This is a genomic window from Rhodococcus coprophilus NBRC 100603 (genome assembly GCF_001895045.1).
In the GTDB taxonomy this organism is placed as follows: Bacteria; Actinomycetota; Actinomycetes; order Mycobacteriales; family Mycobacteriaceae; genus Rhodococcus; species Rhodococcus coprophilus.
Genome location: NZ_BDAM01000001.1, coordinates 1 through 57,671, shown reverse-complemented (window position 1 = coordinate 57,671; position 57,671 = coordinate 1). Strand labels below are relative to the sequence as shown.

General features: G+C 65.0%; 44 protein-coding genes, 1 tRNA gene and 5 pseudogenes (1 of these 50 running past the window's edge). 19 read left to right on the top strand and 31 right to left on the bottom strand.

Annotated elements, in window-relative coordinates; translation table 11 throughout:
- The 6 genes from RDCOP1_RS00250 to RDCOP1_RS21645 form a co-directional block, all read right to left on the bottom strand.
- Positions 1-317: the start of an acyl-CoA dehydrogenase family protein gene (locus RDCOP1_RS00250; protein WP_072698098.1), read on the bottom strand. Its footprint begins 1,474 nt before the window's first position; the window shows 317 of its 1,791 coding nt (coding positions 1-317); it begins with the start codon at positions 315-317; the stop codon falls past the left edge of the window.
- A 10-nt stretch (positions 318-327) separates the two neighbouring features.
- Positions 328-1,548 carry a beta-ketoacyl-[acyl-carrier-protein] synthase family protein gene (locus RDCOP1_RS00245; RefSeq protein WP_072698097.1) on the bottom strand — a complete coding sequence of 407 codons (1,221 nt, stop codon included), beginning with the start codon at positions 1,546-1,548 and terminating at the stop codon, positions 328-330.
- On the bottom strand, positions 1,545-1,781 hold the full coding sequence (locus tag RDCOP1_RS00240) for an acyl carrier protein (RefSeq protein ID WP_072698096.1): 237 nt from the start codon (positions 1,779-1,781) through the stop codon (positions 1,545-1,547). Before RDCOP1_RS00240 ends, RDCOP1_RS00245 begins: the two co-directional genes overlap by 4 nt.
- Before the next feature lie 56 nt (positions 1,782-1,837).
- On the bottom strand, positions 1,838-2,746 hold the full coding sequence (locus RDCOP1_RS00235; protein WP_084722243.1) for a beta-ketoacyl-ACP synthase 3: 909 nt from the start codon (positions 2,744-2,746) through the stop codon (positions 1,838-1,840).
- A gap of 897 nt (positions 2,747-3,643) precedes the next feature.
- Positions 3,644-3,979, bottom strand: a complete 336-nt coding sequence (locus RDCOP1_RS21650; RefSeq protein ID WP_231923012.1) for a hypothetical protein — start codon at positions 3,977-3,979, stop codon at positions 3,644-3,646.
- A gap of 144 nt (positions 3,980-4,123) precedes the next feature.
- Entirely contained in the window at positions 4,124-4,288 is a 165-nt protein-coding gene (locus RDCOP1_RS21645) for a hypothetical protein (RefSeq protein ID WP_231922937.1), read from the bottom strand.
- A 146-nt stretch (positions 4,289-4,434) separates the two neighbouring features.
- On the opposite strand from RDCOP1_RS21645, the gene RDCOP1_RS00225 reads away from it, so the two are divergent.
- The 15 genes and pseudogenes from RDCOP1_RS00225 (at position 4,435) to RDCOP1_RS00155 (ending at position 28,347) form a co-directional block, all read left to right on the top strand.
- A complete protein-coding gene (locus RDCOP1_RS00225) occupies positions 4,435-5,502 on the top strand; it encodes a hypothetical protein (protein ID WP_072698095.1) in 1,068 nt (355 codons plus the stop codon).
- Positions 5,503-5,546: 44 nt separating this feature from the next.
- Positions 5,547-6,656: a hypothetical protein gene (locus RDCOP1_RS00220; protein ID WP_072698094.1), complete on the top strand. Its 1,110-nt coding sequence runs from the start codon at positions 5,547-5,549 to the stop codon at positions 6,654-6,656.
- A gap of 188 nt (positions 6,657-6,844) precedes the next feature.
- Positions 6,845-7,693, top strand: a pseudogene (locus tag RDCOP1_RS00215) (type I restriction-modification system subunit M); the annotation flags it as partial.
- Positions 7,694-7,805: 112 nt separating this feature from the next.
- Complete coding sequence (locus tag RDCOP1_RS00210; protein WP_231922936.1) at positions 7,806-9,227, top strand: tyrosine-type recombinase/integrase; 1,422 nt, start codon at positions 7,806-7,808, stop codon at positions 9,225-9,227.
- Complete coding sequence (locus tag RDCOP1_RS00205) at positions 9,224-11,026, top strand: hypothetical protein (protein WP_072698092.1); 1,803 nt, start codon at positions 9,224-9,226, stop codon at positions 11,024-11,026. The genes RDCOP1_RS00210 and RDCOP1_RS00205 overlap by 4 nt, the downstream gene beginning before the upstream one ends.
- Positions 11,023-13,158, top strand: coding sequence for a hypothetical protein (locus RDCOP1_RS00200; RefSeq protein ID WP_072698091.1), 2,136 nt, complete (start codon positions 11,023-11,025; stop codon positions 13,156-13,158). The genes RDCOP1_RS00205 and RDCOP1_RS00200 overlap by 4 nt, the downstream gene beginning before the upstream one ends.
- Positions 13,158-13,571, top strand: a complete 414-nt coding sequence (locus tag RDCOP1_RS00195) for a hypothetical protein (protein ID WP_072698090.1) — start codon at positions 13,158-13,160, stop codon at positions 13,569-13,571. Before RDCOP1_RS00200 ends, RDCOP1_RS00195 begins: the two co-directional genes overlap by 1 nt.
- Before the next feature lie 207 nt (positions 13,572-13,778).
- Complete coding sequence (locus RDCOP1_RS00190) at positions 13,779-13,976, top strand: helix-turn-helix domain-containing protein (RefSeq protein WP_072698089.1); 198 nt, start codon at positions 13,779-13,781, stop codon at positions 13,974-13,976.
- 1 nt (position 13,977) lies between these two features.
- A complete protein-coding gene (locus RDCOP1_RS00185) occupies positions 13,978-17,253 on the top strand; it encodes a helicase-related protein (protein WP_072698088.1) in 3,276 nt (1,091 codons plus the stop codon).
- Entirely contained in the window at positions 17,246-17,929 is a 684-nt protein-coding gene (locus tag RDCOP1_RS00180) for a DUF4391 domain-containing protein (protein ID WP_072698087.1), read from the top strand. The genes RDCOP1_RS00185 and RDCOP1_RS00180 overlap by 8 nt, the downstream gene beginning before the upstream one ends.
- 15 nt (positions 17,930-17,944) lie before the next feature.
- A complete protein-coding gene (locus tag RDCOP1_RS00175; RefSeq protein ID WP_084722242.1) occupies positions 17,945-19,879 on the top strand; it encodes a site-specific DNA-methyltransferase in 1,935 nt (644 codons plus the stop codon).
- Between the two features lie 5 nt (positions 19,880-19,884).
- Positions 19,885-22,965, top strand: coding sequence for a type III restriction-modification system endonuclease (locus RDCOP1_RS00170; protein WP_072698086.1), 3,081 nt, complete (start codon positions 19,885-19,887; stop codon positions 22,963-22,965).
- 128 nt (positions 22,966-23,093) lie between these two features.
- Positions 23,094-24,005, top strand: a pseudogene (locus RDCOP1_RS00165) (HsdM family class I SAM-dependent methyltransferase); the annotation flags it as partial.
- A complete protein-coding gene (locus RDCOP1_RS00160) occupies positions 24,002-25,225 on the top strand; it encodes a restriction endonuclease subunit S (RefSeq protein ID WP_072698085.1) in 1,224 nt (407 codons plus the stop codon). The pseudogene RDCOP1_RS00165 and the gene RDCOP1_RS00160, both read left to right, overlap by 4 nt.
- Positions 25,225-28,347: a type I restriction endonuclease subunit R gene (locus RDCOP1_RS00155; RefSeq protein ID WP_072698084.1), complete on the top strand. Its 3,123-nt coding sequence runs from the start codon at positions 25,225-25,227 to the stop codon at positions 28,345-28,347. Before RDCOP1_RS00160 ends, RDCOP1_RS00155 begins: the two co-directional genes overlap by 1 nt.
- A gap of 259 nt (positions 28,348-28,606) precedes the next feature.
- On the opposite strand, the gene RDCOP1_RS00150 is transcribed toward RDCOP1_RS00155, so the two are convergent.
- The 4 genes and pseudogenes from RDCOP1_RS00150 to RDCOP1_RS00135 all read right to left on the bottom strand — a co-directional run.
- A complete protein-coding gene (locus RDCOP1_RS00150; protein ID WP_084722238.1) occupies positions 28,607-30,385 on the bottom strand; it encodes an SIR2 family protein in 1,779 nt (592 codons plus the stop codon).
- Positions 30,386-30,472: 87 nt separating this feature from the next.
- Positions 30,473-30,985 carry a DUF4913 domain-containing protein gene (locus RDCOP1_RS00145; protein ID WP_072698082.1) on the bottom strand — a complete coding sequence of 171 codons (513 nt, stop codon included), beginning with the start codon at positions 30,983-30,985 and terminating at the stop codon, positions 30,473-30,475.
- 2 nt (positions 30,986-30,987) lie between these two features.
- On the bottom strand, positions 30,988-32,985 hold the full coding sequence (locus tag RDCOP1_RS00140; RefSeq protein ID WP_072698081.1) for a type IV secretory system conjugative DNA transfer family protein: 1,998 nt from the start codon (positions 32,983-32,985) through the stop codon (positions 30,988-30,990).
- Positions 32,986-32,997: 12 nt separating this feature from the next.
- A pseudogene (locus RDCOP1_RS00135) lies at positions 32,998-33,492 on the bottom strand (hypothetical protein); the annotation flags it as partial.
- A gap of 116 nt (positions 33,493-33,608) precedes the next feature.
- Here RDCOP1_RS00135 and RDCOP1_RS00130 point away from each other — a divergent pair.
- Both RDCOP1_RS00130 and RDCOP1_RS00125 read left to right on the top strand, forming a co-directional pair.
- Positions 33,609-34,631 carry a phosphotransferase family protein gene (locus RDCOP1_RS00130; RefSeq protein WP_072698080.1) on the top strand — a complete coding sequence of 341 codons (1,023 nt, stop codon included), beginning with the start codon at positions 33,609-33,611 and terminating at the stop codon, positions 34,629-34,631.
- A 96-nt stretch (positions 34,632-34,727) separates the two neighbouring features.
- Positions 34,728-35,117 (top strand): MmcQ/YjbR family DNA-binding protein, encoded by a 390-nt coding sequence (locus RDCOP1_RS00125; protein ID WP_072698079.1) that lies wholly within the window; start codon positions 34,728-34,730, stop codon positions 35,115-35,117.
- Here the strand turns inward: RDCOP1_RS00125 and RDCOP1_RS00120 are convergent.
- Both RDCOP1_RS00120 and RDCOP1_RS00115 read right to left on the bottom strand, forming a co-directional pair.
- Positions 35,114-35,527, bottom strand: coding sequence for a VOC family protein (locus RDCOP1_RS00120; RefSeq protein ID WP_072698770.1), 414 nt, complete (start codon positions 35,525-35,527; stop codon positions 35,114-35,116). The genes RDCOP1_RS00125 and RDCOP1_RS00120 overlap by 4 nt on opposite strands.
- Before the next feature lie 107 nt (positions 35,528-35,634).
- Positions 35,635-36,282, bottom strand: coding sequence for an NAD(P)-dependent oxidoreductase (locus tag RDCOP1_RS00115; RefSeq protein ID WP_072698769.1), 648 nt, complete (start codon positions 36,280-36,282; stop codon positions 35,635-35,637).
- Positions 36,283-36,432: 150 nt separating this feature from the next.
- On the opposite strand from RDCOP1_RS00115, the gene RDCOP1_RS00110 reads away from it, so the two are divergent.
- Positions 36,433-37,395, top strand: coding sequence for an AraC family transcriptional regulator (locus RDCOP1_RS00110; RefSeq protein ID WP_072698078.1), 963 nt, complete (start codon positions 36,433-36,435; stop codon positions 37,393-37,395).
- A gap of 47 nt (positions 37,396-37,442) precedes the next feature.
- Here the strand turns inward: RDCOP1_RS00110 and RDCOP1_RS00105 are convergent, their stop codons facing one another.
- The gene (locus tag RDCOP1_RS00105; protein WP_072698077.1) at positions 37,443-38,360 is read right to left on the bottom strand and encodes an alpha/beta hydrolase; all 918 of its coding nucleotides are present in this window, start codon (positions 38,358-38,360) and stop codon (positions 37,443-37,445) included.
- A gap of 20 nt (positions 38,361-38,380) precedes the next feature.
- On the opposite strand from RDCOP1_RS00105, the gene RDCOP1_RS00100 reads away from it, so the two are divergent.
- Positions 38,381-38,926, top strand: a complete 546-nt coding sequence (locus RDCOP1_RS00100; RefSeq protein ID WP_072698076.1) for a TetR/AcrR family transcriptional regulator — start codon at positions 38,381-38,383, stop codon at positions 38,924-38,926.
- Between the two features lie 148 nt (positions 38,927-39,074).
- On the opposite strand, the gene RDCOP1_RS00095 is transcribed toward RDCOP1_RS00100, so the two are convergent.
- From RDCOP1_RS00095 to RDCOP1_RS21965, 18 genes and pseudogenes are all read right to left on the bottom strand, one after another.
- A tRNA-Pro gene (locus RDCOP1_RS00095) sits at positions 39,075-39,148 on the bottom strand.
- 103 nt (positions 39,149-39,251) lie between these two features.
- Complete coding sequence (gene der, locus RDCOP1_RS00090; RefSeq protein WP_072698075.1) at positions 39,252-40,676, bottom strand: ribosome biogenesis GTPase Der; 1,425 nt, start codon at positions 40,674-40,676, stop codon at positions 39,252-39,254.
- Positions 40,673-41,335 carry a (d)CMP kinase gene (gene cmk, locus RDCOP1_RS00085; RefSeq protein ID WP_072698767.1) on the bottom strand — a complete coding sequence of 221 codons (663 nt, stop codon included), beginning with the start codon at positions 41,333-41,335 and terminating at the stop codon, positions 40,673-40,675. Before cmk ends, der begins: the two co-directional genes overlap by 4 nt.
- Before the next feature lie 44 nt (positions 41,336-41,379).
- Positions 41,380-42,408 (bottom strand): annotated as a pseudogene (locus RDCOP1_RS21915) (pseudouridine synthase); the annotation flags it as partial.
- A 493-nt stretch (positions 42,409-42,901) separates the two neighbouring features.
- Positions 42,902-43,606, bottom strand: coding sequence for an SMC-Scp complex subunit ScpB (gene scpB, locus RDCOP1_RS00070; RefSeq protein ID WP_072698073.1), 705 nt, complete (start codon positions 43,604-43,606; stop codon positions 42,902-42,904).
- Positions 43,603-44,496 (bottom strand): segregation and condensation protein A, encoded by an 894-nt coding sequence (locus tag RDCOP1_RS00065; protein WP_084722236.1) that lies wholly within the window; start codon positions 44,494-44,496, stop codon positions 43,603-43,605. Before RDCOP1_RS00065 ends, scpB begins: the two co-directional genes overlap by 4 nt.
- Positions 44,497-44,499: 3 nt before the next feature.
- A complete protein-coding gene (locus RDCOP1_RS00060) occupies positions 44,500-45,450 on the bottom strand; it encodes a ParA family protein (protein WP_072698072.1) in 951 nt (316 codons plus the stop codon).
- A gap of 165 nt (positions 45,451-45,615) precedes the next feature.
- Positions 45,616-46,536 carry a site-specific tyrosine recombinase XerD gene (gene xerD / locus RDCOP1_RS00055; RefSeq protein WP_072698765.1) on the bottom strand — a complete coding sequence of 307 codons (921 nt, stop codon included), beginning with the start codon at positions 46,534-46,536 and terminating at the stop codon, positions 45,616-45,618.
- Between the two features lie 8 nt (positions 46,537-46,544).
- Positions 46,545-47,174, bottom strand: coding sequence for an NUDIX domain-containing protein (locus RDCOP1_RS00050; protein ID WP_072698071.1), 630 nt, complete (start codon positions 47,172-47,174; stop codon positions 46,545-46,547).
- Positions 47,175-47,178: 4 nt separating this feature from the next.
- On the bottom strand, positions 47,179-48,930 hold the full coding sequence (gene pyrG / locus RDCOP1_RS00045; protein ID WP_072698070.1) for a CTP synthase: 1,752 nt from the start codon (positions 48,928-48,930) through the stop codon (positions 47,179-47,181).
- Positions 48,931-49,124: 194 nt separating this feature from the next.
- On the bottom strand, positions 49,125-50,078 hold the full coding sequence (locus tag RDCOP1_RS00040; RefSeq protein WP_072698069.1) for a copper transporter: 954 nt from the start codon (positions 50,076-50,078) through the stop codon (positions 49,125-49,127).
- Positions 50,075-51,259 carry a putative cytokinetic ring protein SteA gene (gene steA / locus RDCOP1_RS00035; RefSeq protein ID WP_072698068.1) on the bottom strand — a complete coding sequence of 395 codons (1,185 nt, stop codon included), beginning with the start codon at positions 51,257-51,259 and terminating at the stop codon, positions 50,075-50,077. Before steA ends, RDCOP1_RS00040 begins: the two co-directional genes overlap by 4 nt.
- A gap of 76 nt (positions 51,260-51,335) precedes the next feature.
- A complete protein-coding gene (gene recN / locus RDCOP1_RS00030; RefSeq protein WP_072698067.1) occupies positions 51,336-53,105 on the bottom strand; it encodes a DNA repair protein RecN in 1,770 nt (589 codons plus the stop codon).
- Between the two features lies 1 nt (position 53,106).
- A complete protein-coding gene (locus tag RDCOP1_RS00025) occupies positions 53,107-54,054 on the bottom strand; it encodes an NAD kinase (protein WP_072698066.1) in 948 nt (315 codons plus the stop codon).
- Positions 54,051-54,875, bottom strand: coding sequence for a TlyA family RNA methyltransferase (locus RDCOP1_RS00020; RefSeq protein ID WP_072698065.1), 825 nt, complete (start codon positions 54,873-54,875; stop codon positions 54,051-54,053). Before RDCOP1_RS00020 ends, RDCOP1_RS00025 begins: the two co-directional genes overlap by 4 nt.
- Position 54,876: 1 nt before the next feature.
- Positions 54,877-55,095, bottom strand: a complete 219-nt coding sequence (locus RDCOP1_RS00015) for a hypothetical protein (RefSeq protein ID WP_072698064.1) — start codon at positions 55,093-55,095, stop codon at positions 54,877-54,879.
- Positions 55,096-55,148: 53 nt separating this feature from the next.
- A complete protein-coding gene (locus RDCOP1_RS00010) occupies positions 55,149-56,186 on the bottom strand; it encodes an HAD-IIA family hydrolase (RefSeq protein ID WP_072698063.1) in 1,038 nt (345 codons plus the stop codon).
- Positions 56,183-57,013: pseudogene (locus RDCOP1_RS21965) on the bottom strand (tetratricopeptide repeat protein); the annotation flags it as partial. The gene RDCOP1_RS00010 and the pseudogene RDCOP1_RS21965, both read right to left, overlap by 4 nt.
- Positions 57,014-57,671 lie beyond the last annotated feature (658 nt).

Here is a 57,671-nt window from a genome sequence, read left to right as displayed (position 1 = left end):
TTCGGGCGCATCCGGTCGACCACCGTGGCGACCATCAGATTGTAGTGCACCATGAGGATCGAGAACACCGACACATCACACAGACCAGGCCACTCGGCGAGCGCGCAGAGCTGGTAGATGTCGCTAGCGGCGGCAGTGGGTCGGACCGAGTGGCGACCAACAAACCGAGCCCGCTCGTAGGCCAGGCGGCCGTTCTCGTTGGCAGTGAGTCCCGCACGGGGGTCGAAAATCTCGTCGGTGAGTAGGGCACGAACCGGCCTGTGCACGTCGTTGTATCGGCCGTCAAAGCAGAGTTCGACGTAGCTGTCCAAAGTCATCGGTTGAGTCCTAACTGGAAGTGAAGAGCAACGACGCATTTTGGCCACCGAAGCCGAAGGAATTGCTCAGCACGGCGGTAATCGGGGTTTCACGAGCTGAACCCATCACCATGTCCAGTGCCACGCAGGCATCGTCAGGGTCGACCAGGTTGGCAGTTGGCGGCACTCGATGACTTTTGACGGTAGCGGCAGCTAACACGGCCTCAAGCGCAGCGGCAGCACCCAGTGCATGGCCGAAGACTCCTTTGGTGGAGCTGACGAGAGTCCCCTCGCCCAGTACCTCGGTAATCGCGTTGGCTTCGATCGAGTCGTTGTAGCGGGTGGAAGTGCCGTGCGCGTTGACATAGTCGATATCGCTGGCAGAAATTCCGGCGTCGGCAATCGCGGCGCGCATCGCACGAATCGCTCCGGCGCCCCGTGGATCGGGCGTGGTCACATGGTGGGCATCAGCAGATGAGCCGTAGCCGGCCACTGTCACCCTCGGCGTACCACCGCGAGCCCGCACGTCGTCGGCCCGTTCCAGTACCATCAGCGCCGCGCCTTCACCGATGACGAAGCCGTCGCGGTTTCGGTCGAAGGGCCGCGATGCTTTCGCGGGATCCACCTCCGCACGCGAGAGCGTGCCCATGCGAGCGAAGGCGGAAGTGAACATCGGCGCGATCGGGGCCTCCGCACCACCTGCAATCACGATGTCGGCCTCGTCGCGTTCCAGCATCTGCTTCGCCAGTCCGATCGCAGTAGCACCCGACGCGCAGGCCGTACAGGGCGCCAGGCAAGGACCGGTCGCCCGATGCCGAATGGCTACCTGTCCAGCTGCCATGTTCAGCAGACCGGCGGGCAGCACCATTGGCGACATCGTGTCGAAGCCGTCCTCTATGAAGATCCGGTGCTGCTCTTCAAAAGTTCTCACCCCGCCCGCACCGGAGCCGAGAATCACGGCTAGCCGAGCGTTCTCGGTGCTTTCCTTGGTGTGTCCGGCCTGCCGCATGGCCTCATCTGCGGAGACCAAGGCGAACTGGGTGTAGCGGTCAAGTAGGTTGGCGCGGGCGATGCCATGGTCCTTGGCGACGAAATCGGATAGCCTACAAGCGATCTCGACGGGACAGCCCTTGAGCCAGGTGTCGACGGCTGCCAACGAATGGCCTTCGAAGGCCGCGTGCAGGAACAGTTCCAGCCCGACGCCCGCGGGACTCACCACGCCGACGCCGGACACGACTACCGCCGGGGTCATCGTACCGGGAGTTTTTTCTCGACCAGTGCGTACACATCGCTCAGGGTCTCTACCTCCTGCAGTTCGGCGTCGGGGAGGTCGATACCTAGGCGCTTACGAAGGGCAGTACCGAATTCCACCTGCGAGAGCGAATCGAGGTCCATGGTCTCAAACGTTGCTTCATCAGTGATATCGGAGCTATCCACCTCGAATTTCTGGGTGAGGATTTCCTTGATGATCTCAGTGGCACTCATGTGCTAACCCTTGCTTTTGTGTGGGCCGGAAATTCGGTTGAATCCCGGAAGTTGAATCAAGCGCAGTGCGGATTCCAATCCACGAGACAGGAACCCCAGGAAAGCCCCGCGCCGAATGCAGTGACCAGCAGTCGATGGCCAGGTTCAATAATGCCTTCACGCGCGCTTTCGGCGAGTAACAGCGGAATAGAGGATGCGAGCGTATTTCCGACCGTGGCGATATTTCCTGGGGTCTTTTCGGGTGACATGTCAAGGCTCTCGGCAAGCGCATTCGCGATTCTGGCGTTGGCCTGGTGCACTATCAGACGATCGACATCATCCATGGTCAGACCGGAGCGTTCGAGCACCGCATGACATGAGCCGGACATCCGCTCGACAGCTTCAATAAACAACTGGCGGCCATTCATCTGCAGAAATTGGCGGTTGGTCCAGGCCACAGGATTTCCGCGCCCAGCTTCCGATCGCGCACGCGAGCCCGTCGAAGGGATTTCGAGTAGGTTCAGATTGGCGCCATCCGCGCCGAGATCGAACGGACCGATCGAGCCGGAACCGGGGGTCGTAGGCTCTATTATGGTCACCGTGGCGGCATCGCCGAATAGCGGTGCTGTATTACGGTCGAGAGGGTCGACGAAGTAGCTGAAGGTTTCGCTGGTGACGAGCGCGACGCAGCGGGCGATCCCTGCGCTGACCAGGCCGGTTGCTGTGGCTAGGCCGTACAGGTAGCCGGAGCAGGCGGAGTTGATATCGTAGGCGCCAATTGTGCCCAAGCCCGACCGCGCTGCGATCTCAGGAGCAGTAGCGGGGCAAGTACGATCCGGGGAGGTCGTCGCGAGAACTAGTGCGTCGATCGGGAGACCTTGGTAGTCGGTCGCGAATTCAGTCAATGCTTCCACGCCAAGTCGGAAGTGGATTTTCCAGGCTCCACCAGACGACGCTGAGTAATTCCAGTGCGCGACCTGATCCATTCGTCGGTGGTATTCACTCGAGTGGATAGCTCAGCATTTGACTCAATTTGGTTTGGAAGATGTGCGCTGATGCACGAAATAGATGCAGACACAGAGATTGCGACCCCCTCGATAAAAATGTTCCGGGCTGCAACTTCGCTACCGGAATCCTCCCGCCGCGACTATACAACGAAAGCAACCCAGAACACCTATGTGATTTGCGTCACTGGTTGTTTAGGCTGGAAAGAGCTGGCGCTCACACAGCCCTAACAGGCTTTCCAGAAATCAAGCCCACCACAGATCGACGATCCGGAATGGTCGGTCACCGGGGCGATGCCGCATACGCCGCCGAGGCACGGATCTGACCCTGACAGGACCCGGAAGAGGGTGGTCGTCGAGCATCCTCTCGGCGTCGTCCGTGATGCTCTTGCGTTATTGCTGCCGCTAGTTCCGTCCCGGAAAGTTCGATGAGCTGTTCGCTCCCTCGGCACACTGCCCACCCCACCCCGCCCCCATCTTTCAATAATCCAACGAAGGTTCGGCAATCGGCGCATTGCTGCTCGGCACCGTCACGCTCTGCGGATCGAGAGCGGCGAGGAATACGCGCTCGACGGAGTGCAGTGCCGGCGGATCGCCTCGGCGAGACGGGCGCCCATCCGTTGGGCGCGCCCTGGGAGGCCGCGCTGGTCCTCGACCATGCGTGCCGTTCCCCGGCGTCGCAACCATGGCGCCGCAAGCGCTCTCGTCTCTTTTGCATCTCGGACCGGAACGGCGCCATAGTGATGTTCTGCCGTCTCGCCCGAGTACCTTGCGCATCCGGGACAGCCGTCGACATGCGACTGCTTGTTTGTCGACTGCGGCGGCGCAACGGACTCCCTTGCCGGAGCTGTCAATCCGGCATACGCCTGAATCGCCCTGTTACGGTCCAGCGTTACAAGTCAGACCCCAACCTGACAAGTCACGGTCCGCTTCTCCGGCCGAGCCCTGCCCACTGCCATCAGAACAATGTCCCCTGCCAGTCGCCGGGGTTGGTCTTGGCGCGAAACACTGCGTCCTCGTCGTACCCATTACGCAATGCCTCACGGATTGCAAGAGACCGCTCGTGACGAGAACGCCCCTGGCCGTTGAGCAGCGAGTGGCCCGACAACCTCCCATCGCGATTGCGTAGCGCACGTTCTCACTGTGGGTGGACTGCACAAGATGCCCGCTACGTACCCGAACACACAACGGCTCGTTGCACTTGTGCTCGCACACCACATTCGGACCGAGCGGGCCGTACACCAACTCCACGGAAAACCGGTGCGCCAACACTGTGCGTTGCCGATTCTCCCGCTGGAAGTTGAACCGCCCATATCCGTCCGGCGCGCTGATCGCACCGACCCAGTACCAACACGTCGGCTACTTGACGACCTTCGCCCAGAACGCCGCCACGTTCGCTCGAGACGGCCTCAGTGAATGATCGACCACCCTAACCCGACGGGACTGCCCGCCGGACTCGTCCACGACGTACTCGACGTCGGGCACCAGGAAGCCGATGTCGAGCGACGGTTCGCCGTCACTCATAACCGGCGACGCGTCACGATGCCGCGGCCGCTGCGGTCACCGGTTGCGTGCCGTCGGCTGACGAGGCCGGCGCCGGGGCGGACGATGCAATGCCGGCCAAGGACACACTGTCCTTAGCCTGCTCGATGATCTTCTTCGCTTCCCTAGTGCTCACACCCAAAATCGGCGCGAGTTCGGCGGGCGAAGCTGCTTCACTGAACTTGACGACCTCCGACGACGGGTCGGGGCTGCCGCGTATCCGCCGCGACGAGGTGGCCGGGTACAAGGTGCCCGCCCTGCCGGACCACGTCGCCGACCTCGACCCGATCCTCGCCACCTACGTCCGCGCCCAGCAACAGCAGATGCACGCCTACATCGACTCCTACCTCACCGCCGCGATCGCCGAGGACGCTGCATGGGTGGCCGCGGTCGGCACCCGCGGAACCGACCCCCGGCGGGTGACGCTGTGGGAGAAGACCGTGCGTGAGATCGCGCTGTCGAGGGTGCTCGCCGACGCACCGGATGATCAGGCCGACCCCCTCGCCTATCTGTATGGCAGCGCCAAGGACGCGGTGGAACAGCGCATCGAACGGCTGCACCGGCGCCCGCAGAAGTCGCCGTACGCCCGCTACACCGCCGCCGAACTCGCCGCAGCTCGCCGATCCACTCAGAGTCGGCTCGGGGAGAACCGGATGCTTCTCGCCCTGGCGAAAGATGAACTCGCCCGCCTGCGCGGTGACGGTTCCGCAGTGGCCGCGGTCGATAGTGGCGCCGCCGAAGTCGCAGATCTCCAGCGCACGATCGAGAAGGTCCGCGAGGCCCGAACACACCTGCACGTGTTGCGCCGGTCCGGGACCGCGACCGCTCAGCAGCTTGCCGGCGCGTCTGCGGCCGTGTCGGCGGCCGAGGACGCCGCTTCCGCGGAGAACGAGTGGACGATCATCGAACGCACCGCCCAGTTCAATCGTGCGTCGGCAGCGCGCCACGACCGCGCCCGCGCCACCGACGAACAGGCGATCAGCAGGGTCACCGACCGCATCACCCGGCTGGAGGAAAGCAGTCGACCCGAAGAGGACACCCTCGCGCAGCTCGACGCCGAGATTGCCCGCCGCGACGGAGGAACACGTCGTCGTACCGATCCGGAGGCCAGGCAGTCCGGTCCGCCATCGCCGACACACCACCAGCCCGGCGTCGACGAGAACCACCATGATCGCAGCCCGGAACCGGACCTGTGAACCAGTGATGTTGCCCGATCTGAGGGAGACAAGGAACTTCGACAATGGCTGACAACGACAGAAATCGCCGCTTCCGCTCCACCCGGCCCCGCTCCTCCGATGCGCACCCGGGAGTGCTGTTCTACCAACCGGACACAGCTACTCCGACGTGGGCGCAGCCCGCACCGCGCAGGTCCGCTGGTGCGCAGGCAACGCAGGACGTGATCGACGTGTCGGCCTTCATCGGCAAGGTCGAAACCGAACGCAGTCAAGGCCGGCCCACGCCGACACCACAGTCGATGCACGACGTGCTCGGTGCCTTCCGCGGCTCACCGGCCGCGCAGACCACCATCCAGATCCTCGCCGCCGCAGCGACAGCGCGGCATTTCGGTCCGCAGTCGGCCAATGCCCACAAATGGGAAAAGCTGGCGCAGGAAAACGCTGTCCGACTCGAGGCCGCCAAAGCACAGCAGTACCGGCAGAACGAGACCCCCGTGCGGAGTGGGGCAGATGCCCCTGACCAGGTACAGCAGCGCACCGTCGAACATATGCAAGCCGACGCAGTGAACGACCGGCGAATGTTCGACGCGGCGGCAGCTCTTGCGCTCAGTTACGTCGCGGTCAAGAGTCTTCCCCCGTTCGACAGGCTCGCCGAGCTCTCTCGCGAACACGTCACCGGCGCCGAGTCCGACCAGGTGGACACCGACGTCCTCGGGAGCGGAACGGCTCGCACGCACGAAGAACATGGCCTTGGCCCCATGGCCGGGGTGGATCTCGGCAAAGACACTCTCCACGCCGACTCGCCGGCGACTTTCACCGAATCCGTTGAGAACGCAGACGTGTCGGACGAACTGGAACAGGCGGCCCAGGCCACGCAGAACAGTGGCACCGACCCGAACAAGATCGGGTCGGTGCTCCAGAATGCGGGACGCGGCTTGGCAACCGCGGTCGGCTCAGTGCAGGGCGACGACGAAGTCGCCCCGCCGCTCTCACCGGTCAATCTGTCTCAACTCAGTCAGGAGTTGCTCGAAGCATTGGGTGCAGCAATGAGCGGTCATCCCCGGTCGGTTACCGAGATGCTCAACATCGAACGCGAACCCGACCGCAGCAACGAGACAGCGTTCATCCCCGGCATGGTGATCGAGCGAGCCCAAGAAGCAGCCCTCGGGCACTAGAGCTCCTGGACATGTGTGGCCGTGTTCGCTCGCTCGGCCTCATGGCACACGGTTTTCGTGATGGGTGATGATGTTGCTGCGGCGCGTCGACTGCTGATGACGATGTGCCGCCTGCTCGGACAGCGTGCCTGGCCTCTCCGCGCTGGTCGTCCCGTCTTCCTCGTCGAGAGAGCCTTGTAAGGAGCGTTGTGAGCACCCTCGGTAGCTTCATCTGGTCGATCGCTGACCAACTTCGGGGTCCCTACCGGCCCAACCAGTACGGCAACGTGATCCTCCCGCTCACAATCCTGCGCCGACTCGACTGCATCCTCGAACCCGACCGAGACACGGTGCGCGAGCTGGCGGCGAAGTACGACAACCCGAACCGGCTCAAGGTTGAGGTTAAGAAGGCCACCGGGCGGCCGTTCTACAACACCTCGAACTACTCCTTCGCCAACCTTCTTGAAGATGCTGACGGGTTGGCAGACAACCTGGTTGATTACATCGACCGGTTCTCCCCCGATGTCGACGTGTTCGAGTACTTCGACTTCAAGAAGGAGATCATCGCCCTGGAGAGGGCGGAGCTGCTGCGTGAGGTCATCACGTCCTTCAAGGCCGTCGATCTGCATCCGGACGTCGTCTCCAACGCCGATATGGGTGATGCGTTCGAGTACATCATCCGCAAGTTCAACGAGGCCGCGAACGAGACCTCCGGTGACCACTACACCCCGCGGGACGCGATCCGGCTGCTGGTCGATCTGCTCTTCGCCGAGAAGGACGCCGACCTGACCGAGGCCGGCATCGTCCGCACCCTCTACGACCCCACCGCGGGCACCGGCGGCATGCTCGCCCTGGCCGAGGAGCACCTCCTCGAACAGAACCCGGACGCGAAGCTGAGCCTGTACGGGCAGGAGTACAACGGGCAGTCGTACGCGATCTGCAAGTCCGACCTGCTCGCCAAAGGCCATGACGCGACCAACATCGCCTTCGGTAACACCTTGACCGAGGACGCGTTCAAGGACAGGAAGTTCGATTTCTGCATGTCCAATCCGCCGTTCCGTAAAATGTCGGTGTGTTGTGGCAGTGTGTGTTGCTGTGGAGCAGCGCGGCGGCACTCACGGGTGGAGGATGGCCTATGCGCGGCCTAGCCGCCGGCGCCTGACCTCCCCAGTGGCGATCGAGTACGCGCCAACGCTCGATGCACGAGAAGCTTCCGTTGGAATCCGTCCGGGTCAGCCGTTCCTGCTACCCCCGACCGGTCAACCGGACATCGACGTCTCCCTGTTCTTCGCTTCCGACACATTCAAGCGCCTGGCCACCGACTCCCAGGTCTCGTACGCGATGGACCTCAAGGTGTTCCTGTCGTTCCTCGCTGTTCAAGAGCTCGATTGGCGGGACGCCACGCGCGACGACCTGGTCGACTTCGAGTTCTGGCGCAGGCGCGACGACCGCAATCCCCGGCGTGTGAGTGCGGCCAAGTTCTCGCGGGAGCTCGCTGCGATCTCGAAGTTCTACAGCTGGCAGCAGCACCGAGGCACGGTGAGCCGATCACCTGTCGTGATGGTCGACCAACGGAAAACCTCGGGGCCGCCGAGCCTGCGTCCGGAGTTGCTACCGAAGAACGTGCGCTCTGCCCGGGTGAAGTGGCTGACTCCACGGGCATACAGTCGGTGGCGCGACATCGGGCTCGGCGGATACCTCCCGGACGGTACGCGAGACGAGCGGTGGCGCGGCCGCAACGACGGCCGAAACCTCGCACTCGCAGAAACCTTGTGGTCCAGTGGATTACGCCTCCGAGAAGGCGGATCCCTGGTGCTCGACGAGCTACCGTCGTTCACCTCGGAACTGCAGTACGCCCGAGGTCGTGTCGGCGAATCGGTGGCCAAGGGCGGCCGTGGACGGGACTTCTGGATCTCGGGCCGCACCCTGAAACGGATCGACAACTACCGCGAGTCGACCCGCCGTGAAGCCGTCCACCGAGCCCAGCGCGAAAGCCGCTACACCGCGATCACCACGAAGAAGGTGGTGGACCGGGTCGACAATCGCCGGATCGTCCACTACCGAGATGGTGCCGGCCGGCCAGGCGCTGTGCCGCTGGACAACCTTGACTGGAAGGATCGACTCGACTTCTTCGTCGAGGGCGCGGACGGTCTCGAGCCGTGGATGCTGTGGCTGTCGGAAGCCGGACTGCCTCTGCCGTACCGCACCTGGGAGGCCGTGTTCTCCACGGCCAACGCTCGCTGCCACGGACTCGGGGTCGACATTCGCTGCCACCCGCACATGCTTCGGCACTCGTTTGCGCTGCGGATGTTGGTGGCGCTCATCTACGCCCATGACAGGCGGATGGGGATCACGGCGGCCGAACGCCGCGAGTTCCGGCACCTGTTCGGCGACCCGTGGGTGCTCGTGCAAACGATGCTCGGGCACGCGAATCTAGCGACGACCCGGGACTGCTACCTCGAACCGGTATCCGGACTGCAGGTTGAGTTGTTCCTCAACTCCGACCCGGCCGACGGGTCGCTGATCGACGACCTCGTCTCTCGGGTCGCCCAGCTCTCGCCCCGAATCCAGGACAGCGAGGGACAGCGATGAGCCCGCCGACGTCGGCGGCGTTGCCTGCCGCGAAGTACGCCCGGCCGTCCCTGGTCGACGACTCGGTGCGGCAGGTCAAGTTCGTCGACCCCGACGGTCGCAGCAAGGTCTTCGATTTCACCGATGTCTCGGCAGCACCAACACTTCTCGACGACCTCATCCGTGCATTCGCCAGCGGCGTCGCACCGGGAGGCCGCTGGCAGTCCGTCGCGACAGCAGAGGCGGCGGCCGGCACGGTCAAGCACCTGGCCCGCTACCTGGCCGAGTTCCATCCCGGCGTCGTCTCGTTGGCCGATCTAAATGCCGAAGTGTGGTGGGCGTGGCGGTCGGAGAAGGACAAGCACACTCGCTGGCCTGGGCAGGTGACGATGATGCGGGCCCTGCTGTCGGAGGCACCAACGCTGCCGCAGTCGACCCGTCGAGCGATGCGTGCGAAGGCCGTGAAACCACGCAAGCGTTTGCCGGCGAACGACGCCTACACCCGGGAAGAGTTCACCGCGATCCGCACCGCGGCGAACCATCGTGTGAACCAGGCGCTGCGCCGAATCGAGGCGAACACCGCGGTGCTGCAGCACTACCTCGACGGAGACGAACCCGCCGATGCCCCGTCGTTCCAGGTCCAGGGCGCACGCTGGACGGTCGGTTCCCTCCTGACCCACCTGTCCCGCACCGGGATGCTGCCGTCGCAGTACCTCGCCTGGGCAGTGAGCCGAAGGGGCTGCTTCGACCTGCACGGTGTCACCACCCCGGCTCACGCCCTGTTCCCGAGCATCGACGAGGTACTCAACCTGATGGTCCTGCTCGTCTGCGAGCGAGGATTCAACCTGTCGGTGATGAACACGTTGACCGTGGACTCGTTCCGGGCATCGGACCCTGACACCGAGGAACCCGTTCACACCGTGGGAGTGGACAAGCCGCGACGAGGAACCCGGCGATACTCCAACGAAATCCTCGCCGGCGAGGCCGGAAAGCTCTGGGAACGCGCGGTCACCCTGACCCAGCCGTGCCGTGATGCACGGAACGCAATGGGCCGCCCGACCGACAAACTGCTGGTCGCCCACCGACACAAGAACCTCACATCAGACGGCCCCTTCCGCACCGAGTGGACGACCGCATGCCTCGGCACCTCCAGTGCAAGCCGGACGGCCGACGGACCGACGTGGACGTTTCGGCGCCTCCGATTGACCGAGCAGGTCTTGAACCAGACGGCACGACAGAACACCGAGACCGAGAGCGAGGACATCTACCGCCGTCCGGACCCACTCACCACAGAGGCAGCCTCCGAGACGATCACCGCCGGGTTGAACGATGCCGTCGCCCACGCACACGCCTCGATCCACGTCCGCGCAATGAACGCCGGTGGGGTCGAGCAGGCGAGGCAGAACCCGAAAGCCGCGGCCGCGACCCTCGATGTCCCGGTTCACACGCTCGAGTTGCTCCTGGCCGGACGCCTGGACACTCCGACCACGGCCTGCGTGGACTTCTTCGGCAGCCCGTTCGCCGCCGACGACGGCCAACCGTGCCCCGCCTCGTTCCTCGCGTGCTTCGCCTGCGGCAACGCAGTGATCACACCACGACACCTGCCACGACTGGTCGTCCTCCTCGACGCACTCGACGACATGGCAACCGTAGTGACCCCGACCCGGTGGGATCGGGACTTCGCCGAGCACTACGCACGACTGCGCACGGTCCTCACGACCAAAGCCACCACCGCCGAGATCGTCCAAGCACGCGGCACTGCCTGCGACGAGGACCGAGATATGGTCCGTCGACTGCTGAGTCGGAGGCTCGACGGATGAGGGCGCACATCTCCGCGGCCGCGACGACCCCCACAGTGGTGGCCATGTCGGACTCCGATCCGATCATCCTCGACAAGACCCGCATCGCACCGTCCCACGCTGAACCGCTCTCGCGGGTCGGAGACAGTCGCTGGGATCTGGTCCCACTGCTGCACAAACCCACCGTCGTGGGCTCCCGGTCCATCAACTTCGACACTTTCCCGCCGTCGTTCCGTTCGGTAGCGAAGAGGCTCGTCTGGCTCTGCGTGAACATGCCCACGCCCATGGAGGACCTGGAGCGACCGACCGCGACACGTTCCCAACTGTCGGTCGGCTCCATCGTCGTCTACGCCGGATTTGTGCGGTTGTGGATGACATGGCTTGATGGACAAGGGATCCACCAGTTCGACGGTGTTACCGACGACGTGTATCGGCGCTACTGCTCCGAGGTCGCCGCCAGCGGGCTCGGCCGCGAGAGCCAGGCCAATCGACTCTTCGCGATCACACGATGCTGGCTGTACGGGCCGTACCTGCCTGACTCCGACACGTTGATCCGCCCCTACTGGGAAGACACCCTCGCCCGAGTTGATGTTCTCGGTGACGCCCAGTGGTCCGCGGAGAACCGCACCCCACCGATCCACCCGCAGACCATGTCGGCGCTACTCGTGTGGGCGATTCGGTTCTGCACCGACTTCAGCGCGGACATCATCGCGGCGGCACGCACGAAGTCGAACCCGCCGCATCGTCCGCATCTCGACGGCCTGGCCTCCAGCGAGCGTTTCGGCAACTACGCACAGCAACAGAGGACGTCGTCCAAGACAATTCCGGGGTTCTACCCGGCCAGTCGTCCTGATCGACGCTGCATCGCCAAGCAGTTCATCGGTTGGCAGTTGGGTCTGGGCACGGACGATGTCCTTCCCCTCGGTTCGATGGATCGGGTCTTCGGCGACCTCGATCCGATTGACGAGGCAGTGCTGCCGGTACAGATCACCGGCACCATGGATTCTCGGCCCTGGACCGGCGGCATCAACTTCTACGACGTCGACAACCTGTCCCGCCTGTTGGCGACCGCAGCATTCATCGTGGTCGCGTACCTGACCGGTATGCGTGGCGAGGAATGCCGAGCGTTGCGACGTGGCTGCTGCCGCACGACCACCGACGAGCAGACTGGGCAAACCCGGCACCTGATCTACGGCCACGTTTTCAAGGGCGCGCTCGACGAGTCCGGCAACGCCCTTCCGGCCGGCAGCGAACGCCACCAGCCGTGGCAGGCAATCGCGCCGGTTGCCAAGGCCGTCGAGGTGATGGAAGCGCTGTATCCCGACAGCGACCTGGTGTTTCCGCTCCGGGCGTACACGCCGTTCCGGAGCGCTGACGGAGACAAGGCCGTGCATCCCCGGATGATCCGTGACCGCACAGCGGACCTGATCTCCTGGTGCAACGCCAAGGCCGAGGAGTTCGGTCGTACACACGAATCCATCCCGGCCGATCCCGACGGTCCGGTTGTCGTCAAGCGTTTCCGCCGCACCCTCGCCTGGTTCATCTACCGCAAGCCCGGGGGACGCATCGCCCTGGGAATTCAGTACGGGCACCTTCGGGGGCACAGCACCGACGGCTACGGCTCCCGAGTCGCCAGCGGGCTGCGGGACGTGTTCCCCATGGAGGAAGCCCTGGCCGCCGCCGAGTACCTCGAGGCCGCCGCTACCCGCCTCGACGCCGGCGAATCCGTCACCGGACCGGCCGCCCAGAGGTACCGGGACGGCGTCCGCCTCTACCACCGACAGTTCGGTGGCCGGTACCTGACCAACCGTCAAGCCGCAGCCCTGAACTCGAACCCACGACTGCGGATCTACGACAACAGCGAACAGTTCGTGACCTGCTGCTACGACCAGTCCAAGGCCCTGTGCCACCCCGACCGGGACAGGGCAGCGAGAGTCGAGGCATCACCGGACATCACGAACTGCCAACCCAATTGCGGCAACATCGCCCGCACCGACCGCAACATCACCGACGTCGAAGCGGCAATCGAGCAAGCCCGCGAAGAGATCGCGAGCCCCACCATCCCACTACCGCTGAAAGCGCGCCTGGAACAACGCATCAGCAGCCTTCAACGGATCATCGACCACCACCACAACCCTCAAGGACGCCGATGATGACGGCAACAACGGAGGACGACGTGCGGCGTGCGATCCGCGATGCGATGGACCGCCTCGTCGCAGGGGAACCCCTGTACTCCGACGGCAAACTGACCATCAAATCGCTCGCCGAAGAAGCGCAGATCAAACGCTGGCTGCTGACTCACCGCCACACCGACCTGCAAGCAGAGTTCCGAGCACGGATAGCGAACACCGACGCCCCACCCGCCCTCGTGGCACTCCGCGATGAGCGCGACGACGCCCAGCGCCGCATCGACGAACTCACCGCAGACGTCACCGCCCTCCAGGAAACCGTCCACCAACTCGAACGGATCATTCAGGTGCTGGCGCTGGAGAACGATCAGCTCCGCGAAGGCCAGCACTCCGGACGAGTCGTGCCGATCGGACCACGTCAGGGACACCCACAGTGAGCACAAACCGCACCATCATGACCACGCCAAGTCACCCAGGCGGCGTGGACCGAAACACAACAGGTAGGGCAGGTTAATACTGCCACCTGATCGTGCGGAGTCCCGCCTGAAGCCGACTATCTTCGGATGGAACCTTCCTAACAGGGTTAAACCGGTAAGGTTCCGAGAGACCGATACACGATCGGTCGATGATTCAGAGGGGTAACAGTGACGGAGCCGTGGCTGTCCGCCGAGGACATCGCTGCCCATCTCGGCGTCACCAAGGACACCGTGTACAGCTGGATCACAGAGAAGGCCATGCCTGCCCACAAGATCGGCCGTCTGTGGAAGTTCCAGGTCAGCGAGGTCGATTCTTGGGTGCGAGGCGGCGGGGCCGCCGCGAACTCTGATACGGCAAAGGACTGACGTGCGGATCATCGACAACGTCAACGACCTTCTCGGCAACGACCTCAAGGCCGAGATCACGCCCGGCTCGAAGGTGCGCATCGCAGCATCGACCTTTTCGATCTTCGCGTTCGAGGCGCTGCGCAAGGAGTTGGAGCAGGTCTCCGAGCTGGAGTTCATCTTCACCTCACCGTCCTTCGTGACGGAAAAGGTGACCGACAGGCTCCGCAAGGAGCGCCGCGAGTTCTTCATCCCGGGTGGACGTGCGGAGTCGAGCCTGTACGGCTCAGAGTTCGAGATCCGGTTGCGGAACAAGCTCACCCAGCGTGCCATCGCGAAGGAGTGCGCCGATTGGGTGCGTAGGAAGGTGACGTTCCGGTCGAACGCCACCAGCAGCCCGATGCAGCCGCTCGCCGCTGTCGACGATGCTTCCGTCTACTTCCCGATCCAGGGCTTCACCACCACGGACCTCGGCTACGAACGGGGACCGGCGGTGTCGAACATGGTCACCAAGTTCGAGGGCGCACCCGAGACGGGGCAGTTCCTCGGCATCTTCGACCAGATCTGGAACAACCCGGACCAGGTCGACGATGTCACCCAGGCGGTGCATGACCACATCGCGAGCGTGTATGCCGAGAACTCACCTGCCCGGATCTACTTCCTGATCCTCTACAACCTGTTTGCCGAGTTCCTCGACGACATCAGCGAGGACGTCCTTCCGAACGATCGGACCGGCTACCAGGACACGAAGGTCTGGCACAGCCTGTACAACTTTCAGCGCGATGCGGCGACCGGGATCATCAACAAGCTCGAAACCTACAACGGATGCATCCTCGCCGACAGCGTCGGACTCGGGAAGACGTTCACCGCGCTGGCGGTCATAAAGTACTACGAGCTGCGCAACAAGTCGGTCCTCGTACTGTGCCCGAAGAAGCTTGCCGAGAACTGGACGAACTACAACGCGAACCTGACCACCAACATCTTCGCCGGCGACCGCTTCAACTATGACGTCCTCGCCCACACCGATCTGTCCCGCACCCGCGGAGAGTCGCTGGGGCTCAGGCTGGACCGAGTCAACTGGGGCAACTACGACCTCGTCGTGATCGACGAGTCGCACAACTTCCGCAACGCCGACTACGCCGAGGAGAAGGAGTCCCGCTACCAGCGACTCATGCGCCAGGTCATCCGTGAGGGCGTGAAGACCAAGGTGCTGATGCTCTCGGCTACCCCGGTCAACAACCGGTTCAACGATCTGAAGAACCAACTCCAGCTTGCATACGAGGGTGAGTCGGAGAACCTCTCCCGGCACCTGAACATCTCGACCACGGTCGAGAAGGTCTTCAAGGATGCGCAGACAGTGTTCAACGAGTGGTCCAAGCTCGACCCGGAGGACCGCACGACCGACCGCATCCTGCAGATGCTCGACTTCGACTTCTTCGAGCTGCTCGACGCCGTCACGATTGCCCGGTCACGCAAACACATTCAGGCGTTCTACGACACCACGGAAATCGGCGCGTTCCCCGAGCGGCTCCCGCCGAGATCGATCCGCGAACCGCTCACAGACCTGCCCGACGTGCCCGGCTTCAACGACATCTTTGAGCAACTCCAGGCGCTGACACTTGCCGTCTACACGCCACTGGCGTACGTCTTCCCGAGCCGCATCGGCAAGTACGAAGACCTGTACAACGTCACTGCCGGCAACGCGCGATCGAACCTCGGCCAGAGTGGGCGCGAACAGGGCCTCAAGAAGCTCATGACCGTCAATCTCCTCAAGCGGTTGGAGAGCTCGGTCGAGGCATTCCGCTTGACACTGAACAAGATCGAACTCACCGTTGACCGGACCCTGAGTCTCCTCGACACCCACAGCGGTTCCACCGCCGGCCTCGGCACCGACCTTTCGGACCTCGACCTCGATGTGGACGACGAGGACGACGCGAACCTCGAGGCGCTGACCTTCGGAGAGAAGATCAAGATCGATCTCGACGACATCGACATCGATTCGTGGCGTCGGGACCTGTGGAACGACCGCGAAACCCTCCGCGAACTGGTTGACGAGATGCGCAAGGTCACCCCGGAGCGTGACCTCAAACTCCAAACGCTCAAGCGGCTCGTTGAGGGCAAGGCCGCCCACCCGATCAACGCGGGTAACCGCAAGGTCCTGGTGTTCTCCGCGTTCGCCGACACCGCGAACTATCTCTACCGCGAGCTCGCGCCCGCCCTGACCGGGGTGGGGCTGGAGACGGCCCTCATCACCGGTGGAGGCCACGGAGCGAAGACGACACTCGGCACCGGGTTCGACTTCCAGCAGGTCATGTCGATGTTCTCGCCTCGGTCGAAGCAGCGTCACCTCATCATGCCGAAGGAGACACGCGAGGTCGACGTGCTCATCGGTACCGACGTCATCAGTGAGGGTCAGAACCTCCAGGACTGCGACTACCTGATCAACTACGACATCCACTGGAACCCGGTCCGGATTGTCCAGCGCTTCGGCCGCATCGACCGCATCGGCTCGACCAACACCCTGATTCAGCTGGTGAATTTCTGGCCGGACATCTCGCTCGACGAATACATCAATCTCAAGGAGCGGGTCGAGAACCGGATGGTCATCGCCGACCTGGCCGGCACCGCCGACGACAACGTCCTCACCCTCGAGGACGGTGACGCGGCGTTCCGCAAGGAACAGCTCCGCAAGCTACAGGACGAGGTCATCGAACTCGAAGACGTCCGCACCGGTGTTTCCATCACCGACCTCGGTCTCAACGACTTCCGCATGGACCTTCTCGGGTATATCAAGGAGTACGGCGACCTTGCGGCTGCACCGAAGGGCCTGCACGCCGTCGTGCCGGCGGACCCCACCAAGGGATTGAAGCCCGGCGTGATCTTCGCGCTGCACAACGTGAACGCCGACGAGAACATCAACCGGGGCAACCGACTTCACCCGCACTACCTCGTCTACCTCGACGACGCCGGCAACGTCATCGCCGACCACACCGAGGCCAAGCACCTGCTCGACCTCATCCGCGCGGGATGCCGCCCCTACGACCAACCCGTCGCCGACGTCGTCCGCACCTTCAACGCCGCAACCGGCGAGGGCGCGGACATGGGCAGGTACTCCGCGCTGCTCACCGATGCGATCCACTCGATGATCGACGTCACCGAGGAACGCGACATCGACAGCCTGTTCACCGGCGGCCGCACCACCGCACTCACCCAGACAATCGCCGGCCTCGACGACTTCGAACTCATCGCCTTCATCGCCGTCGTCGACCCCAAAGACGAGGCACCGGCCGATGGGTGACCCCGGCGTGAACCTGCTCTACCGATGGCCTACCGCTGCGAAGTTCGGCAGCCGAGTACCGAAGGAGAAGTTCTACTCCCACGGCACCGTCTCCACCGCGGTCCGCGAGAAGTTCATCGCCGAGGTACTGCGTATCACCTGGGCGTACAAACTCGCCGAGAGCACGATCAACCTGGCTGGCAGTGAGGCTGTCCCCGAGATCCAGGTCTTCGAGATCGACGCAAAGAGCAATGATGTCTCCGACCAGGTGTTGACTGCGATCGACAAGGCCATCCCGTTCCCCCTCATCTTCGAGGTCAATCGGGGTCAGGGAGATACCAAGAGCATTCGGATGGTGGCCTCGCACAAACAACTGGGCACCGGTGCGCCGAAGCTCAGCGCCTACTACAGCACCAGCTGGCAGCCGGCCCACACTGCGCGACAGCCACTTCCGGCCGCGATCACACTACCCACCCTCTACACCGCCATCCTGGATCCACTGACACCGGTGGCGACACGGCCAGGCGAGGACATGTCGGATGTCGTCGCCAGACTGGAGACAGTACGCAAGCTCGAACGCGAGATCTCCGCGCTGGAGCGCAAACTCCGCACCGAACCCCAGCTCAACCGCAAGATCGAACTGCGACGTGCGCTGAAGACGAAGCAATCAGAACTGGCCGTGTTGGTCGAGAAATAGGCAGAAAGCGAAACCGTGGAAAAACTGCGCATGACATCACCCGATCTGACCAACATCAACATCAACAAGCTCACGGAACTGTTCCCGAGCGTCGTCACCGAGACCCTCGACGCCGACGGCAACCCGAAGAGGGCCATCGACTTCGACCTGCTCCGCCAGGAACTGTCCGACCATGTTGTCGAGGGACCGCAGGAGCGCTACCGACTTGACTGGCCCGGCAAACGCGCCGCCGCGTTCGCAGCCAACGCCCCCATCGCGAAAACCCTCCGGCCCGTGCGTGAGGAGTCCGTCGACTTCGACACCACCCAGAACCTCTTCATCGAAGGTGACAACCTCGACGCACTGAAGCTCCTGCAGGAGTCGTATCTCGGCAAGATCAAGCTGATCTACATCGATCCGCCGTACAACACCGGCAACGACTTCGTCTACAACGACGACTTCGCAGAGACGACGGACGAATACCTTCTGAGATCGGGACAGACCGACGAGAGTGGGGCAAGCCTAGTCGCGAACCCTGAATCGAATGGCCGGTTCCATTCCGACTGGCTGAGCATGCTCTACCCGAGGCTTAAGCTCGCGCGAAACCTACTCACTGACGATGGTGTCCTGGTCATCTCGATCGATGACAACGAAAGTGCGAACCTGCGCAAGATCGGCGACGAGATATTCGGTACAGGAAACTTCGTCGCTCAGGTTGCCGTGCAGGTCAACCCACGGGGCCGTCACTTGGATCGATTCGTTGCCAAGACGCATGAGTCTCTCATGATCTTCGTGCGCAACTCTGCTGCTGAGTCGATCACGGGAATCGCGAAAGAGGGGAGGATGGCGGATGAGTATCAGCGTTCCGACGATGGCGGCCCGTTTCGTCTCCTCGGTCTGCGCAACCGAAATCAGGCATTCAACCCCCAGACGAGGCCCAATCTCTACTTTCCCCTCTACGTCGAGCCTTCGACAGGTCGAGTGTCAACCGAACTGACTGCTGAGTTCCATGTCGAGGTGTTCCCGGATGCGCCAGATGGGACACAAACATGTTGGACTTGGGGACGTGAGCGGATTCTACGTGACAACGCACTGCTGACCGCTGAAACGACGGGTGCGGAGTGGCGAATCTTCAGGAAGGACTACTTGTACGGTGTCGATGGCAAAGTCGCTAAGACACTGGTGAAGTCCGTCTGGCTCGATGGAGAGTTCACCAACGACTACGGACGCAAGGCAGTCAAGGACCTCTTCGGGGGTGCTGTAATGGACTTCCCCAAGTCGCCACAGTTGATGAAGCGTCTCCTAGAGATTGCCGCTGGCCCGGAGTGCATTATCCTCGACTTCTTTGCCGGCAGCTCATCGATGGCTCACGCGGTGATGATGGCCAACCTAGAAGATGGAGGGCGGCGACAGTTCGTCATGGTGCAGTTGGATGAACACACCGACCCAAATTCCACCGCGGCGGATGCCGGCTATTCTACGATCGCCGAGTTGTCTAGAGAACGTATCCGGCGCGCTGGTGCGAGCGTCGCTGAGAGTGCGGGCCTCGCGGAGACAGACTTGGATATTGGCTTCAGGAGCCTCCATGTCGATTCGACCAACATGGCTGATGTGCTCCGATCACCGGATGCGACCGACCAGCTCACCTTGACGGAGCTTGAGACCAGCGTGAAACCGGATCGTTCAGGTGAGGACCTGCTGTTCCAAGTGATGCTCGACTGGGGCCTCGAACTCACCATGGAAATCGCTATCGAGCAGATCGACGGTCAAGAGGTCTTCGTGGTCGAGGACGGCGCCCTGATCGCGTGCTTCGACTCGACGGTCAAACCCGAGTTGGTGCGCACCATCGCTGAGCGTGAGCCCTTGCGCGCAGTGTTCCGCGATTCGTCCTTCGCCTCGGATGATGCCCGCATTAACGCGGAGCAGGTCTTCCGTGAGCTGTCACCGGCAACCGACGTGAAGGCGATCTGACCGAGATGAAGCTCCAGTTCAAGGTTCAGCAGTACCAAACCGATGCTGTCGACTCCGTGGTCGAAGTATTCGCCGGTCAGCCCAGGCACGACGGGATTTCGTACCGGATCGACCCCGGCAACCTGAAGCAGGTCGCGAACCCCTCTCTTTTCGAAGCTACGGAGACGCCCGATTCTGGTTTGCGGAACGCGGAGATTGCGCTGACCGGTGCTCAGTTGCTGAAGAATGTGCACAGGGTGCAGCGATCGCGGAATCTTCCACTGGCACCGAAGCTCGTGGACAGCAAAGCTGCGCCGGGTGCCCCCAATCTCGATGTCGAGATGGAGACGGGCACAGGAAAGACTTACGTCTACATCAAGACGATCATGGAGTTGCATAAGCGGTACGGCTGGTCGAAGTTCATCATCGTCGTGCCGTCGGTGGCGATCCGTGAGGGCGTGAAGAAGTCCTTCGACGTCACCGCCGAGCACTTCCAGCAGATGTACGGCACCAAACCACGGTCGTTCATCTACAACTCGTCGCAACTGCACGAGCTGGAGCGGTTCAGCTCCGATGCCGGTGTGCAGGTGATGATCATCAACATTCAGGCGTTCAACTCGTCCGGTAAGGACAACCGGCGCATCTACGACGTCCTCGACGACTTCCAGTCCCGGCGGCCGATCGACGTCATCAAGGCCAACCGCCCGATCGTGATCATCGACGAGCCGCAGAAGATCGGCGCGGACAAATCGCTCGCCTCGTTGGCCGAGTTCAACGCCTTGATGGTGTTGCGCTACTCGGCCACCCACAAGGTCGAGCACACCAAAGTCCACCGACTCGACGCCCTGGATGCCTACAACCAGAAGCTGGTCAAGAAGATCGCCGTCCGCGGCATCACCGTCAAGGGACTCGCCGGCTCGACCGCGTACCTGTACCTCGATGCGATCGAGATCGCCAAGGGCGCCAAACCCCGTGCCCGGGTCGAGATCGAAGTCCAGACCAAGACCGACATCAAACGTCAGGTCAAAAGGCTCGACGTCGGTGCGAACCTGCACGACATCTCCGGTGGAATCGAGGCCTATAAGGGCCTGTTCATCACCGACATCGACGCCAACCGTGACGTGCTCGAACTGAGCAACGGTGACGTGGTCATCGCCGGGCAGCTCGCCGACCGTGATGTGACCGAGGAAACCAAGCGGCGCATCCAGATCCGCGAAGTCATCCGCGCCCACCTCGACAAGGAACGCGAACTGTTCAGCCGAGGTATCAAGGTGCTCTCACTGTTCTTCATCGACGAGGTCGCCAAGTACCGCGACTACGCCCGTGAGGACACACTCGGCGACTACGCACGCATCTTCGAGGAAGAATACGAGACGATCCGCGATGACGTGTTAGGTGAACTCGCCCTTGACGACTCGACCGCCGCGCACCAGGAGTACCTTCTCCGCGACGAAATCGGGAAGGTGCACGAGGGCTACTTCTCCATCGACAAGAAGACCAAGCGGCAGGTCGACGGCAAGGTCAGTGGGCGGGGCGACGACAAGGGGCAGTCCACCGATACGGACGCCTACGATCTGATCCTCAAAAACAAGGAGCGCCTGCTCTCGTTCGCTGAGCCGGTGCGGTTCATCTTCTCCCACTCCGCGCTCCGCGAGGGCTGGGACAACCCCAACGTTTTCGTGATGGGCATGCTCAAGAAGAGCGACAACACGGTATCGCGCCGACAGGAGATCGGGCGCGGTCTGCGGTTGGCGGTCGACCAGCACGGCGAGCGTATGGACAACCCGGTCACCGTTCACGACATCAACGAGCTGACCGTCGTCACCGACGAGTCCTACACGGACTTCGTGACCGGACTTCAGAAGGAGATCGCCGAATCGTTGGCGGCACGGCCACGCAAGGCGAGCATCAAGTTTTTCACCGGCAAGACGATCCAGACTCCCGGCGGCGAATCCGTCGTCGAGGAAGCACTCGCTCAGGCGCTGTACAAGTACCTCATCAAGAACGACTACCTCAACGACGACGACACGGTCTCTGAGGTATACAAGCAGGCGAAGGAAGCCGGCACCCTCGCCGAGCCCACCTCGGAGGTGCTGCGGCCGGTCATCGACTCCGTGTGGCCGCTCGTGGATGCGCTGTATCTCGATGTGAAGGTGATCGGCGAGGACGGTCGCAAGCCGAAGAAGATTCCGCTCAACGAGGCCAACTTCGCGAAGAAGGAGTTCCAGGCGCTCTGGGGCCGGATCAACCACAAGGCGGTCTACCAGGTCGAGTTCGACTCGGACGAATTAATCCGCAAGTGCATTCAGACGCTCGACAGCCATCTCAACGTGGCTGCGATGCAGTATGTCCTCATCGAGGGACAGCAGAAGGACGCCCTCGACGCCGAGGATCTCACCAACACGGCCGGATTCGACCAAACGCGGACACGAACTCACACCGAGACGGTCACCGCCGGCTCACAAGTAAAGTACGACCTGCTCGGCGAGATCACCGAGAAGGCGCAGCTCACCCGACGTACTGTCGCCGCCATCCTGAGTGGGATCACGCCGGCGACATTCGCGAAGTTCCGGCTCAACCCGGAACAGTTCATCACCGAGACGGCCAGGCTCGTCAACGAGCAGAAGGCCACCGTGATCGTCGAGCACCTGACCTACGACACATTGGAAGACCGGTTCGACTCGGCAATCTTCACCGAGAATCAGACCAAGCAGGACTTCACACAGGCCGGCGACAAGCTGCGCAAGCACATCTACGACTACGTCGTCACCGACTCCAAGGTCGAACGCGACTTCGTCAACGAGATCGACACCAGCAACGAGGTCGCTGTCTACGCGAAACTCCCGCGGGGCTTTTTCATCCCGACCCCGGTCGGTGACTACAACCCCGACTGGGCGATCGCGTTCACCGAGGGAAGCGTCAAACACGTGTACTTCGTCGCCGAGACGAAAGGTTCACTCTCGACCATGCAACTCAAGGGGGTCGAAAACGCCAAGATCGAGTGCGCCCGGAAGTTCTTCGACTCGCTCAACAAGAAGACCGGGCAGGGCGTCACATACAACGTCGTCACAGACTACAGCGAACTGATGCAGCTCGTGACCACGTAGCCGAGATGAGCGGCCTTCTCACTTCCTTAAAGTGAGAAGGCCTATCCTCGCCGACCGCCGGGGGCGATAGCCGGACCTTCCCGGTAGCGACGGATTGGGCTTCGACCTACAACACGATTAAACAATGCACGGAACCGCCGTACGGGGTCGACTGGAAGCAGTACGCCAAGGCTGTCACGAAGGAGCGCGAGGAAGCCGGCCACTACGGCCGTTTCGCTCCCGGCCTGCCGTCGACGTCGGATGGGCAGATGCTTTTCTTGCTCCACCTGGCCCACAAGATGCGGCCGCCGGAGGACGGCGGCGGCCGTGTCGGCATCGTCATGAACGGCTCGCCGTTGTTCAACGGCGCCGCCGAGTCCGGCCCCTCCAACATCCGCAAATGGCTGCTGGAGAACGATCTGGTCGAGGCGATCGTCGCGTTGCCGACCAACATGTTTTTCAACACCGGCATCGCCACCTACATCTGGATCCTCGATAACACCAAGCACCCGGACCGCAAGGGCGTGGTCCAGTTCGTCGACGGCACCTCGTTCTGGACCAAGATGCGCAAGAACCTCGGCTCGAAGAACCGTGAGCTCAGTGACACCGACCGCGCCAAGATCGTGAAGTTGTACTCCGACTTCACTGACGCGGACCCCGACTACGCGAAGGTACTGCGCAACGACGAGTTCGGCTACTGGACCATCACGGTCGAACGCCCCCTCCTCGACCGTTCCGGCAACCTAGTCGTCGACCCCAAGGGCAAACCCAAGCCGGATACGAAGAAGCGCGACACCGAGAACGTCCCGTTCACCTACGGCGGCTCGACCGCCGGCGCCGCGGGCACGACCGAGGTCATCCAGGCGTACTTCGACGCCGAGGTGAAGCCGCACGTCCCCGATGCCTGGATCGACTGGGCCAAGATCAAGACCGGTTACGAGATCCCTTTTACTCGTCACTTCTACAAGTACGTCCCTCCCCGTCCCCTCGCCGAGATTGATGCCGACCTGGAGAGGCAAGTTGCCAAAATCCTTGAGCTATTGCGAGAGGTGGACCAGTGAATTCAGACCGGTATCCATTGCTTCCGCTCCGCAGAATAGGATCGCTTGTCGGAGGTGGGACACCAACATCGAATAGTGAGAATTGGAACGGTTCCGTTCCATTCGTGACTCCCCCTGACCTTCGCCCAGTGACTGGTGGACTGGTCGTGAACACAGTTCGCTTCCTCACGGAGGAAGGCGCAGCTTCAGGGTCATCAGTCGTCCCGGCTGACTCTGTTATCTTGTCGATCCGCGCACCGATTGGCTACGTCGCTCGCACGGGCATGCGCGCAGCTTTCAATCAGGGTTGTCGTGCGATCGTGCCACGTGCGTCGATGAACAGCCGCTACCTGACCTACGCGCTGGTCGCTGCCGGTCCGGAGTTGGAATCTCTTGGCCGAGGGACGACATTCATGGAGCTGTCGGCGACACAGATGGCGGCGCTGGAGGTACCCGTCCCGACGCTGGATGAGCAGCGCGCCATCGCCAATTACCTTGACCGCGAGACCGCCCGCATCGACACGCTCATCGATGAGCAGCAGCGCCTGATCAAAACGCTCCGCGAACGTCGTCGTGCGATAGTTGAGGAGGCTGTGGCCATTGTCGATACCTCCGGGACGCGTCTAAAGCACATGATCAGATCGGTTCGACAGGGGTGGAGTCCGCAATGCTGCTCCTGGCCGGCCGATGGTATCGAGACTTGGGCAGTTCTAAAGGCTGGAGCGGCGAACGGCGGTCGCTTTCGTCCGATGGAGAACAAGGAGTTGCCGGAGGACGAAATACCGCGGCCGGAGATCGTTGTGAGTCAGGGTGATCTTCTTGTGTCGCGCGCCAACACCCGCGAACTTGTCGGCAGTGCGGCGGTGGTTGAGGAAGACTTCCCGCGGCTCATGCTGTGTGACAAGCTCTACGCATTCACGCTCGATGAGAACCGAGCCGAGCCGCAGTTCGTAGCGGCAGTGCTCGGAAGCCGTAGGTGGCGCGATCTGATCGAATTGGCGGCCACCGGTACGAGTCACTCGATGCTTAACATCAGCCAGTCAGACATCGTGAACCTCCCGATGCAACTGCCCTCCGTGGACGAACAGCGCCGACTCAAGGGGTACCTGAGGAGCGAGACAGCGAAGATCGATAAACTCGTCGCCGAGACGGAGCGATTGATCGAACTCGCTCGTGAGCGGCGGTCGGCGTTAATCGCAGCGGCGGTGACGGGGCAGATCGGCCTTTGGGAGACGACGTGATGGCCGATCACAACGAGGTCGTCTTCGAATCCGAGATCTGTGCGTACCTGGAGTCCCACGGGTGGCTGTACTCGGCGAAGGACACCGGGTATGACCGGGAGCGGGCGCTGTTCCCCGAAGATCTGTTCACCTGGCTGCAGGAAACCCAGAAGTCGGCGTACGAGAAAGCGTTGAAGGCGGCGGGATCGCAGGCGAAGTTCCTCGACGTACTCACCACGGCGCTCGACAAGCCATTGGACCACGGTGGCGGGACGCTGAACATCCTGCGCAACGGGGTGCAGTACATCGGTGGTGGCCGGTTGAAGATGGCGCAGTTCCGTCCCGAGACCAGCCTGAACGCGACCACCAGCGCCCAATATGCGGCGATGCGGGTGCGGGTGATGCGGCAGGTGCACTTCTCCACCGCCGATCAGCGCAGCATCGACCTGGTCTTCTTCATCAACGGAATCCCGGTCGCCACCGTGGAACTCAAGACCGACTTCACCCAATCCCTCGACGAGGCGATCAACCAATACCGCAAGGCCCGCCATCCGCTGACCAACGGCCGACCCGAGCCGCTGCTGTCCTTCGGACACCGGGCGCTGGTGCACTTCGCGGTCTCCAACGACCTTGCCGCGATGACCACCCGCCTTGAGGGCGAGAAGACCCACTTCCTGCCGTTCAACATGGGCTACAAAGGCGGGGCGGGCAACCCACCGGCCGAAGGCGGTCAGTCGGCTACGGCGTACCTATGGGAACGGGTCTGGGAGAAGCACGCCTGGCTCACCATCATCGGCCGACTGATGATCGTGGAGACCAAGCAGGAGTGGGATGTCGCGACCGGGATATCGGCTCGGCGCACGACCATGCTCTTCCCCCGCTTCCACCAGTGGGAAGCCGTGACGAACATCGTCGCCGCGGTCCGCGAGGAAGGAGTGGGGCATCGCTACCTGATCGAACACTCAGCAGGATCCGGAAAGACGAACACCATCGCCTGGACCGCGCACCGGCTCGCCCGTCTGCACGTCGACGACGAGAAAGTCTTCGACTCGGTGATCGTGGTCGTGGACCGCACCGTGCTCGATGGGCAACTGCAGGAGGCGATCCGGCAGATCGACGGGTCGGGGAAGATCGTGTCTACGATCAGCCCGGAGGACGTTCGTAAGGCGGGGGCGAAGTCGAAATCCGGGCTGCTGGCGACCGCGCTCAAGACCGGGGAGCTGATCATCGCGGTGACGGTGCAGACCTTCCCCTACGCTCTCGAGGCGGTTCGGAAGGAGTCCTCGCTCAAGGGGCGGCGGTTCGCAGTGATCGCCGACGAGGCGCACTCCTCGCAGACCGGCGAGGTCTCCAAAAAACTCAAGGCTGTCCTGACCGCCGAAGAGGTCAACGAGATCGAGGAGGGCGGCGAGGTCGACGTCGAGGCGATCCTGGCCTCGGAAATGACCGAGCGGGCCGAGTCTCAGAACATCTCCTACCTCGCGTTCACCGCGACACCGAAGAACAAGACCCTCGAACTGTTCGGACGCAAAGGCATTGACGGGAAGCCGACCTCGTTCCACCTGTACTCGATGCGCCAGGCGATCGAGGAGGGCTACATCCTCGACGTGCTCAAGGGCTACCAAACCTACGACACCGCACTGAGAATCGCCGGCAACGCCGAGAGCGGCGACGGCGGCGAAGTGGAGGAGGCCACGGCACGTAAAGGGTTGATGCGGTGGGTGAAACTGCACCCCACCAACATCAGCCAGAAGGTACAGATCATCGTCGAGCACTTCCATACCAACGTCGCCCACCTGCTCGAAGGCAGGGCGAAAGCGATGGTGGTGACCGATTCACGCAAGGCCGCGGTGAAGTACAAGAAGGCGATCGACGCCTACATCGCCAAACGAGCCGCCGTGGACGCCTCGTACAACTATCGCACCTTGGTAGCCTTCTCCGGTTCGGTGGCTATGGACGAGGACGAGCAGTGGGCTCCGGACTGGGAACCGCAGCCGAGCAAGGACGACGAGTTCACCGAAGCCAATCTCAATCCTGGCGCCGGCTCTGACCTGGTCGCCGCCTTCAAGGGCACGACATACCGGATCATGCTGGTTGCCAACAAGCTCCAAACCGGGTTCGACCAGCCATTGCTGTCGGCGATGTACGTCGACAAGAAACTCTCCGGGGTCACTGCCGTGCAGACCCTCTCCCGGCTCAACCGCACGCATCGCACCGCAGGTGGGGAGCAGAAGCGCAAGACGTTCGTCATCGACTTCGTGAACAAGCCCGAAGACATCCGCGCTTCATTCGAGCCGTATTTCATCAACGCCACCCTCGAAACCGAAACCGACCCATACGTCGTCGTCCATCTCGCCACCAAGCTCGCCCAGTCCGGGATCTACACCCCCGAGCAGGTGCGCGAGATCGCGGAATTGTGGGTCACCCGCAAGGGAAACAATGCCCTCTCGGCCGCGATCAGCCCGGCCAAACACGAATTCGCTCGCCGCTATGCGGCCGCGATCGAGGCCGACGACAAGGTCACCCTCAACGCCCTGGACCTGTTCCGCAAGGACGTCTCCACCTACGTCAGGCTCTACGACTTCATGAGCCAGATCGTGGACTACGGCGACCCGTACATGGAGATGCTGTCAATCTTCTTGCGGTTACTGGACAAGGTCATTGCAGAGTCCTCTTGGACCGCGGAGGTCGATCTTTCCGGCGTAGTGCTGGTCCGGGCCAGGCACACCAAGGCGGCTACGGTCGACATCTCACTTACCGGTAGCGGTCAGCTCAAAGGGATCAGCGCCGCCGGCACTGGCGCCCGGAAGGAGCCGAAGTACGTCGCCTTGCAGGTCGTTATCGACAAGATGAATGACCTCTTCGGCGCCGAGGCTTTCACCCAGTCGCAGGTTCGTGAGTTCGTGCAAGGACTGGTGCAGCGGCTGCTCGCTTACCCGGACTTGGTCAACCAGACCAAGGTGAACTCGAGGAAGCAGTTCATGGAATCGCAGGACTTCCAGTCCGCGGTCATGGACGCGGTCGTCGACAACCAGGAAGCCCACAACACCATGGCCGACTACTTCTTCAGCGACGGTCCCGCGATCAACGCTGTCATCATGGCGCTCGCGGACGCTTTCTACGAGGCGGCGATCGATCAGTAGCCGCCCGATGCATCACCTCCGCAATCAACCCGGTCGGCGACGACGAGGTGGCCCGCTGCACTCGCTCGTCGATCTGAACCAACTGAGCCAAGAACTGCTGTCGCACCCGGGGGCTGCGATGAGCGAAGACCCCCGATCGGTGGCGCGATGAGCGGTCGTCCCCGATATGAGTGTCACCCCACCGACCAGAACTCACAGCTGGCTACTAACCAGTCAACGGTGCATCTCCATCGGCCCAGGCGACTGCCGAACCGATAGGTCAGTGGATTCGGTTCTGCAGAACGAAGTTGTGCAAGCCAATCTGGGTATCTTGCAGCGTGTCGCTTGGCACCGAGAGCGCGTTTGTCCACGCGTTGAGATCGGCGTTCTCATCGAAGTCATCCTGGTGCAGCTGTGGGTCGTTGCTCTCCCGCCAGACCTCACGAAGTGATTCGACCGCGGGGGCCCAAATACCTTGCCTGCCGAAATGCTGATGCAGAAGCCCCACCCGGTACTCGACCCGATCGGAGAGAAGCTCGAAGGCGGTGTCGTCGCTGACCAACGGCATCAAGGTACTCTTGAGACGCTGGCGAATCGGCAACGACATCGTGGGGCTCTCTTCTTTCAGCGCGTTGTAGGAGTCATCCTCGAAGAGACGGTATTCGTACAGGACTCGCCAGGCGGGTACCTCGCGTAGCTCCGCGCCTGTGGCCGAATCTAAGTGTCCACGATCCGAGCCGGTCGGCTCGAGATGCAGACGGAGAAACAGGTCGTCGCGGCCGCTGGCGATTGCTGCGAAACTCGCTGCTTTGAGCACAAAGAAAGCTGGTACGCCAGTTTGCCGAACCCACGCCCCGTTTACTGCCTCACCGGGCTGAGGTACCCGCCGTGCTCGTAGAAGCTGTTCGACCACCCACACCCAAAGGTCATCGTGCTTATGGTCTGTGTCGAATGTGATGCCGTTCGCTACCAGGTGCATGAGCAGCTCGGCGTGGTCGGTGAGCTCGTCCAGATCGGCTTTCCACGGTACTGGGTGCTCCGGACTCAGTGGTCGCTTGTGCAGCACGGTCCGGATTCGCTGGATTTCACCGTCGAGCAGATCACGAAGGTCGAGCCGGCGAAGGGGATCGGGGAGATACCGCTTGAGCTGTCCGATGGCCATGTCTCGTGTCAGTGGCGGGTTCGCCATGCGGTCAAGGATTTCGAGTTGGTCGGCCAGAGCGCGGAGGAAGCTGTCCGCGTCCTGGATCTCGATCGTGGCTCCCTTCCTTGCATCAAGTAGTTGCGACGCGTTTTCACCCAACACACCCCGCGCAGCCCAGTAGAGCGGATAGCGGCGCGCTGGCGCTCGAGTGATCGCAGCGACCAGAGCCGTATCCCAGTCGGCAGACCAACCACAGGTGAGAAGTCCGTAGTCGTCGAATACTTGATCGAGAAGGCCGTCGAGGTCTTCGTGATATGCCTTGAGCTCTTCCTCGGTATTGAGCACGTTGATCCGTTTGAAGTCGCCATGAACTTTGATGACAGTGCACGCGCTGTGAACAAGCGGCTCGCTGCCTGCAATCTCTTCCGGCGAAGAGATGACCTGGTAAGGGACACCGATAGCATTGAGTGCCTTTTCGATGAGATCGTCGAAGTTGGTCGTGACGATGACCCGAACGGTACCTCGTTTGACCAGACGTGCGATCGCCTCATGCGCTGGGGCCGGAAGCTTGCGGCCGGCGGCAAGATCCTCGTCGGTGGGCGTGAAGAACTTCTCGAGAAGCTTTCTGCGGTCGGCTTGTGTCAGACCGCTGGAGCCGAGCACTGCACTGTAACCGAGTTCGAGGTCAGGGTAGGTTTCCGCCCACCACTGCTCGACGTTGAACTGAGGTCCTGGGTCGTCCTGGTTGCGCTCCAGGGCGGCTTTGCGGGTGGCGAGTTCCTTCGTGATGTCCCAGCCTGTGCCGACCCCGGCACTGCGGGAGATGCCGGAACCGACGAGCAATGCGTAGACACCGGGACTGGCATGCATCGACATAGCCAACATTTGGGCGGGATCGTACGGGGTTGCGGCCATGACGAAAGGATAAGTGGCATCGGGAATGGTGGTCGTGTTACCCGCGGACGCTCTCGGCGGTGTTATGCAGCCATACCCCGGCCTAGCTTATCCTTCTGTCCGGGAATTATTCTGATTCAAGAGCGCGTCGAGAACGGCAGCGGGCACGGGATCGGACGGCATCGCCGGCCATCCCATGAAGCTGCGATCGGCTTTGGCGTTGGCCATCGGCCCGGTGTCACCGTCGAGGATGATCCGCAGGTGTGGTTCGAGGTGTTGGATCCACCACGACGACATCGCCGATGCGGAGTCGGACACGCGGGCTTCTTCCCATGCGTAGTGCAGCGCGGTCAGGCGGGCGACGACCTCCGGGTACGCCCACCAGCGTGAATCCCAGGACAGGCCACCGTCGTTGTCGCTGATCCGGCGCCGGATCACCGGCAGGAAGTAGCCCTGGACGAACTCCACGACGTTCGCGAACTTGGGTTCGATGCGAGCTTCCCCCGGATCGTGATCCTCGAGGTCGTCTTCCAGGTCATCGTCGAGTTCGAGGTCGTCACCATCGGGTGCTTCGTTGCCCGCATCCCATTCGTCGCCGGCAGCCGGTGCAAAATCAATCATGTTCAGTCCTTCGCCATGAACTCGGAGTTGAAAAGAGAATCGGCACGAGACGATCCGGCCGTCGGCTCGCTCGTCGGCGCCGGCGTCAGGTCGTAAATGTCCGGTGACTGCATCAAGGGTGCGGTCACCACAGGTGCAACCTGGTCGGACAGCCCGACCGGCAGTTCCTTCTGCTGCGGCGGGGCGTGTTGCTTGCTGTCGCGCCGGGACTGGCGGATCTCCTCGGCGAACGGTGAGTTCCCCCAGAACCCTTTGCGCACCAGGATCGGTGTGGAGCCGCCGATGGTGACCAACGCGCGAGTTTTCGGCAGGGCCCGCAGGTCCCGCTTTTCGAAGATGGTTTCCTTCTGCCAGTTGTTCGACACCGTGGCCTGATTGCTGGAGAAAAAGCCGGTGCCACGGTTGCGGGACTCGGTATCGACATAGTGCGTGCCGACCGCATCGACCAGACCGGAGAGATAGGCGTCGTCCTCGACGTTGCCGCCGTACCAGGTCACGCTGCACGCATCGACCATCGCCTTGAATGCTTCCCGGCCCCACACCTTCTCCCCCTGCGACGGGGACTGAAAGAAGGTGATGAGGATGATGCCGCGGCCACCGAAGTGCGAGTACCAGCGCGGCAGGTCTTCGAGCTTGCAGATATTCGCGGCCTCGTCGAGCACCGCGGTGAACGGGATCGGCATCCGCTCCGATTCCTGCTGCTCGGAGTATTCCTCCGCGCAGCTGAGGATCTGCCCGACCAGAGCACTCGAAATGGCCGAGGACGAGCCGGGACCGTCCTTGGACATCGCATACATGGTGTCGGTGCGCGTGACGAACTCCGCGGCGATGAACTCCGGCAGGTCGTGGACCTTCTGGCCGAGGGACGCCACGATGGTGCCGCCGCCGTCGGTGCCGATGACCATGCGCCGGTTCGGCAATACCGCTTCGGCATAGCGGGGTTCGTCCAACGGTGCGAGGAACCGGCGGGCCATGTCGTAGAAGCCGTCACGCTGCTTGGCGTTGACGGCCTGCTTGCCGCGCATCGTCCGGGCGAGTTCGGGATAGCCGTACTGCTCGAGAATCGCCGGCGGGATCTGTGACTGGGTGTTGGTGAGCCATTCGACGACGTGCCGAATGTCCCCGCCGGCCAGTGCGGCGGCGAGCATGTACGAGGCGAACAGATCGCGGGCATTGCCGTCGAAGTAGGCGTCGACGCGGGCGCCGGCGTCGGTGGCCGCCGAGATGAAGTACCCACACACTTGCGCGGCGGACGGCAGATCGGTCACCGTGCGCAGCGGATTGAACCAGAACGAGGCCCGCTCCTGCCGGTCACCGGTGGTCACGCCTTGGAGGTCGAACACCCACACCCGCCCGGTCTTACGGCGCAGGCCGACGGTGTGGGAGTACACATCACCGCGGTTCGACGCGACGATCGCCGCACCCGGGGCATGGCAGATCGCCGGAATCGCCAGGCTCGCCGACTTACCCATCCGTGCTCCGGCAAAAGCGATGGCCACGAACTCCCAGGTCATCCGCAGCTCCCGGTTACCGACCACGGTCTGCCCGAGGGGAATGCCGAGGTAGCCGGGATGATCCTTGTCGATCGCCGGGGCGAGGCGTTCGGTGCTCGCAGCGAGGTACTTGGCGTTGGCTTCGTCCACCTCACGGGGATCGACCATCGTGCGGGCGAGGGTGTCGATGCGCTTTTCGAACTGTGTGCCCTCGAGCTTCTCGAACACCCCGAATCTGCGTAGCGCCCACCAGATCGCCGGGGCGGCGACGGCCAGAAGGATCACTTCGAGGATGAGGACAGTCGTCGCGTCCGCCGGCCAGTGCGTCGATCCCAGCGCCAGGGGCAGCAACACACCGATGGGATTCCAGCTCGGGTTCTCTCCCCCACCTTGGTTGTAGGCGATGGTCGGTAGATACGCCGCAACCACGACGAACGGGAACACCTTGAGGAACATCTCGTCGGCGGTGGAGCTGCTTGCAGGCCGATCGCGTCGCGTCTGTGCCATATGCGCTCTCCCCTACTGCTGGTATCGGTAGTCGGTCAGTCGCCACCCGTCATCGGTGCGGGTGACGGTGGTGCGCCAGGTCTGCGGGGTCAGCCGGGTGCTCTGTCCACTGGCGTGCAGAACCGACTGGGTGCACGTCACGTCGATGACCAGGGTGCGCATCCCCGAGGGTGCGGCCGGAGTCGAGTCGGACCGCGCACAGGTCGCGGTCAGGGCATCTCTCGACGATGCCCACTGCTGCCAGTCGGCATCGGGCCGAACCTCGGCACGCTGACCGTCCTCGGCCACAGCACGCAGGTCGCCGCCGAGCCACGGTGTCGCCCGGATCAGGGCGTCGGTCTTGCTCTCGTCGACCGCGGGCTGCCACGACAGGATCATCTGCATGGCCGTGATCGCGGTCTGGTCGGCGTCGATCTGGTGCGGGGACAGCGGCTCGATCACTTCGTGGTCGTCGCTGCCGTCGTGGACGTGCTGGTCGGAAGTGCCGGTGTCGTTGCCGCACCCAGCGAATTCGGCAAATCCATCGCTTCCGTCGACTCCGGATTTTTCCCAGGATTGACGGTCGTTCCGCCCACACCGAGATCCGCTGCACGCCATAGTGTGTCGAAACAGAAAGGATCTGGATGACGGACACAGCCGCACCCGCAGGTCTCGACCTCGAGAAGCTCGCCGCCCACCTGAAAAGCGTGGGATTCGGGCAGTTCGACGGTCCCCTCTCCGCCCGGCTCATCAGCGGTGGACGTTCCAATCTCACCTACGAGCTGACGGACGGGTCCCGCCGGCTCGTCCTGCGCCGCCCCCCGCTCGGTCACGTCCTCGCGACAGCACACGACATGGCGCGCGAACACCGCGTCCTGACCGCCCTCGCGGGAACGGCAGTGCCTGTCCCCCGGACGCATCACCTGTGCGAGGACCCCGACGTGATCGGCGCGCCCTTCTATCTGATGGACCTCGTGGAGGGAACGCCCTACCGCACCGTCGAACAGCTGCTCCCCCTCGGACCCGAACGGGCACGGTCGATCTCGGAACGCATGATCGACACCCTCGCAGCCCTGCATGCAGTCGACCCGAACGCGGTCGGACTGGGAGATTTCGGCCGGCCGGAAGGATTCCTCGGCCGGCAGGTGCGACGCTGGACCACCCAGCTCGAGAACTCCCGCAGCAGGGACCTGCCAGAAGCCGACGAGCTGCACGAACTGCTCGTCGCACGACTCCCCCACGACGGTGCCGCAGGCATTGTGCACGGAGATTTCCGGCTCGACAATCTCCTCGTCGACGACCACGACGAGGTGGCCGCGGTCCTCGACTGGGAGATGGCAACGCTCGGCGACCCACTGACCGACGTGGCGCTGCTGCTCGTCTACCAGCGTCTCGCGCGGCTCGACGCCGGGTTCCCCGTCTCAACGGTCTCGCAGGCGCCGGGCTTCCTGAGCGACGACGAACTCCTCGCCCGCTACGACGCGGCCGGCGGACGCGACGTGTCCGACATGGCATTCCATCTGGCGCTGGCGTACTACAAACTCGCGGTGATCCTCGAGGGAATCTACTTCCGCTACCGGCAGGGCAAGACGGTCGGTGAAGGCTTCGACAAGATCGGCGACGGAGTCACCCCGCTCCTCCACGAGGGCATCGCCGTGCTCCGTTGAACGGACACAGCTGTCCCCCGGCGCCGGCCACACGACGAGCGTTCGACCTGCCGCGGAACGCTGCTGCCACCCAGAACTCGGCGGTACGCTGCCCGCATGTCGCACCCGATCATGTTCGACGAGAAAGATCCGCTGCTCGCGCGGGTGCGCGAGCTGGCATTGGCGTTTCCCGGCGCCGGCGAGAAGATCTCACACGGACGTCCCTTCTTCCATACGAAGACGGCGTTCGCGGTGTACGGCGGAACCGTGAAAGAGACCGGACGAAGCTTCCCGCGCTCGCTCATCCTCAAGCCGGACGCCTCCGAGCGGGAAGCGCTGCTTCAGGACGCGCGCACGTACCACCCCGCCTACATGGGTCCGTCGGGATGGATCGGGTTCGACCTCGAGAGCGCCACCGTGGACTGGGACGAGGTCGCCGAGTTGCTGGATATGTCCTTCCGCGTCACCGCTCCCGCGCGACTGGTCCACGAGCTCGATGCCCGCTAGTCGGAAGCCCCGGAGATGCCGATCATCCAGTCGACTCCGAACCTGTCGGTGACCATCCCGAAGATGTCGCCCCACGGCGCAACCTCGAGCGGCACGTCGATTCGGCCGCCTTCGGTCAAACCGTCCCAGTAGCCGCGGAGTTCGGCCTCGTCGTCACCGCTGATGGAAACTGAAAAGTTGGTGCCGGGAATGTATTCCGTCGCCGCGGGGGTATCGGAACCCATCAGGACCATTCCCTTGGCGGTGGTGAGCATCGAATGCATCACCTTGTCCTCATCGCCCGGGTCTCCCATCTGCATCTCCCCGAACGTGGAGATCGTCAGTTCACCTCCGAACACGTCTCGGTAGAACTCCATCGCGTGGCGCGCGGTGTCACGGAAGCCGAGATACGGATTCAGTGTGGTGGGCACGGTCACCAACTCCTTCTTGTCGGGAAACGCTCGGTCGTGGTGTGGCAGTGCCACGCCGTGACAGACCCGCGGCGTGGCACTTTCTCATCGGGACCGTCTCTTCACACTCACGACACCGCAATCGTCTTTCCGGCGTAGTCCGGCCGCTCGACGGCGTCGGCGAGGACCTCACCGACCGCACCCCGGGCCACGTGCCAACCGCCGACCTCCCCTGTGTCGGACGTCGTCGCCGTACCGGATTCCTCGTCCGTGAGGTTGACCGGTTGCACGAGTGTCCAGAGGACGTCGCTGCCCCGCACGAGAGCGTCCTGTTTCTCGGTGTCCGCGATCTGCGGACCGAGCAGCGCCCGGAACATCAACGCGTATCGCCGGGGCAGCTTGCCGCGGGTGTCCCCCACGCCGTAGGAGGTCTGCACGACGAGGCGCCGAACGTCGTGGCGTCCCATCGCGGCCACGATGTTGCGCGTGCCCCGTGAGCGCACATCGAGAGCCGTCCCTGCCGGGCCGCGCATCCGCACGCGGACGGGGTTTTCACTGATCCCGAGCGTGACCACCACTGCGTCCTGACCGCGCACCGCGGCATCGACGTCCTCCGGCCGGGTGGCGTCCCCGGTGACGACCGTCGATCGACCGGCGAGATCTCCGAGTGCCGCGTCGTTCCGGACGAACACGGTCACGTCGTGACCGCGGCGGAGCAGCGCGGTCACCGCCGCCTTCCCGGAACCTCCTGTTGCACCGACCACCAGTACTTTCATGTTGTCCTCCTCGTTCGCGTCCATAGTTCTGTGTTCAAAATCCAGGCTATGGAGCCGATTCAGGACCCTCTATGCCCCGGAGCCCGGGTTTCATGCCCGTTCGTCCGGTGCGACTGGACGAACGGGTCACAAGGGCGGGATCGTGGCCCTATGACGAACTCGACCGGTGCCGCCACATATCCGTGGACGCCGGTGGACCCCCTCGGGGAAGCACTGCACCTGCTGCGGATGCGCGGGGGGTTCTACTGCCGCTCCGAGCTGAGTGCGCCGTGGGGTCTGGAGATGCCGGCGTTCGCCGACAGTTCGAGCTTCCATCTGGTCGTCTCGGGCGAGGCGTGGCTCGATGTTCCCGGGGCACCGCCCGCACGCATGCTCCCCGGCGAATTCGCGGTGGTGCCCCACGGGACGGGACACCTGATCCGCAGCGAGCCGGCCGCGGCCCGCAGCGGCCGCGTCGACACGTTGCCACAGCAGATGATCGGCGATCACTATTCGGTTCTGCGGCACGGTGGGGGCGGTGACCCCACCGTGCTCGTATGCGGCATCGTCGAATTCGACCATCCGACTGCGCGGAGACTGGTGTCCTTACTGCCGCCGGTCCTGCGGATCGACTCGTCGCGGGGAACCGCGTCGCAGGTGCTTGCGCTGATGGCGGACGAAGCGCGCCGGGTGCGGCCCGGTGGTGAGGCGGTGCTGACCCGTTTCGCCGACATCCTCGTGATCCTCGCGATCCGGACGTGGGTCGAATCCGACCCCGCAGCACGGGACGGGTGGGTCGGGGCGCTGCAGGACCCGCAGGTGGGCCGCGCGCTCGCGGCGGTACACCGCAGTCCGGAGGGGCCGTGGAGTGTCGCCGAGCTGGCTCGCGAGGCCTCGATGTCACGATCTGCGTTCGCCGCGCGGTTCACCGAACTCGTCGGGGAACCGCCCATGCGGTACGTCGCCCGGTGGCGGATGGAAACAGCGGCCGTGGCGTTGCGCAGGGGCGCGACGGTGGGCGAACTCGCCGCGCGATCGGGGTACGAATCCGAGGCTGCATTCGCGCGTGCGTTCAAGCGGGCGACGGGAACAACCCCGGGAGCGGTACGGCGGCGCGGGACTCCGTCAGCGTGAAGCACCTCCGGTTCGAGGGAAGGGCAGGGCCGTTGTCGACGGTGTCGTCATCGGGTGCCTCCGACATGGCGGTCCAGGAAAGCGATCTGATCGGTCACGATCTGCTCGAAGTGCGGGTCCAGATAGGGTTCGAAGTGCGTGCAGTCATAGGACCGCACTTCACCCTTCGGGATTCGCGCCGCGATCTTCCGAGCCTTCGCATACGGGGTGACGTCGTCCTTCGTGGCGAGCTGAACCAGCGTCGGAGCAGTGATGTCGGCTGCCTTCCGCCCCGGTGAGTAGAACGGGACTCGGAGCGCGATACGAGCGGCCACATCATTCTCGGCCAGTAGTTTCTCGAACTGGTCACCGGCCATGCGCTCGACGAGGGCGTAGGCCCCGGGGGACGTCATCATCGCGAGGTCGCCGGGTCTACCGATGGACTTGACCCGATGGGGCGGGCGGCCCAGCCATGCACCTACCTGATCGCGCACGGCCGCCACGACAAGGCGGGCGAGGAGTGTGGGGGCTTGCGCGAACGCCGAGGCAGGTCCGGTCACGTGGGGCACCTGCACGATCGCGGCAGCAAGCGCGTGATCCTGGGCGGCCAGGTCCAAGACGTGTCCACCGCCGAATGAGGATCCCCACCCGACGATGCGCGTCGTGTCGACGTTGGGCAGGCTGCGAGCATAGGCGATGGCGGCACGCCAGTCGGCGTGCTGCCGACCGATGTCGAGGATGCGGCGAGGTTGTCCTCCACTGGCTCCCCAGTGCCGATAGTCGAACACCAGCGCGGCGTATCCAGCTTGGGCGAACCGTGCAGCGTAGGCGTCCAGTCGCAGTTCGCGGAACGCGGCGAAGCCGTGCGCCAGCACGACGACGGGTGGATTCTCGACGCCATCGGGCCGATACAGCCATGCGGCGCAAGGTGTCCCGTCGGACAGGAAGGTCACGTCGTGTCGGACGTAGCTGTATGGGTGAGTCACGGTGTTCCCCCAACCACGCCATGGCACGCAACAAGCGCCCGCAACCCGCCGACGAGAAGCGCGCAGAAATCGTGGCGGCCGCCCGGCGGCTGTTCGTCGAGGATGGCTACGACGCCACTTCGATGAGCCGACTCGCCAAGGAAGCCGAGGTGGCCCCGAACACTATCTACTGGTACTTCGGAAACAAGGACGACGTCTTGATCGCAGTTCTCACAGCGGTCATGGCCGACGTGTGGCCGCGCTACCAGGACGTCGCCGGCGAACCCATTGCCGCCCGGCTGCTTTGGGTGGTCGGACAACTCACGGACATGAGTCACCTGGTGACGACGGTGCACGCCCGCGTCGAGCACTCTCCGGCCGTCGCCGAATGGCATCAGAATTTCCATGCGATCACCGGAAGTCTGTTCCGCTACGAGCTCGAGAAGGCCGGAGTCACCGCCCCCACCGTGGACGCCGAAGTGATGATCGGGATTTTCACCATCGAAGGACTCCTCGCGCACCACCAGAACGAATCACAGCAACGCACCATCTGCGATGCTCTGGCTTCGCGCTGGACACTGACGTAGTCGCGCCGGAAATGGGCTCTCGGAGCTCCACGAGACCCGTTCGAGGACTATGCGCCACCCGGCAGCGACCCGCGCTGAATCAGGGCTCGAACGCAGTCGAGGCGGTCTCGGATTTCTCCGAAACCGCCTCTGACATGCTATTCCTCGGTCGGGCTGACAGGATTTGAACCTGCGACCACTTGACCCCCAGTCAAGTGCGCTACCAAGCTGCGCCACAGCCCGTCCGCGCTCTCTCGAACGCTCGTTGAGATTACAACAGGGACGGCGGGAAACGCTAATCGCCTGGTCAGAGCCCTATGTTCGTCGGGGCCTCATGGCCGTGGCCCTACGACTTGCGACGGTCTCGCTTCTCCCGCACACGCACCGAGACGCGAACCGGGCTGCCGTCGAAGTTGAACTCCTCACGCAGCTTCCGTTCGATGAACCGGCGGTAACCGGCCTCGAGGAATCCGGTGGTGAACAACACGAAGGTCGGCGGGCGCGTCGCAGCCTGCGTCGCGAACATCACCCGCGGCAACCGGCCACCGCGCATCGGCGGAGGCGTCGCGGCCACGATCTCCTTGAGCCAATTGTTGAGGCGTCCGGTGGAGATGCGCTTGTCCCACGACTCGAGGGCTGTCTCCATGGCCGGCACCAGACGCTGCACCGCGCGACCGGTTTTGGCGGAGATGTTGACGCGCGCTGCCCACGGCACCCGCGACAGGTCGCGCTCGATTTCGCGACCCAGTTCGTAGCGGCGGTCCTCGTCGACCAGATCCCACTTGTTGAACGCGATGACCAGAGCCCTGCCCGATTCCACGACCATCGTGATGACACGCTGGTCCTGTTCGGTGATGGGCTGCGACGCGTCGATCAGCAGCACCGCGACCTCGGCTGCCTCGATCGCCGCGCGCGTTCGGAGCGACGCGTAGAACTCGGCGCCCGAGGCGTGGGTGACACGCTTGCGCAGGCCTGCCGTGTCGACGAAGCGCCACGGCTTGCCACCGAGCTCGACGAGCGAGTCGACGGGGTCGACGGTGGTGCCGGCGACGTCGTGCACCACCGACCGCTCGTCGCCGGCGAGCTTGTTGAGCAGGCTCGACTTGCCGACGTTCGGCTTCCCGACGAGCGCAACCCGGCGGGGCCCTCCCCCGCCGGTGCCTTCGCGCGGCGTCGCGGGCAGCTTCTGGAGCAGGTCGTCGAGCAGGTCGCCGGTGCCGCGCCCGTGTGTCGCGGACACCGAGTAGGGCTGGCCGAGGCCGAGCGACCACAGGGCGGCAGCTTCGGCCTCGACCCGATCGTCGTCGACCTTGTTGGCGACGAGCAGCACGGGGGTTTTCGAGCGCCGGAGCACCTTGGCGACGGCCTCGTCGACGCTGGTCGCGCCGACTGTCGCGTCGACGACGACGAGAATCGCGTCGGCGGTCCGCATCGCGACCTCGGCCTGCTGCGCCACCGACTGCATCATGCCCTTGGCGTCGGGCTCCCAGCCGCCGGTGTCCTGCACCATGAAGCGGCGGCCGGCCCATGTCGCCTCGTACGAGACGCGGTCGCGGGTGACTCCCGGAACGTCCTCGACGACCGCTTCACGGCGCCCGATGATGCGGTTGACCAGCGTCGATTTGCCGACGTTGGGTCGGCCGACGACCGCGACGGTCGGAACCGGCACGAACTCTTCGAAGGCGTCACCGTCGGTGAGGTCGATATCCCAGTCGGTTTCTTCCGACCATGTGCCGTCTCCGGCGAATTCTGTGGTGACGTCGTCGCTCACAGCGTCGCTCCCGTCTGCTCGGCGACCACCGCGACGAGCGCAGCGACCACCTCGTCGATGTTCATATCGCTGGTGTCCACGACGACCGCGTCGTCCGCCGCGCGCAGCGGTGAGACCGCGCGGGTGGAGTCGAGGTGGTCGCGGCGCTGTACTGCCGCGAGGACCGCCTCGTAGTCGTCGCCGCGGCCCTCCGCGATGTTCTGGTTGTTGCGCCGGTGGGCGCGTGCCTCCGGGGAGGCGGTGAGATAGATCTTCACGTCCGAGTCGGGGAACACGACTGTGCCGATGTCCCGTCCTTCGACGACGACGCGTCCGGCGGCGCGGCCGAGTCTCTGCTGTGCCTCGACGAGAAGCGTGCGCACCTCGGGCACTGCGGAAACCGCGGACACCGCCGCGGTGACCTCGGCGCTGCGGATGATCTCGCGGACGTCCTCGCCGTCGAGGCGGATGTCCTCGACGGCCGGATCGGTGCCGATGGACCAGGGCAGGTCCGCGGTGACGGCTGCGATCGCGGCCGGGTCCGTCAGGTCGGTTCCGCTACGCAGTGCGTGCAGTGTCGCGACCCGGTACATGGCACCGGTGTCGAGATAGGCCGCGTGCAGGTGCATCGCGAGTCGCTTGGACACGGTGGATTTGCCGGTCCCGGACGGGCCGTCCATCGCGACGATCAGTGCACCGTCCTCGGTGAGCGAGGCGGAGGGCGTCACAGGCCGACCGCCTCGTACAGTCCGCCCACTTCCTTGCGTCCGAGGACACGCAGGGTGCCGGGGCGCTGGTCGCCGAGCGCGACGGGACCGATGTTGGTGCGGACCAGCCGAATCACCGGGTGGCCGACCGCGTCGAGGAGCCTGCGGACGATGTGCTTGCGACCTTCGTGGAGTTCGAGGCGCACACGGGACTGGCCGTTGAACACTTCGAGCAACGCGAACTCGTCGACCGAAGCAGGTCCGTCCTCGAGTTCGACGCCCTCCTTGAGCTTCTTGCCGACGCCGCGCGGAAGTTCACCCTTGACGGTCGCCAGGTAGGTCTTGGCGACCTCGAAGGACGGGTGCATGAGGCGATGGGCGAGTTCACCGTCGTTGGTGAGCAGCAGCAGACCTTCGGTGTCCGCGTCGAGCCGGCCCACGTGGAAGAGTCGCTGGCCGGCGGCGATGCGTTCGGAGACGATGTCGCCGACGCAGGGGCGGCCGAGATCGTCGGACATCGTGGACTGCCATCCGCGCGGCTTGTTGAGCACGAGATGCACGAGGTCCTTCTTCACGACCACGCGCGTTCCGTCCACGCGGATGACCGTGTTCTCCGGGTCGACGCGGAGGCCCTGTTCGACCACGATCCTGCCGTCGACCTCGACGCGACCGGCATCGATGAGTTCTTCGGCGGCCCGACGTGAGGCGACACCGGCCTGAGCGAGCACCTTCTGCAGGCGCACGCCCTCACCTGCGGGAAGCTGGGTGGGACCGGCATCGCTGTGCTGGTGCCGCGCGGGCTTCGCATTGCTGATCGTCGGGTTGGGCACGGGCCGCTTGGCCGCCGGTTTCGGCGCGGCCGGGCGGCCGCGCTTGTTCAGCGTGGCGCCCTTGCGGTGCGGCTTCTTCCCGGCGTCCGGCGTCGAGGTTTCTGCCCGTCGATCCGGGCGAGCGTCGGTGCGGCGATCGGGACGAGAGTCCGTACGTCCCTCAGCCCGGCGATCGGGACGAGAGTCCGTACGACGATCGGGACGGGCGTCGTTCCGGTATTCGGGACGGCCTTCGGTACGACGATCGGTGCGGTGATCCGAACGACCCTCCGTACGACGATCGGGACGGCCTTCCGTACGACGATCCGTCCGGAAATCCGAACGACCCTCCGTACGACGATCGGTACGGTGGTCCGAACGACCTTCGGTACGACGATCAGGACGGCCCTCGGTACGACGATCGGTACGGAAATCCGAACGACCCTCGGTGCGGCGATCAGGACGACCCTCGGTACGACGATCGGTACGGAAATCCGAACGACCCTCGGTACGACGATCAGGACGACCCTCCGTACGACGATCCGTCCGGAAATCCGAACGACCTTCGGTACGGCGGTCGGGGCGGGAGTCGGTGCGACGATCGGGACGAGCGTCCGTCCGATTGTCGGAGCGCGGAGCGCGAGGATTCCGATCCTTCGCGCCGCGGGGATTACTTCGATTGCGGTCCGGTGTGCCATCACGGCGAGCGGGTGTATTCACTTGATTCCTGTCAATTCTCTGGGTCGAACTCCGCGGGCGAGAGTGTCTCGGTACGCGCGTTCTTTCCCATTCTCTCAAATCGTGGGTCCGACTCGAGGCTCTCGGAGATGTCATCGATCACATCGACGTCCGGGAGCAGTGGCCCGACGGGCGGAAGTTCCTGAAGGGACGCCAGCCCCAACCGTTCGAGGAACAGTTCTGTCGTGACGTAAAGCGTGCCTCCGGTCTCCCGATCCGTGCCGGCCTCGGCGATCAGATCCCGGGCCAGCAAGGTGCGCATCACGCCGTCGACATTGACACCGCGCACTGCGCTGACCCGGCTACGGGTCACCGGCTGCCGGTACGCGACGACGGCGAGTGTTTCCAGCGCTGCGCGGGTGAGCTTCGTGCGCGCGCCGCCCTGCAGCAGTTTCTCGACGTACGGCGCGAACTCGCGCCGGGTGTAGAAGCGCCAGCCGTCACCCGCGATCCGCAGGTCGATGCCGGAGCCCCGCGCGGTGAGGCTGTCGGCGAGTCCGCGCAGCGCGGCCTCGGCACGATCGGCCGTCACTCCGATTGCGGAGGCGAGTTGCTCGGTGGGCGCGGGGGTGTCGACGACGAGGAGCAGCGCTTCGAGTGCGGCGACGAGTTCGTCGTCCGCCATCTCCAGCAGTTCCGCGTCCCAGGCCCGTTCGTCGGCGGTGCTCCCGGCGTCCGCAACGTGGTCCTGGCTCATCCGTAGTCCTCCTCGAAGTCGACGGCGGTGTCGTCGTTTTCGTCGGTCCAGGCCACTTGTAACGGCCCCAGCGGATCGGGTTGCTCGAACGTGACGGCACGTTCCCGATAGAGCTCGAGCAGAGCCAGGAACCGGGCGACGATCTGCAGTCCGAGCTCGCATTCGGCGATCAGTTCGTCGAACCCCACCCACACACCGGCACCCCGCTGTTCCAGGATGGCAAGAATCAGAGCGGCCTGCTCGGGCACCGACACGGTGGGGACATGCAGGTGGTCGAGTCCCACATTGGGCACGGGTTTGGGGCGGAACGCGGCAGCCGCGATCTCCGCGAAGCGCTGAGAGTCGACGCCGAGGACGACGTCCGGCACCAGGTTCTCGAAGCACTCTTCCAACGAGACGGCGCGCGGATATCGGCGCAGCGCAGCACTTTCGAGAGCGGCGAACTGTTCGGCGACCAGTTTGTAGGCGCGGTACTGCAGCAGCCGCGCGAACAGCAGGTCGCGAGCTTCGAGGAGCGCGAGGTCTTCGGGGTCGTCGACGTCACCGGACGGCAGCAGGCGCGCGGCTTTGAGATCCAGCAGGGTCGCGGCGACGACGAGGAATTCGGTGGTCTGGTCCAGGCCGAGTTCCGGGCCGAGTCTGCGTGTGTACGCGATGAATTCGTCCGTGACCTCGTGGAGTGCCACTTCTGTGACGTCGAGGCGACGTTGTGAGATCAGGCTGAGCAGCAGATCGAAGGGGCCTTCGAAGTTGCGGAGGCTGAGATGGAATCCGGTGGGCGCGGTATCGGGGACCACCGGGGTTCCGTCAAGGATCGGGGTGACGTCTACGTCGGCGGTGTCCGGACGGGCGGCTTCCGGGGAAGCCGCGTCCGGGGCTGCGGTGTACACGGATCAGCGGCCGGTCCGGTGGATGACTTCGCGCGCCAGCGCACGATACGACTCGGCGCCGGCGGAGGACGGAGCCCACTTGGTGATCGGCTCCCCCGCGACGCTCGTCTCGGGGAACTTGACTGTGCGATTGATCACCGCGTCGTAGACGAGATCCCCGAACACCTCGACGACACGCGACATCACTTCGCGGCCGTGGAGGGTGCGCGAGTCGTACATGGTGACGAGGATCCCGGCGACGGTCAGTTTCGGGTTTAGCCGGTCGCGGACCTTCGCCACGGTGTCGTTGAGCAGCGCGAGCCCGCGGAGGCTGAAGAATTCGCATTCCATCGGGATGAGCACAGAGTCGGCGCAGGCCAGGGCATTGACGGTGAGAAGCCCGAGGGACGGCTGGCAGTCCACCAGGATGTAGTCGTAGCGGTCGAGGACCGGGTAGAGCGCCCGCCCGAGGGCCTGCTCACGGCCGACTTCGGAGACGAGCTGGATCTCGGCTGCCGAGAGGTCGATGTTGCTGGGCAGCAGATCGAGGTTCTCGACGTGCGTGTGGACGAGGACGTCGTCGGCAGAGACGCGTGGATCGACGAGAACGTTGTGGACGGTCAGATCGAGGTCGTGGTGCGCGACTCCGAGTCCGGCCGACAGTGCGCCCTGAGGATCGAGGTCGACGAGCAGGACACGCCGTCCGCATTCGGCGAGTGAGGCTCCGAGGTTGATCGTGGAGGTGGTCTTGCCGACCCCACCCTTCTGGTTGCACATCGCGATGATCTTCGCGGGACCATGGGAGGTGAGTGGGGCGGGTTCGGGGATCACGCGACGGGGACGGCCCGTAGGTCCGAGTTCGACATCGGCGACCGGTGGCGCGAGCTCCGGTTGCCTGGACCCGGTGGCCGCGAGCGCCCACCCGGGCGTTCGGGTGGGTGTGGTTTCCGTGGCGGGTGGCTGAGGTGTGCCCACGTTCGGTACTCCCCCTGTCCTGGCGACCCGGTCTGTCTCTCACCGGATCTGTGTCACCGGATCTGTGTCTCGCCGAACCGTGGTCCGGCGACCGTTCCGTTACAGGAACGCTACCGCCTCGAGGCCTCGATTACCGCAGGGACACGCGCCGCCTCGCGGTGTTACTCATCTCGCGCGCGGATGCGCTCCGGCCCATACCTCGCGAAGCGCACCCACCGTGACCTGCGTATATATCTGAGTGGTTGTCACAGAAGCATGCCCCAGTAACTCCTGTACCACCCGTACGTCGGCGCCGCCGTCGAGGAGGTGGGTGGCGAAGGAGTGACGAAGGGTGTGAGGTGAGACATTCGCGTCGATTTTCGCGCTTTCCGCGGTGGCGCGCAGGACGCTCCAGGCGCTCTGCCGCGACAGCCTGCCGCCCCGGGCATTGAGGAAGAGGGCGGGGGTGAGCCCGCCTGCGAGGGCGGGCCGGCCGCGCACCAGATACGCGTCGAGAGCCGCGAGAGCGGGCCGCCCGACGGGAACGAGGCGTTGCTTACCTCCCTTGCCCCGGAGCAGGGCGGCACGCGAATCGGTGTCGATGTCGTCGACGTCGAGCCCGACCGCTTCGGAGATCCGGGCTCCCGTGGAGTACAGCACTTCGAGCAGGGCCCGGTCGCGCAGGCCGCGTGGGCCGTCCGATTCCCCACCGGCTGCGTCGAGGAGCGCGGTGACCTGGTCGACGGTCAGCGATTTCGGGAGTCGCCGCCCCGGGCTCGGGGGGCTGACGGCGCGGGCGACATCTGCGGGCGTGTGCCCTTCGGCCGCGGCGAACCGGTGCAGGCCGCGTACTGCGATGAGGGCGCGCGCTACCGAACCGGCCGCGAGGGCGGGATGTCCCTCGTCGGGCTCGCCGCGGCGAAGCGCGACCCCGAAGTCGGCGATGTGCTGTTCCTCGACGGCAGCGAGATCGCCGATGTCGCGCTCGGTGAGGTAGTCGAGGTACCGCGTCAGGTCACGGCGATAGGCCGCGAGGGTGTTGCGGGCGGCGCCGCGTTCGACGGTGAGGTGGTCGAGATAGGCGTCGAGTTGTCGTGCGAGCCCGATCCCGGGGTTCACCGTGCAACGCGGGTACGGGCGAAGGCGCTCGGGCGGTCCGGCCACGGCGCGTCCGGTGTGCGAAGGAATTGCCCACCGGTCGCGCGGGTGGCGGCGAACGCCAGAATGCCGGACACCGCGGTGGCATTGACGATGTCGCCTCGCAACGCCATCGCGACGGCTTCGTCGAGGGGAACGAACTCCACCTCGAGGTCCGCCTCCTCGTGGACCGGGTCCGGGCGGTCGACGGAACTGAGCCCACGCGCGCCGAAGACCCGTACCGCCTCGTCGGTGAACCCGGGCGACAGCGCGATGTCGACGAGCACTTCCCAGTCGGCCGCCGCGAGGCCGGTTTCCTCGGCGAGTTCGCGGCGGGCCGTGTCGAGTGGATCCTCACCGGGAGCGTCGAGCAGTCCGGCGGGCAGTTCCCACAGGCGACGGCCCAGCGGATGCCGGTATTGATGCACGAGCACCACCCGGTCGTGTTCGTCGACGGCCACGACGGCCACCGCACCGTGGTGCTCGACGACTTCTCGTTCTGCGGTCTGCCCACCGGGCATGACCACCTCGTCGACGCGCAGCGACACGATGGCGCCGGTGTAGATCCGTTTGCTGGACCGGGTGCTGAATTCGTGTCGCTGCGCCATCGAGTTACTCGGCGTCGCCGGAACCGGAAGCGGACGAGACCGGCTCCGCGGGGCTCGACGTGGTGCTACCGCCGTGGACGTCGACGGGCAACCGTTCGGCGGCCTTGTATTCCAGTGCTGCGGCGATCAGTCCGGCGAACAGGGGGTGCGGGCGGGTCGGGCGGCTCTTGAGCTCCGGGTGCGCCTGCGTGGCGACGAAGTAGGGGTGGGTGCTCGCGGGGTACTCCACGAACTCCACGAGGCGACCGTCGGGTGAAGTACCCGAGAACACCAGGCCCGACTTCGCGATCTCCTCGCGGTAGGCGTTGTTGACCTCGAACCGGTGCCGGTGCCGCTCCGAGACGTGCTCGGAGCCGTAGGCCTTGGCGACGACCGAACCCTTCTTCAGCGTCGCCGGGTACGCGCCGAGACGCATCGTTCCGCCGAGGTCGGCCTCGCCGGCGACGGCCTGTTCCTGATCGGCCATCGTCGAGATCACCGGGGCGGTGGTGTCGGGGTCGAATTCGGTCGAGGACGCATCGGCGATACCGACGGACCGCGCCGCTTCGATGACCACGCCCTGCAGGCCGAGGCACAGGCCGAGCAGCGGAATCTTCCGGACGCGGGCGAAACGGATCGCGCCCAGCTTGCCTTCGATGCCGCGGATGCCGAACCCGCCGGGGATCAGCACGGCGTCGACGTCACCGAGATGCTTCTCGGCGCCGGCCTCGGTTTCGCATTCGTCGGAGGCGACCCAGCGGATCTTCACCTTGGCGCGGTGCGCGAACCCACCGGCCCGCAGCGCCTCGGTCACCGAAAGGTAGGCGTCGGGCAGATCGATGTACTTGCCGACGAGCGCGACCTCGACGGTCTCGCGGGGGTTGTGGACACGTTCGAGCAGGTCGCCCCACACCGTCCAGTCGACGTCGCGGAACGGCAGTCCGAGCTGGCGCACGACGTAGGCGTCGAGACCTTCGCTGTGGAGGACCTTCGGGATGTCGTAGATGCTCGGGGCGTCGGGGCACGAGATGCATCCGGCGAGGTCGACGTCGCACATCAGCGAGATCTTGGCTTTGAGCGACGCCGGAACATCACGGTCGCAGCGCAGAACGAGCGCGTCGGGCTGGATACCGATGTTGCGCAGAGCGGCCACCGAGTGCTGGGTCGGCTTGGTCTTCAGCTCACCGGACGGGCCGAGGTACGGCACCAGCGACACGTGGAGGAAGAAGCAGTTGTCGCGGCCCACCTCGTGGCGGACCTGCCGGGCGGCCTCGAGGAACGGCTGCGACTCGATGTCGCCGACGGTGCCACCGATCTCGGTGATCACCACGTCGGGGATCTGCCCCTCGTTGTCGGGCGCGGCCATCGCGAGGATGCGACGTTTGATCTCGTCGGTGATGTGCGGGATCACCTGCACGGTGTCGCCGAGGTACTCGCCGCGACGTTCCTTGGCGATCACCGTCGAATAGACCTGGCCGGTGGTGACGTTCGCGTCGGCGCTGAGATCGCGGTCGAGGAAGCGCTCGTAGTGGCCCACGTCCAGGTCGGTTTCGGCGCCGTCCTCGGTGACGAAGACCTCGCCGTGCTGGAACGGGTTCATGGTGCCGGGATCGACGTTGAGGTACGGGTCCAGCTTCTGCATCGTGACCCGCATTCCGCGGGCGGTGAGCAGCGCTCCCAGGCTCGACGCGGTGAGACCTTTGCCGAGCGAGGACGCGACGCCCCCGCTGACGAAGATGTGCTTGGTAGCGGTACGCGAATGGCGTGACTGTGGCAAAAGAGCTCCCGTGACGTCAGGTGCAGGGCTTTTGGACTGATGTGATGCAGCTGGGGCCTGCCGACCCACGGAACTTCACGGTAACACCTTCTACGGCCGGGGCGTACTCGACTCGCCCGTATCGGACTCCGGTGCCGTGGACGTCACACTTTCCGGACGGTCTCCGGGACGTGTGCCCCGACGGCCGTTCGGGCTCACCGCGCCGCCGACCCGACGGTGACGGCGCTCGCGCCGGGGCCGGTGCCGTAGCGCCCGGCGCCGCCGTCGAGCTGTTCACGCAACCCGAGAATCGTGGTGATCCGGCCCGCCTCACGGTCGAGATTGTCCACGGTGGACAAGCCCGACGACAGCGCCGCGTCGGCACGTACCACCGCCACAGCGCCGTTTCCGGTCGCTGCGCCCGGCCGTCCGGCGAGAACGGCGCCGGCGCCGCGGGTGTCGAGCGCCGCGGCGAAGCGGGCCACGAGCGCTCCGCGGTTCCCGCCGGCGGCGTCACCGTCGGGGTCGGGTTCGCCGGTGACGACGAGCGCCGCCTGCGCCGGGGTCACCTCCGCGTCGTCGTAGCCGATGTAGCCGCCGCTCCGGAGGGTGGTCAGTGCCAGTGCACGTTCCTCCGGGGTACTGCGAGCCTCGCCGGTCGCCGGGTCGACGAGCAGGACAGCGCCGAGGAGATCCCCGGTGAGACTGCCCGGGTCGACGGCCCCGGTCCCCAACTCCACCCCCGCGGGAATGACGTTGGTGACAGTCGTGCGTAATTGATCGGCTCCGGCCGCGCCGACGAACGAGTCGGTGAGCGCCAGCCGGCCGGTGACCCGGCCCCCGGCGTCGCCCACGGTGCGTATCAGCGCATCGACATCGGCGGGATCTGCGTCGGGCGTGGTGACGACGAGGATCGTCTGATCGGCCAGTGTGTCGCGTACCACCCTCGGTGCGACGGTCGCGTCGAAGCCGTCCGCGGCGAGCAATTGTCCGTCGAGCCGGGTGGCGCGGTCCTCGGCGTCCTGCAGTTCGCGGCGGATCTCGGACTTGTCGTCGCGCAGCCCCGAGACGAGACTGCCCGACAGCAGCCCCGATCCGACGACGATGCCGACCGCCAGGGCCAGGAACACGGCCACCAGCGAGACGACATGGTGCCGCATCGAGATCACGCCTGCAGACCCCGAACCCAGTCGACCAGGCTGTCCCACCACTGCTGGGCCATGTCGACCACGTCGCCCCCGAGGTTGGAGACGACCAGCGCGGCGATGACGGCGATCAGTGCCGCGAAGACCAGCAGGGCGATCATGCCGCCGGAGACGCGACTGCGGTACAAGGTGGCCACAGCTTTGGCGTCGACGAGTTTCGGGCCCACCTTCAGGCGGGTCATGACCGCTGAGGGATTGGTGTCGCGGCGTCCCTGGTCGAAGAACTCGTCCAGGGACACGGTGCTGCCGACGGTGACCACGAGGGCGGCACCGTGATGGTCGACGAGAAGCAACGCCAGATCCGTCGGGGTGCCGGCGGCGGGGAACGTCATTGCGCCGATACCGAGATCCTGGATGCGTTCGAGGCCGGGAGCGTGACCGTCCGGGTCGGCGGGAAGCACCACCTCGGCACCGGATTTGAGCGTGGCCGTGCCGATCCCGTCGGGGTCACCGACGATCAGGTCCGGCCGGTATCCGGCCTTGGTGAGCGCGTCCGCACCGGGACCGACGCCGACGAGAATCGGCGAGTACTCCTTGATGAACGGCTTGAGATCCTTGAGGTCCTGCACATGGCCGGGCCCGTCGGACACCACCACGACGTGCCGGTCGCGCAGGTCGAGGTCGATCTCCGGAATGCCGACACCGTCGATGAGCAGTGGACTCTCCGAGCGGATGAACTCGATGGTATTGCCGGAGAAGGCTTCGAGGTGGTCGACGAGGCCGGTTTTCGCCTCGATCATCCGGTCGGAGATCTCGGCCTCGGTTTGTTCGTCGCCCTGGACGAGAAGTCGCTCACCGGCATACACGCCGCCGTCGTAGATCCGGACCTTCGCGCCGTCCTTGATCTTCTTGAACGTGTCGGCGCCGGTGTTGTCGATGAGCAGGATCCCGTTGGCGACGAGCACCTCGGGGCCGAGATTCGGGTATCTGCCCGAGATCGATGCAGATGCGTTGACCACCGCCGCCACACCGGCTTCGACGAGGGTGTCGGCGGTGACGCGATCGAGGTCGACCGCGTCGAGGACCACCACATCGCCGGGGCCGACCCGGCGCAACAGTTTCACGGAGTTCGTATCGACCCTTGCGATACCGCTGACTCCGGGCAACGTTTCGTTGGTGCGTGACAACAGCGCCGGCATCTTCATGCCAAAGATGATGCTCCGGAGTTCCGGCCAGTCATCGGAGGCGCGCCGACACGACGCCGCTGCGGCGCCCTCGCGGTCACTGTGCGCGTTCGGCGTGCGCGACGGCGAGCAGTTCCTCGGCGTGCGCGCGTCCCGTCTCCGTGTCGTCGAGGCCGGCGAGCATCCGGGCGAGTTCGGCGACCCGCTCGGCGTCGGTCAGGGTCCGCACCCCGCTGCTCACCACCCCCGCACTGTCGTCCACCTTGTCTACCACCAGATGGGTGTCGGCAAACGCCGCGACCTGCGGGAGGTGGGTGACGACGATGACCTGGTGGGTGCGGGACAGCCGGGCGAGCCGGCGGCCGATCTCGACGGCCGCACGACCGCCGACCCCGGCATCCACCTCGTCGAAAACCATGGTGGCGCCGCGCTCGGAGCCTGCCAGGACCACTTCGAGCGCCAGCATCACGCGCGACAGTTCACCGCCGGACGCGCTGCGCGCCAGCGGCAGAGCGGGGGCGCCGCCGTGCGCGGCGAGCCGGAACTCGACTTCGTCGATGCCGGAGTCACCGGCGTGCAGCAGACGGTCGCCGACCGGCAGCGGCGCGGAATCCGCGGTCGCCGCTTCCCTCTCGCGGATCTGCACGTCGAGCACGGCGCGGCCCATGGCCAGTCCGGCGAGTTCTTTGCTCACCGCTTTCGCGAGCTTGCCCGCCACCTTGTGACGTGCCGCCGACAACGCGGTCGCCGCCTCCGCCGTCGCGGTTGCCTCGGCATCCACCTCGGCGGCCAACTTGTCGAGGGTTTCGGCGGACACGTCGAGACTCGAGAGTCGCTCGCGGGCGGTGTTCGCCCACTCGAGCACCCCGTCGACGTCCGCGGCGTACTTCCGGGTGAGTGTTTTCAGCTCGGCCTGCCGAGTGAGCAACTTCTCGAGCGCACCCGGATCGGACGGAAGATCACCGAGGTAACCCGACAGGTCACCGGCGACGTCGGTGACGACCGCGATCGCGTCGTCCAGGCGCGGCCCGAGGTCGCGCAGAGCGGGGTCGTCGCTGCCGTCGACGCGGGACCGCGCCTCGCCGAGCAGATCGAGAGCGGAGCGTGCCTCGTCCCCATCTGCGGCGTCCTGGCCGGCGAGCACGGCATGCGCGCCCATCGCGGCTTCCCGGAGTGAATCGAGATCGGACAGGCGCCGCACCTCGTCGACCAGCCGGGCATCCTCCCCCGGTTCGGGGTCGACGCGTTCGATCTCGTCGAGGCCGTACTGGAGGCGGTCGGCTTCCTGCGCGAGCTCGCGGGAACGTTCGGTGCGTTCGTGCAGTTCTTCGCGGGCGTCGAGCCATCGGCGGCGGTGGGTGCGGTAGCGCTCGAGCAGCCCGGTGACGGACTTACCCCCGAAACGGTCCAACGCGGAGCGTTGCTCCCCCGGCCGGAGCAGGCGAAGCTGGTCGTTCTGCCCGTGCACCGTGAGCAAGGGGTCGGTGAACTCCGAGAGCACGCCCACCGGGACGCTGCGTCCACCGAGGTGTGCACGCGACCGGCCGTCGCTGCCCACGCTGCGGACGGCGATGATGCTGCCGTCCTCGTCGCGTTGCGCTCCCGCGGCTTCGAGCAGCCGAGCCACTTCCTTCTCGACGTGACTGGCACCGTCGTCGACGCTGAAGCGCCCCTCGACCACAGCGCGGTTCGCGCCGACGCGCACCCGCGCCGGGTCTGCCCGGACCCCGGACAGCAGGTGGAGGCTGGTGACCACCATGGTCTTGCCGGCACCGGTCTCACCGGTGAGCACCGTCAGTCCACCGTGGAAGCGGGCGCTCGCCTCGGAGATGACGCCCAGGTTGTCGATCCGGATCTCTGCGAGCATCTCAGAGTTTCCTTCCCCGCCAGCCCTTCACCGGAAGTTCGAATTTCCGCACCATCCTGTCTGCGAACGGTGCCGAATCCAGCCGCACCCAGCGCACCGGGTGCTCGCCACGCACCACGTCGAGCCGCCCGCCTGCGGGCAGTTCGAGCGTGCGGCGACCGTCGCAGAACACGACGCCGTCGTGACCGTCTGCGCGGGTTTCGACGGCGATGATCGATTCGGGACTGGTGACCAGTGGGCGCGCGAACAGCGCGTGCGCGTTGCTCGGAATCACCAGCAGCGCCTCGAGTTCCGGCCACACCACCGGGCCACCCGCCGAGAACGCGTACGCGGTGGACCCGGTCGGTGTCGCGACGAGCACCCCGTCGCATCCGAACGACGACACCGGCCTGCCGTCGACCTCGAGTACCACCTCGAGCACGCCGAGCCGACTCTTGTTCTCGAGGCTCGCCTCGTTCAGCGCCCAACCCCGGTCGACGATCTTGTCGTCGACGCGGATGGTCACGTCCAGAGTCATGCGTTCTTCGATGCGGTACTCGCGGCCGGCAACCTGGCGGAGCGCTTCCTCGAGGTGTTCGGCTTCGGCTTCGGCGAGAAACCCGATGCGTCCGAGGTTGATCCCCAGGACCGGAACCGATGCGTATTGTGCGAGTTCGGCGGCGCGCAGGAAACTTCCGTCTCCGCCCAGCACGATGACCATCTCGCAGCCCGCGGCCGCGTCGGGACCGGGCTCGACGACACGGATGAAGCTGCCGGGAATCGCCAGGACCCCGAGTCCGTTGCTGACCGCTTCGTCCTCGAGCACCCTGAGCCCGATACCGGCCTCCCCCAGAACCTTCGCGACCCGCAGGGCGGTCGTCGCGATCTCGTCGCGACCCGAATGGGAGACGAGCAAGATCTCGCGCTCGGCCTCCCCGGTACGCGGGGGTTGCGCCGGCCCTGTTGTCACTGTGGTCCTTCCTGTACTGCACGGTGGACGAGTTCGGTGACGGTCGGGTCGAGTTCCTCGGGGCCCGGTTCCCCGGCCCGAAGCCACAGGAAGTACTCCACGTTGCCGGACGGCCCGGGCAGCGGGCTCGCGACCACCCCCCGGGTGCGAAGCCCGGCTCGCTGGGCTTCACGCGCCACATCGAGTACCGCTTCGGCCCGCAACTCCGGGTCGCGGACGACACCGCCGCTGCCGACCCGATCCTTACCGACCTCGAACTGCGGTTTCACCATCGGAAGCAGGTCCGCGCCGGGTGCCGCGCATCGCACGAACGCGGGCAACACCAGTTTCAAGGAGATGAACGACAGATCCGCCACCACCAGTTCGACCGGTCCTCCGATGAGGTCCGCGTCGATGGTACGCACATTTGTTCGATCGATCACGTGGACACGCGGGTCGGATTGCAGCCGCCAGACGAGTTGCCCGTAACCGACGTCGACTGCGACGACCTCGGTGGCACCTTCGTGCAGGAGGACATCGGTGAATCCGCCGGTGGAGGCGCCGGCGTCGAGGCATCGCCTGCCCGACACCTGCAAGCCCTGCGGGGTGAAGGCTTCGAGCGCGCCGAGGAGTTTGTGCGCACCCCGCGAGGCCCACGACACTTCGTCCGCCACTTCGGTGACCAGGAGCGGCGTGTTCGGTTCGACAGCGGTGGCGGCTTTGGTCGCCACCGTTCCCGCGATCAGCACCCGTCCGGCGGCGATCAGTTCGCTTGCGTGCTCCCGCGACCGCGCCAGTCCCCGTCGTACCAGTTCCGCGTCTACCCGTGCTCTGCGCGCCACGTCAGATCTTGTCCACGGTCGCCAGTGCTCGCACGAGTACCTCGTGGGCTTGGTCGAGGAACTGGGCCTGTCGCGAGATCCCCTGGGCGGTGTCGGAGGCGTCCGCGCTCTCGCGCGCACGAGCCAGCAACGCGTCGACCTCGCCGTGGATACGGTCGGGATCGATCACTGCCGGCGGACCGGGAATGTGTTCGCCTGGACGCGGAATAGACGTGCTCATCACCGACCACGCTAGTCCATCCACGCCACGACCGGCACACGGCACGACGTGAATCAGAGATCGATCGCCCACTCGGCGAGCACGTTGCGCGCGTGCTCGTCGCCGGGAACGACACGGCGGAAACCGGGCTTCGACCAGGCGATGCCGAGCAACCCTCGCAACACCTCCATGGCGTCACCGGCCTCTCCGCTGGACTGCAGGTGGAGATCTTCGCCGTCGAACCGGATGCTCCACGTGCCGCCCGGCGCAACGCGTGTCTCCGACACCGGGGCGTCGAGACAGCTCAGCGACGCGCCGACGTAGGTGGGACGTTGCTCTGCGGGCGCTCGCAGCAGATCGTCGACGGTACTGACACCGGTCAGCACGAGGAGCGAATCCGCGCCGACAGCGTTCGCACCTTCGATGTCGGTGTCCAGCCGGTCGCCCACGACCAGCGGACGCTCTGCGGCGCTTCGCCGGATCGCGTCCTCGAGCAGCGGCGCCGCCGGCTTGCCCGCGACGACGGGCACGGCGCCGGTGGCGTGCCGCACCGCCGCGACCATCGACCCGTTGCCGAGTACGAGGCCCCGTTCGGTGGGCAGCGTCGAATCGATGTTCGTCGCGACCCACCAGGCGCCGGCGCGAATCGCGAGAGTCGCCTCGGCGAGGATCGCCCACCCGGTTTCGGGTGAGTGTCCCTGGACCACGGCGACGGGCTCGGCGGCGGCGGTGCGCACCGGGACGAGTCCGACCCGGGCGACCTCCTCGGCAAGAGCTTCGGTTCCGACCACCAGGACCGGCGAACCCGCGGGCACCTGTTCTGCGAGCAGGCGTGCGGCGGATTGCGAACTGGTCACCACCGAGGCGTCCTCGGCGGGAAAGCCCAGGTCGCGGAGGTGGTGGGCGACCTCGCCGGGTCGACGACTCGCATTGTTGGTGACGTAGAAAAGCTTGTCACCGGTGGTCAGCGCCTCCCGGGCCCCCGGAACTGCATGTGCGCCTCTGTAGACCGTCCCGTCGAGGTCGAGAAGAAGCACATCGTAGAGAGACCGGAGAGTCTCCTCGGGAAGCTCGGCCGGCGCGTGGCCGAAAGCTCCTCCCGGCGAGGTCACAAGTCTCCTCCGGTGAGCTCCTCCACCCGGTCCTCGGCGTCGGTGACGCCTTCGATGTCGGCTTCGGCCGCGTGCAGGAACCACTGCACGCCTTCTTCTGCACGTCCCGCCGCGACGAGGGCGTCGGCATACGCGTAGAACAGACGCGCTGCGGGCGTGCCGGTCCGAGTCGGATCGAGATCGGACGTCTGCAGGGTGACGACAGCCTGGTCGTACTGACCGAGATCCATGCGTGCACCTGCGACGACGATCCGCAGTTCGCTGGCTTCGTCGCCGGTGAGTGCGCGAGCTTCCTCGCTGCGCCCGAGTTCGATGGCCTTCTCCGGCCGGCCGAGCCCACGTTCGCAGTCGGCCATGACGGCCAGGAGGGCCGTGCCACCGGACATCCGGCGTGCTGCACGCAACTCGGACAGAGCCTCGGCCCACTCGCCGGCGTGGTACGCGGTGATACCTGCGGCTTCGCGGACGACGGCGATCCGGCCGGCGCGCTGACGTGCGGCCCGGGCATGTGCCAGGGCGAGGCGCGGGTCATCGTCGATGAGCTTGCCTGCCATGACGAGGTGCCGTGCGACGGTGTTGGCGTTCAGCTTGTCGAGGCTGAGCAGATCGCGACGGATCGTCGGGTCCAACTCGGAGGCCTCGACGTTCTCGGGCAGATCAGGCTCGTCGGGTCGTGCATCACGGCGGGGGTTGGCGCCGTCGCGTCCGCCTGCCGGGCCGAATCCACCTTCACCGCCACGACGGCGGGGTGCGTCGTCGCCTCGGCGGTCGCCGCCGTAGCTGCGGGCGCCCCGAGTATCTCCGCCCCGGTTGTCGGTGCGATCACGATCACCGGACGGACGGTGCGGACGGTCCCCGCGTCCACCTTCGCCGCGGGGCCGATCGGACGACGGCCGGTCACGGTCGCCGAACTGGCGACCGCGGTCGTCTCCCCGGCTCGGCCGGGAATCGGCGCTGCGGTTCGGACGGGCGTCACCTTCGCGACGCGCCCGCGGATCGTCGCTTCGGCTGGGCCGCCGGTCATCACTGCGGTTCGGCCGCCGGTCGTCACTGCGGGCAGGGCGTGCGTCGTCACGGCGCCGGTCGCCGTAGGGCTGATCACGCTGCGGCCGGGAAGCACGGTCGGATCTGTCGTCGCCACGGTTCGGGCGGGCATCGCCTTCACGACGGGGCCGGGAGTCACCTTCTCGGCGAGGGCGAGCGTCTTCGCTCCGTCCGCGCTGGGCGCGGTCGGGGTAGGTGCGGTCGCTGCTCCGCGGCGGCCGGCGGTCCTCGCCACGGCCGGCGGACGAATCTTCACGCCTGTCGCCGGTCTGCCTGCGGTCGTCGTTGCCGCGGTTGGCCTGCGAACCTTCTTTGCTTTCGCCCCTGCCCGACCAGGGAGTAGATCCTCCACTCCGGAAGGATCGACGCTCACCGTTGTTGTCGGACACAGAAAAAATCCTTTCATAAAAGCACGATAAAAACACGAAAGGGGACCCAGTA

Bases quoted from the DNA above. Each gene is read 5' to 3' on its own strand.
- RDCOP1_RS00245 (WP_072698097.1), bottom strand. From the start codon at position 1,548: ATGACCCCGGCGGTAGTCGTGTCCGGCGTCGGCGTGGTGAGTCCCGCG.
- RDCOP1_RS00240 (WP_072698096.1), bottom strand. From the start codon at position 1,781: ATGAGTGCCACTGAGATCATCAAGGAAATCCTCACCCAGAAATTCGAG.
- RDCOP1_RS00235 (WP_084722243.1), bottom strand. From the start codon at position 2,746: ATGGATCAGGTCGCGCACTGGAATTACTCAGCGTCGTCTGGTGGAGCC.
- RDCOP1_RS21645 (WP_231922937.1), bottom strand. From the start codon at position 4,288: ATGAGTGACGGCGAACCGTCGCTCGACATCGGCTTCCTGGTGCCCGAC.
- RDCOP1_RS00220 (WP_072698094.1), top strand. From the start codon at position 5,547: ATGGCTGACAACGACAGAAATCGCCGCTTCCGCTCCACCCGGCCCCGC.
- RDCOP1_RS00205 (WP_072698092.1), top strand. From the start codon at position 9,224: ATGAGCCCGCCGACGTCGGCGGCGTTGCCTGCCGCGAAGTACGCCCGG.
- RDCOP1_RS00200 (WP_072698091.1), top strand. From the start codon at position 11,023: ATGAGGGCGCACATCTCCGCGGCCGCGACGACCCCCACAGTGGTGGCC.
- RDCOP1_RS00195 (WP_072698090.1), top strand. From the start codon at position 13,158: ATGACGGCAACAACGGAGGACGACGTGCGGCGTGCGATCCGCGATGCG.
- RDCOP1_RS00180 (WP_072698087.1), top strand. From the start codon at position 17,246: ATGGGTGACCCCGGCGTGAACCTGCTCTACCGATGGCCTACCGCTGCG.
- RDCOP1_RS00170 (WP_072698086.1), top strand. From the start codon at position 19,885: ATGAAGCTCCAGTTCAAGGTTCAGCAGTACCAAACCGATGCTGTCGAC.
- RDCOP1_RS00155 (WP_072698084.1), top strand. From the start codon at position 25,225: ATGGCCGATCACAACGAGGTCGTCTTCGAATCCGAGATCTGTGCGTAC.
- RDCOP1_RS00150 (WP_084722238.1), bottom strand. From the start codon at position 30,385: ATGGCCGCAACCCCGTACGATCCCGCCCAAATGTTGGCTATGTCGATG.
- RDCOP1_RS00145 (WP_072698082.1), bottom strand. From the start codon at position 30,985: ATGATTGATTTTGCACCGGCTGCCGGCGACGAATGGGATGCGGGCAAC.
- RDCOP1_RS00140 (WP_072698081.1), bottom strand. From the start codon at position 32,985: ATGGCACAGACGCGACGCGATCGGCCTGCAAGCAGCTCCACCGCCGAC.
- RDCOP1_RS00130 (WP_072698080.1), top strand. From the start codon at position 33,609: ATGACGGACACAGCCGCACCCGCAGGTCTCGACCTCGAGAAGCTCGCC.
- RDCOP1_RS00125 (WP_072698079.1), top strand. From the start codon at position 34,728: ATGTCGCACCCGATCATGTTCGACGAGAAAGATCCGCTGCTCGCGCGG.
- RDCOP1_RS00115 (WP_072698769.1), bottom strand. From the start codon at position 36,282: ATGAAAGTACTGGTGGTCGGTGCAACAGGAGGTTCCGGGAAGGCGGCG.
- RDCOP1_RS00110 (WP_072698078.1), top strand. From the start codon at position 36,433: ATGACGAACTCGACCGGTGCCGCCACATATCCGTGGACGCCGGTGGAC.
- RDCOP1_RS00100 (WP_072698076.1), top strand. From the start codon at position 38,381: ATGGCACGCAACAAGCGCCCGCAACCCGCCGACGAGAAGCGCGCAGAA.
- cmk (WP_072698767.1), bottom strand. From the start codon at position 41,335: ATGGACGGCCCGTCCGGGACCGGCAAATCCACCGTGTCCAAGCGACTC.
- scpB (WP_072698073.1), bottom strand. From the start codon at position 43,606: ATGAGCCAGGACCACGTTGCGGACGCCGGGAGCACCGCCGACGAACGG.
- RDCOP1_RS00050 (WP_072698071.1), bottom strand. From the start codon at position 47,174: ATGGCGCAGCGACACGAATTCAGCACCCGGTCCAGCAAACGGATCTAC.
- steA (WP_072698068.1), bottom strand. From the start codon at position 51,259: ATGAAGATGCCGGCGCTGTTGTCACGCACCAACGAAACGTTGCCCGGA.
- recN (WP_072698067.1), bottom strand. From the start codon at position 53,105: ATGCTCGCAGAGATCCGGATCGACAACCTGGGCGTCATCTCCGAGGCG.
- RDCOP1_RS00015 (WP_072698064.1), bottom strand. From the start codon at position 55,095: ATGAGCACGTCTATTCCGCGTCCAGGCGAACACATTCCCGGTCCGCCG.